Origin of the sequence: Streptococcus oralis ATCC 35037, from assembly GCF_900637025.1 — a bacterium.
Taxonomy (GTDB): Bacteria; Bacillota; Bacilli; order Lactobacillales; family Streptococcaceae; genus Streptococcus; species Streptococcus oralis.
On sequence record NZ_LR134336.1, the window covers coordinates 1235758 to 1293428 of the forward strand.

At 40.5% G+C, this 57671-nt stretch carries 44 protein-coding genes (2 of these 44 only partly in view); 1 reads left to right on the forward strand and 43 read right to left on the reverse strand.

Features of this window, described 5'->3' with window-relative positions; all coding sequences use genetic code 11:
- From EL140_RS06265 to miaA, 37 genes are all read right to left on the reverse strand, one after another.
- Nucleotides 1-1955, reverse strand: the 5' portion of a protein-coding gene (locus EL140_RS06265) for a Cna B-type domain-containing protein (protein ID WP_000791203.1). It extends 1408 nt beyond the left edge of the window; 1955 of the gene's 3363 nt are visible here — the first part of the coding sequence; its start codon is at nt 1953-1955; its stop codon lies off the left edge, out of view.
- Between the two features lie 592 nt (nt 1956-2547).
- The gene (locus tag EL140_RS06270) at nt 2548-8025 is read right to left on the reverse strand and encodes a SpaA isopeptide-forming pilin-related protein (protein ID WP_126475667.1); all 5478 of its coding nucleotides are present in this window, start codon (nt 8023-8025) and stop codon (nt 2548-2550) included.
- Between the two features lie 506 nt (nt 8026-8531).
- On the reverse strand, nt 8532-9824 hold the full coding sequence (locus tag EL140_RS06280; RefSeq protein ID WP_000488183.1) for an ISLre2 family transposase: 1293 nt from the start codon (nt 9822-9824) through the stop codon (nt 8532-8534).
- A gap of 49 nt (nt 9825-9873) precedes the next feature.
- A complete protein-coding gene (locus EL140_RS06285; RefSeq protein WP_000260301.1) occupies nt 9874-11508 on the reverse strand; it encodes a relaxase/mobilization nuclease domain-containing protein in 1635 nt (544 codons plus the stop codon).
- Complete coding sequence (locus tag EL140_RS06290; RefSeq protein WP_001171918.1) at nt 11502-11894, reverse strand: plasmid mobilization protein; 393 nt, start codon at nt 11892-11894, stop codon at nt 11502-11504. Before EL140_RS06290 ends, EL140_RS06285 begins: the two co-directional genes overlap by 7 nt.
- A gap of 217 nt (nt 11895-12111) precedes the next feature.
- Nucleotides 12112-12528 carry a hypothetical protein gene (locus EL140_RS06295; protein ID WP_000180613.1) on the reverse strand — a complete coding sequence of 139 codons (417 nt, stop codon included), beginning with the start codon at nt 12526-12528 and terminating at the stop codon, nt 12112-12114.
- A 70-nt stretch (nt 12529-12598) separates the two neighbouring features.
- Nucleotides 12599-16936, reverse strand: a complete 4338-nt coding sequence (locus EL140_RS06300) for a PBECR4 domain-containing protein (RefSeq protein ID WP_000244580.1) — start codon at nt 16934-16936, stop codon at nt 12599-12601.
- Nucleotides 16927-17190 (reverse strand): hypothetical protein, encoded by a 264-nt coding sequence (locus EL140_RS06305; protein WP_000449752.1) that lies wholly within the window; start codon nt 17188-17190, stop codon nt 16927-16929. Before EL140_RS06305 ends, EL140_RS06300 begins: the two co-directional genes overlap by 10 nt.
- A 20-nt stretch (nt 17191-17210) precedes the next feature.
- Nucleotides 17211-19010, reverse strand: coding sequence for a VirD4-like conjugal transfer protein, CD1115 family (locus tag EL140_RS06310; protein WP_000619816.1), 1800 nt, complete (start codon nt 19008-19010; stop codon nt 17211-17213).
- Nucleotides 19007-19525, reverse strand: coding sequence for a DUF3801 domain-containing protein (locus EL140_RS06315; RefSeq protein ID WP_000371855.1), 519 nt, complete (start codon nt 19523-19525; stop codon nt 19007-19009). Before EL140_RS06315 ends, EL140_RS06310 begins: the two co-directional genes overlap by 4 nt.
- A 12-nt stretch (nt 19526-19537) precedes the next feature.
- Nucleotides 19538-20377, reverse strand: a complete 840-nt coding sequence (locus tag EL140_RS06320; RefSeq protein WP_002875616.1) for a hypothetical protein — start codon at nt 20375-20377, stop codon at nt 19538-19540.
- Nucleotides 20331-20603, reverse strand: coding sequence for a hypothetical protein (locus EL140_RS06325; protein WP_000163604.1), 273 nt, complete (start codon nt 20601-20603; stop codon nt 20331-20333). The genes EL140_RS06320 and EL140_RS06325 overlap by 47 nt, the downstream gene beginning before the upstream one ends.
- On the reverse strand, nt 20600-21244 hold the full coding sequence (locus EL140_RS06330) for a hypothetical protein (RefSeq protein ID WP_000781851.1): 645 nt from the start codon (nt 21242-21244) through the stop codon (nt 20600-20602). Before EL140_RS06330 ends, EL140_RS06325 begins: the two co-directional genes overlap by 4 nt.
- 19 nt (nt 21245-21263) lie before the next feature.
- Nucleotides 21264-23900, reverse strand: coding sequence for a phage tail tip lysozyme (locus EL140_RS06335; protein WP_000463019.1), 2637 nt, complete (start codon nt 23898-23900; stop codon nt 21264-21266).
- Between the two features lie 25 nt (nt 23901-23925).
- Entirely contained in the window at nt 23926-26280 is a 2355-nt protein-coding gene (locus EL140_RS06340) for a VirB4-like conjugal transfer ATPase, CD1110 family (protein WP_025169041.1), read from the reverse strand.
- Nucleotides 26240-26587, reverse strand: a complete 348-nt coding sequence (locus tag EL140_RS06345) for a PrgI family protein (RefSeq protein WP_000197458.1) — start codon at nt 26585-26587, stop codon at nt 26240-26242. The genes EL140_RS06340 and EL140_RS06345 overlap by 41 nt, the downstream gene beginning before the upstream one ends.
- The gene (locus EL140_RS06350) at nt 26584-26805 is read right to left on the reverse strand and encodes a hypothetical protein (protein WP_001047223.1); all 222 of its coding nucleotides are present in this window, start codon (nt 26803-26805) and stop codon (nt 26584-26586) included. The genes EL140_RS06345 and EL140_RS06350 overlap by 4 nt, the downstream gene beginning before the upstream one ends.
- 61 nt (nt 26806-26866) lie before the next feature.
- The gene (locus EL140_RS06355; RefSeq protein WP_000301175.1) at nt 26867-27979 is read right to left on the reverse strand and encodes a hypothetical protein; all 1113 of its coding nucleotides are present in this window, start codon (nt 27977-27979) and stop codon (nt 26867-26869) included.
- 41 nt (nt 27980-28020) lie between these two features.
- Nucleotides 28021-28767, reverse strand: coding sequence for a hypothetical protein (locus EL140_RS06360; RefSeq protein ID WP_000372832.1), 747 nt, complete (start codon nt 28765-28767; stop codon nt 28021-28023).
- Nucleotides 28768-28794: 27 nt separating this feature from the next.
- Nucleotides 28795-29019: a hypothetical protein gene (locus EL140_RS06365; protein WP_000340303.1), complete on the reverse strand. Its 225-nt coding sequence runs from the start codon at nt 29017-29019 to the stop codon at nt 28795-28797.
- Between the two features lie 72 nt (nt 29020-29091).
- Nucleotides 29092-29595: a hypothetical protein gene (locus EL140_RS06370; RefSeq protein ID WP_001224298.1), complete on the reverse strand. Its 504-nt coding sequence runs from the start codon at nt 29593-29595 to the stop codon at nt 29092-29094.
- A 63-nt stretch (nt 29596-29658) separates the two neighbouring features.
- Nucleotides 29659-33357, reverse strand: coding sequence for an SspB-related isopeptide-forming adhesin (locus EL140_RS06375; protein ID WP_000137042.1), 3699 nt, complete (start codon nt 33355-33357; stop codon nt 29659-29661).
- 19 nt (nt 33358-33376) lie between these two features.
- On the reverse strand, nt 33377-34240 hold the full coding sequence (locus tag EL140_RS06380; protein ID WP_001035397.1) for an LPXTG cell wall anchor domain-containing protein: 864 nt from the start codon (nt 34238-34240) through the stop codon (nt 33377-33379).
- Nucleotides 34241-34258: 18 nt separating this feature from the next.
- Nucleotides 34259-34561, reverse strand: coding sequence for a hypothetical protein (locus tag EL140_RS06385; protein ID WP_000128979.1), 303 nt, complete (start codon nt 34559-34561; stop codon nt 34259-34261).
- Between the two features lie 291 nt (nt 34562-34852).
- On the reverse strand, nt 34853-35068 hold the full coding sequence (locus tag EL140_RS06390) for a helix-turn-helix transcriptional regulator (protein WP_001231372.1): 216 nt from the start codon (nt 35066-35068) through the stop codon (nt 34853-34855).
- Between the two features lie 2 nt (nt 35069-35070).
- The gene (locus EL140_RS09775; RefSeq protein ID WP_000475614.1) at nt 35071-35205 is read right to left on the reverse strand and encodes a hypothetical protein; all 135 of its coding nucleotides are present in this window, start codon (nt 35203-35205) and stop codon (nt 35071-35073) included.
- A gap of 22 nt (nt 35206-35227) precedes the next feature.
- Nucleotides 35228-35494, reverse strand: coding sequence for a hypothetical protein (locus EL140_RS06395; RefSeq protein WP_000522440.1), 267 nt, complete (start codon nt 35492-35494; stop codon nt 35228-35230).
- A gap of 4 nt (nt 35495-35498) precedes the next feature.
- On the reverse strand, nt 35499-35666 hold the full coding sequence (locus EL140_RS09630; RefSeq protein WP_000910109.1) for a hypothetical protein: 168 nt from the start codon (nt 35664-35666) through the stop codon (nt 35499-35501).
- Complete coding sequence (locus EL140_RS06400; protein ID WP_000822472.1) at nt 35660-36691, reverse strand: replication initiator protein A; 1032 nt, start codon at nt 36689-36691, stop codon at nt 35660-35662. The genes EL140_RS09630 and EL140_RS06400 overlap by 7 nt, the downstream gene beginning before the upstream one ends.
- Before the next feature lies 1 nt (nt 36692).
- The gene (locus EL140_RS09635) at nt 36693-36857 is read right to left on the reverse strand and encodes a hypothetical protein (RefSeq protein ID WP_000198082.1); all 165 of its coding nucleotides are present in this window, start codon (nt 36855-36857) and stop codon (nt 36693-36695) included.
- 117 nt (nt 36858-36974) lie between these two features.
- Nucleotides 36975-37343 (reverse strand): hypothetical protein, encoded by a 369-nt coding sequence (locus EL140_RS06405; RefSeq protein ID WP_001282477.1) that lies wholly within the window; start codon nt 37341-37343, stop codon nt 36975-36977.
- Nucleotides 37344-37757: 414 nt separating this feature from the next.
- Nucleotides 37758-44996 (reverse strand): LPXTG-anchored adhesin/beta-galactosidase BgaA, encoded by a 7239-nt coding sequence (gene bgaA / locus EL140_RS06410; RefSeq protein WP_000410709.1) that lies wholly within the window; start codon nt 44994-44996, stop codon nt 37758-37760.
- Between the two features lie 250 nt (nt 44997-45246).
- The gene (locus EL140_RS06415; protein WP_001259178.1) at nt 45247-46002 is read right to left on the reverse strand and encodes an SDR family NAD(P)-dependent oxidoreductase; all 756 of its coding nucleotides are present in this window, start codon (nt 46000-46002) and stop codon (nt 45247-45249) included.
- Nucleotides 46003-46022: 20 nt separating this feature from the next.
- Nucleotides 46023-46952 (reverse strand): ribonuclease Z, encoded by a 930-nt coding sequence (gene rnz / locus EL140_RS06420; RefSeq protein WP_000354348.1) that lies wholly within the window; start codon nt 46950-46952, stop codon nt 46023-46025.
- A gap of 14 nt (nt 46953-46966) precedes the next feature.
- Nucleotides 46967-47590 (reverse strand): hypothetical protein, encoded by a 624-nt coding sequence (locus EL140_RS06425; protein WP_000129723.1) that lies wholly within the window; start codon nt 47588-47590, stop codon nt 46967-46969.
- On the reverse strand, nt 47583-48821 hold the full coding sequence (gene hflX / locus EL140_RS06430) for a GTPase HflX (protein ID WP_000573183.1): 1239 nt from the start codon (nt 48819-48821) through the stop codon (nt 47583-47585). The genes EL140_RS06425 and hflX overlap by 8 nt, the downstream gene beginning before the upstream one ends.
- On the reverse strand, nt 48814-49698 hold the full coding sequence (gene miaA / locus EL140_RS06435) for a tRNA (adenosine(37)-N6)-dimethylallyltransferase MiaA (protein ID WP_000850213.1): 885 nt from the start codon (nt 49696-49698) through the stop codon (nt 48814-48816). The genes hflX and miaA overlap by 8 nt, the downstream gene beginning before the upstream one ends.
- A gap of 120 nt (nt 49699-49818) precedes the next feature.
- Between miaA and EL140_RS06440 the strand changes: the two genes are divergently transcribed.
- On the forward strand, nt 49819-49989 hold the full coding sequence (locus EL140_RS06440) for a DUF3042 family protein (RefSeq protein ID WP_001051782.1): 171 nt from the start codon (nt 49819-49821) through the stop codon (nt 49987-49989).
- Nucleotides 49990-50187: 198 nt separating this feature from the next.
- Here the strand turns inward: EL140_RS06440 and EL140_RS06450 are convergent, their stop codons facing one another.
- The 6 genes from EL140_RS06450 to EL140_RS06475 form a co-directional block, all read right to left on the reverse strand.
- On the reverse strand, nt 50188-51027 hold the full coding sequence (locus EL140_RS06450; protein WP_000158625.1) for a thymidylate synthase: 840 nt from the start codon (nt 51025-51027) through the stop codon (nt 50188-50190).
- 98 nt (nt 51028-51125) lie between these two features.
- Complete coding sequence (locus EL140_RS06455) at nt 51126-52085, reverse strand: ROK family glucokinase (protein WP_000078551.1); 960 nt, start codon at nt 52083-52085, stop codon at nt 51126-51128.
- 125 nt (nt 52086-52210) lie between these two features.
- Nucleotides 52211-54625: an Ltp family lipoprotein gene (locus EL140_RS06460; protein WP_078232918.1), complete on the reverse strand. Its 2415-nt coding sequence runs from the start codon at nt 54623-54625 to the stop codon at nt 52211-52213.
- Between the two features lie 118 nt (nt 54626-54743).
- Complete coding sequence (pabB, locus tag EL140_RS06465) at nt 54744-56459, reverse strand: aminodeoxychorismate synthase component I (protein WP_002874747.1); 1716 nt, start codon at nt 56457-56459, stop codon at nt 54744-54746.
- Between the two features lie 262 nt (nt 56460-56721).
- A complete protein-coding gene (locus tag EL140_RS06470; RefSeq protein WP_000659499.1) occupies nt 56722-57285 on the reverse strand; it encodes a TIGR01440 family protein in 564 nt (187 codons plus the stop codon).
- 109 nt (nt 57286-57394) lie between these two features.
- On the reverse strand, nt 57395-57671 hold the 3' portion of the coding sequence (locus EL140_RS06475) for a cache domain-containing sensor histidine kinase (RefSeq protein ID WP_000831085.1). The gene runs 1415 nt beyond the window's last position; 277 of the gene's 1692 nt are visible here — the last part of the coding sequence; its start codon lies beyond the right edge, outside the window — the gene reads right to left on this strand; it ends in the stop codon at nt 57395-57397.

Here is a 57671-nt window from a genome sequence, read left to right on the forward strand (position 1 = left end):
GGTGTTCCGCCTTTATCAGCATCAAGGTCTTTGAAGCTTCCAGCCCAACCATTTGCTTCAGTCAATTCAAGTGTTTTACCAGTATCTTGACCATCTGCAAGCAATTTAACCGTGACAGAAGATGGGCGTTTACCATCTTGGTTGTTCTCGTCCTTCCATACTTTCTTAACAGAAACTTCCGTTTTTGCTGGAGTGTAAGTATTCTCGAAAGCTTTTTCATCATCGTAAGAAACAGTTGCTTCAAGTGCACCTTTACCCTTGTCCACTACAGTAACTTTAGCTGTGACAGTTTTAGTGTCGTACTTGATGCTTGTATCGCTGCCAGCTTTTTCAGCAATTTTAAAGGTATAAGTTCCTGCTTTGTCGAATTCCAATTCTGAGAAAGCAATGTTTCCGTCTTTGTCATTCTTCACAGTTTCTTTCACCTTACCATCTTGGTCTGTTAAAGTGAATTCAAACTCTTCAGCCTTCAACTCACGTCCTGTAAGTTTTTTATTAGCCTTAATCTTAACTTTAGCTTTGCTACGTTTATTTGTAACTGTTTTGATAGCTCCATCTTGTCCAACAGTCATCTCAAATGGAGTAGGATTCAACTCATATCCCTCAGGAGCCTCAATCTCGGTTACCGTAAAGTTCCCTTTCTTGATATCACTCTCTGAGTAAATAGATGATTCAGCAATTCCGTCATCATTTGTCGTTACAATTTCCTCTTTAGCCGTAGCTCCTGCCGGAGGAGTAATCTTGAATTTTGCTCCTTTTAGACGGTCATGAGTCAGCTCGTCGACCTTGTAAAGAATGATACGGTAACCAGTTTCTAACTGAATTGTACCGCCTGAAGCAACTACTGAGTTTCCGATTTGCTTAACGACTGTCTTATTACTATAGTCGTCATATGTAAGAATCTGGTCATCACCCTTCATTTCAGCATTGTTTTGGACTTGCGTACCATCCGCTGGAGCACTTGTTTTGTAATTAATTCGAAATGCTGCAGGTTTCCCGTTCTTAGCAACAATTGAAGAAGCATTGTTAATTGTTAAAGTAAAATCGGTATATGACTCATTCCAACTAACTTGGTAATCCTTACCAGCTTCTAAAACCACTTCATCTTTAAAGTAATAAGATTTATCGTACCAACCTGCCGTAACTTTAAATGTTTCAGGAATCATCTGCATCGGTGAGGCATTTGGGTCAACCCAGTCATGAATTTCAATTTTGTTATAGGCAGCTTGTTTAGGATTAGCTCGAACATACCAACTGTGTAAATATTGTCCACTCTTATTTAGAGCACTAGATGTCCAATCCTCTTTGTAAATCAGACCATGATACTTACTGAAATTAGCACGTCCAATACCTTCAGAATAATCAGATGCTTCACCTCTTTTTACCTTAATTTGGTGTGTAATTTCATTTATGGTTTCCGTTTTATCAAAACGGAGCGTTTCATTGCTTAATTCATTTTTAGAACTAAAACCAACAAAGAAATTTCCTTTAACGTTTTGGACTTGATAGCCACCTTTTTTCTCAAGATAGGTTTTCAGATTTTTTAATGTAATAGTTGCCTTACCACCATTATTATCCCCGTTTGATACAATTTGAGTTTCTCCGATAACGAGATCTGTTTCCTTATCTTTTAAATCAAAAGTTTCATTTCTAACAGTTAAAGGGCTCGGAACAGTAAAGGTAAAGGTATCACCGTCCTCTAATTTACCATCATAGGCGCTCAAATCGTAATCAACAGTGAATTTATAATTTGAGTAGTTATGATGTTCAGGTGAAAGTGTATAAACACCATTCGCATCCGGTTTTATAAACTTACCATTATCAACCTCCCAAATTCCAATATTACTGATAACGTTCTTCAGTTCCTTTGCTTGAACTGAATTTGGAGCAAAGATTATCCCTAGCAAACAGGCCAGAGAAGTTAGGATGGGCAACCAAAATTTCTTGTTCTTCATAATCTTCCTTTCTAAATTACCGAAAACATTAAAACGACAAACTATGATTATAAAACCTCAACACTCATCTCCTTTCGAATTCGTTGAAATCCATGAGGGTTATTGAATAAGTTACATCATATTAACATGTTTCATAACTATATGTGAGTGCAATATTTATCATATTTGTTCTATTTTTAATATAGAAACCTCCTTTAGTTTCATTATAAAACAAAATTAACTTTTTTTGTAATATTATGAGGTTATTGCCTTTTGAAAATATTGACACAGTGTAAAATTACTGCCATAAAAACTAATTCTTTCATCACACTATAGTTTCTTTAAGTATAGTGTACACATACGAACAACTTCTCTTTTAAACAAACAGAAAGAAACATTGCACAAAACATTCCATTTATTTATAAGTTTGATACACCTTAATAATTATCCAAACTATTTTATATAAGTAAAACTCAGAAGAAATCTAGTAATAGTCATATCCCATCCTGATAAATAGTTTAATTTAGCATATTTCATTATTCTGAACCATAAAAAAAGACCAGGGGGTTATCCCTGATCTTTCTTTACTGTACTTATTGGCTACTAAATGAGATTAGTCTTCTTTTCTTCGTTTAGTTGCTACAAGACCTGCACCTAAAGCTAGAAGAGCTAAACCTGCTGCTAATGCAGCTTGTCCAGATTCACTTCCAGTGTTTGGTAGGTTAGGATTTTCTGGTTCAGTTTGGTCCGTTACTACTAACTTACCATCCTTGAACTCAACCTGATTTCCACTAGCATTTACCACTGTTACAGTTCCGTCGTAGTTAACTTGGAATGTAATATCTGTTACTGCTAAGTATCCAGTTGGAGCGGCTTCTTCATGGAAAGTATATACTCCCGGAGTCAAATCAAGTACATGTGATTGATTGGCTTTTGAAGTCCATTCAGCCACAGGATTACCTGCAACTTTTTCTCCTCGGAAAATTTGGATTTTTGCACCCGCGATTTCTTCACCCGCTAGATTTACCTTGCTAAAGGTAATCTTACGTGGAAGGTCATCGTCTTTATCCGTTACTGTTACAGTTGAGCCGTTGGTTACGACCTTGTTTTCTTCACCTTTAGAGTCCTTTTCACCAACATTTGTCACTTCCACTGTGCCGTCATGTTTGACTTGGAAAGTGATGTCCGTTACTTTGAGGTAGCCTGTTGGAGCTGCTTCCTCATGGAAGGTGTAAGTGCCAGGTGCCAAGTTCAAGTCTTTAGACTTACCAGCTTCTGAAGTCCAGCTTTCTACAGCTGTACCTTCTGCCTTGTCGCCCTTGTAGATCTTGATTTGTGCACCAGCGATTTCTGTTCCACCAAGGCTAACCTTGCTGAAGGTAATCTTACGTGGAAGGTCATCGTCTTTATCGGTTACAGTTACTGTTGAGCCGTTGGTTACGACTTTGTTCTCTTCACCTTTAGAGTCTTTTTCACCAACATTTGTCACTTCCACTGTGCCGTCATGTTTGACTTGGAAAGTGATATCGGTTACTTTGAGGTAGCCTGTTGGAGCTGCTTCCTCATGGAAGGTGTAAGTACCTGGGGCCAAGTTGAGATCTTTAGACTTACCAGCTTCTGAAGTCCAGCTTTCTACGGCTGTGCCTTCTGCCTTATCGCCTTTGTAGATCTTAATCTCTGCACCAGCGATTTCTGTTCCACCAAGGCTAACCTTGCTGAAGGTAATCTTACGTGGAAGGTCATCGTCTTTGTCGGTTACAGTTACTGTTGAACCGTTGGTTACAACCTTGTTTTCTTCACCCTTAGAGTCTTTTTCTCCAACGTTGGTCACTTCCACTGTGCCGTCATGTTTGACTTGGAAAGTGATATCCGTTACTTTGAGGTAGCCTGTTGGGGCTGCTTCCTCATGGAAGGTGTAAGTGCCTGGAGCCAAATTCAAGTCTTTAGACTTACCAGCTTCTGAAGTCCAGCTTTCTACGGCTGTGCCTTCTGCCTTATCGCCCTTGTAGATCTTGATTTGAGCGCCTGCGATTTCTGTTCCACCAAGGCTAACCTTGCTGAAGGTAATCTTACGTGGAAGGTCATCGTCTTTGTCGGTTACAGTTACTGTTGAACCGTTGGTTACAACTTTGTTTTCTTCACCCTTAGAGTCTTTTTCTCCAACGTTGGTCACTTCCACTGTGCCGTCATGTTTGACTTGGAAAGTGATGTCCGTTACTTTGAGGTAGCCTGTTGGGGCTGCTTCCTCATGGAAGGTGTAAGTGCCTGGAGCCAAGTTGAGATCTTTAGACTTACCAGCTTCTGAAGTCCAGCTTTCTACGGCTGTGCCTTCTGCCTTGTTGCCCTTGTAGATCTTGATTTGAGCGCCTGCGATTTCTGTTCCACCAAGGCTAACCTTGCTGAAGGTAATCTTACGTGGAAGGTCATCGTCTTTGTCGGTTACAGTTACTGTTGAACCGTTGGTTACAACCTTGTTTTCTTCACCCTTAGAGTCTTTTTCTCCAACGTTGGTCACTTCCACTGTGCCGTCATGTTTGACTTGGAAAGTGATGTCGGTTACTTTGAGGTAGCCTGTTGGAGCTGCTTCCTCATGGAAGGTGTAAGTGCCAGGTGCCAAGTTCAAGTCTTTAGACTTACCAGCTTCTGAAGTCCAGCTTTCTACGGCTGTGCCTTCTGCTTTATCGCCCTTGTAGATCTTGATTTGAGCTCCTGCGATTTCTGTTCCACCAAGGCTAACCTTACTGAAGGTAATCTTACGTGGAAGGTCATCGTCTTTGTCGGTTACAGTTACTGTTGAACCGTTGGTTACGACTTTGTTTTCTTCACCCTTAGAGTCTTTCTCACCAACGTTTGTCACTTCCACTGTGCCATCATGTTTGACTTGGAAAGTGATATCCGTTACTTTGAGGTAACCGGTTGGAGCGGCTTCCTCATGGAAGGTGTAAGTACCTGGGGACAAGTTCAAGTCTTTAGACTTACCAGCTTCTGAAGTCCAGCTTTCTACGGCTGTGCCTTCTGCCTTATCGCCCTTGTAGATCTTGATTTGAGCGCCTGCGATTTCTGTTCCACCAAGGCTAACCTTGCTGAAGGTAATCTTACGTGGTAAGTCATCGTCTTTGTCGGTTACAGTTACTGTTGAGCCATTTGTAACGACTTTGTTTTCTTCACCTTTAGAGTCTTTCTCACCAACATTTGTCACTTCCACTGTGCCATCATGTTTGACTTGGAAAGTGATGTCCGTTACTTTGAGGTAACCAGTTGGAGCGGCTTCCTCATGGAAGGTGTAAGTACCTGGGGCCAAGCTCAATTCTTTAGACTTACCAGCTTCAGATGTCCAGCTTTCTACGGCTGTGCCTTCTGCCTTATCGCCTTTGTAGATCTTAATCTCTGCACCAGCGATTTCTGTTCCACCAAGGCTAACCTTGCTGAAGGTAATCTTACGTGGAAGGTCATCGTCTTTATCCGTTACTGTAACAGTTGAGCCGTTTGTGGCAACTTTGTTTTCTTCACCCTTAGAGTCTTTTTCACCAACGTTGGTCACTTCCACTGTGCCGTCATGTTTGACTTGGAAAGTGATGTCCGTTACTTTGAGGTAACCAGTTGGAGCGGCTTCCTCATGGAAGGTGTAAGTACCTGGGGCCAAGTTGAGATCTTTAGACTTACCAGCTTCAGATGTCCAGCTTTCTACGGCTGTGCCTTCTGCCTTATCGCCCTTGTAGATCTTGATTTGTGCTCCTGCAATTTCTGTACCACCAAGGTTAACCTTACTAAAGGTAATCTTACGTGGACTATCGTCATCTTTATCAGTGACTTTGATTGTTGAACCATCGGTTACGACTGTATTGTCCTCGCCTTTAGCATCCTTAGTACCAACATTCGTCACTTTAACTGTGCCATCATAGTTAACTTTAAAAGTGATATCCGTTACTTTGAGGTATCCAGTTGGGGCTGCTTCCTCATGGAAGGTGTAAGTACCTGGGGCCAAGCTCAATTCTTTAGACTTACCAGCTTCTGAAGTCCAGCTTTCTACAGCTGTGCCTTCTGCCTTATCGCCTTTGAAGATCTTGATTTGTGCTCCTGCGATTTCAACTCCACCAAGACTAATTTTACTGAACGTGATTTTACGAGCTACATCGTCATCTTTATCAGTAACTGTCAGAGTTGAATTTTGGGCTACAACACGATTGTCTTCACCTTTAGAATCTTTTTCACCTACTTTTGTCACTTCAACAGTACCGTTAGGTTTAACTTGGAAAGTGATATCCGTTACTTTGAGGTAACCAGTTGGGGCTGCTTCCTCATGGAAAGTGTAGATGCCTGGTTCAAGATTCAGTTGCTTAGGTTGGTCAGTTGAAGTCCAGCTTTCTACAGCTGTACCTTCAGCTTTTTCGCCCTTGTAGATCTTAATCTGTGCACCAGCGATTTCATTTCCTCCAAGGTTTACCTTACTGAAGGTAATTGGTTTTGGACTAGTATCCTCTTTATCGGTAATAGTCAGAACTGGACCAGCTGCAAGAACAGTGTCATCAGCTCCCTTATTCTTAATAGTGATAGAACCGTCAGCATTAACAGTAAAAGTAATATCTCCTACAATTTGATATCCCTCTGGAGCATCGAACTCTCTTAGAGTGTAGGTCCCTGGTGCCAGCTTAATCACTTTAGAAGTGTCAGCTACAGTAGTCCAGTCTGCAACAGGTGCCTCTTCAAGATTGACTGTATCTCCACTATAGATTTTCAGTTCGGCACCTGGGATTTCTTTCCCATTTGGATCCACCTTTTTGAAAGTAATCTCTTTCTCAGTTGGTGTCTTTGGAGGTGTCTTCTTATTTTCAATTCGACGTTCTACAGATTTATCTGAGCCAAACTCATCTGGAGAAATTTTAATATCTTCAGTTAGTTTGTCATAGCCAAAAGGAGCCGTTACTTCACGAATTGTATAGTTGTCTCGCAACAATTTACCTACACTAGCGTTACCATCAGGACCTGTTGTCAATCGTCCAACAACAGCTTGGTTACGATCACGAATCACTTCAAAAACTGCACCTTGCAAAGGTTGGCCTGCTTCGTTTACCTTATGAATTTTAATGGTGAAAACATATCCTTCCGCAACACCACCTGCAATCTGGTAGGTACGTGTGCTGGTTGATTGTTCATTCTCACTTCCATTGTAGCTCATGTTGGCTACGTTCGTGATTTCCTCACCATCGACTAGATCATAATTCGCTTTAGCTCGATACTCGATCATATAACCAAAACCATTAGTATCTCCTAAAGGAAGGGTGAAACCATCACCATTCGCATTTACCACTAGTTGGTTTTTAAAGGTTTCAGTCATATCCTGAGCATCGGACCATTTCCAGTCTCCGTTATTCCAGCTCCAGTTTACTTTATAAATACGAAAAGTATCTGGTAGGAATGTCATATTTGGAGAAGAGAAAGCATCTTTGATAGTGACATCACTGTAGTTCGCCATATTGCGGTTTACAGTAATGTTATAACGGATTACATTTTTCTCGTCGTCCTTGTATTGGAAGGAACTCTTTTCAATTTTAGAGTCGTATTTCCCTGGAGGGCCGTTATAACGGATTTTCCCTGCAGATAGAACTCTATGTCCTACAGTAATATTGACATCAATGTCTTTTTCTTCTGAAACAACATCATGGTCAACTCGAACATAGACAAAGAATTTCCCCCTAACGCCAGAATTATTCTCAACAAACTTTGTGTAAGTTAGAGTAATCGTTTTGCTAGTGGCATCTAGATGTCCAGTAGCTACAAGATTGTTAGAAGCATCTCGTAATTCAATGTCTGAAGAGTTTGAAAATGCAATCTCTGATGGCAATTGAAGTGTTGTTGTATCACCTTCATGCACCGTATTATCTGGCAACACGAAATCAGCCGTAAGACGGAATTCTTGCCAAATATCCAATCCTTGCGTTAATGCTTCACCAGATTTGTTCTCAACACCAACACTAGTGATCACATCATTATACTCTGTCGCATGTACTTGCGTCAGAGGGGCAAATGATTGGAGAATAACTCCCAAACAAAGAATAAGGATCTGAATCCAAGATCTTATTTTCTTGTTCATTTAATCTTCCTTTCTTATAATATTCAGTTGTAAATGTACAATGTAATAGTAAACTAAATGATTGTCCCCAACTAATCACCATTCTCCTTTTTCAAGCGAAAATTATTAGCCACATTACATCCACATTTTATCATACTATGAAGAAAAAGGCTAGAACTATCAAGCAAATGTTTGTGTCTAAATTTTTGGGAATAATCAAATATCCTTATAACTCAATAAGAAAGTGAGATTTTTCAGACAAAAAAACTGGAAAAAGTTCCTCACTTTACCCCAGCCCTTGACTATATTGCACTATTTATGCTACAATATTGTTCGACTGATTAAGCAAAGTGTGTGTTTGTCTTAATCGGTGGTGTAGAAGCAGCAACTTCTACACCTTTTTCTTTTTTATATTTACTCTGTTATTGTAACACACATTAGGCAAAAAAGCAACTGTTTTGTATAAAAACATGATAAAAAGACCTCTAAAAATTCTTTTTTTAGAGGCTTTTATCTGCCCTCCAATTCTATTTATGTCCTCTTTTTCTGATGACCGCACCGTGTGGCTTATGGTTAATACGAAACCCTGCGCCTAGTCCCGTTACCCTAAATTCCTCATACTCTTGTCTCCAGGATCCAAAAAACAGCTCGTGTAGCTGATCAATTCGCTCAACAAGAATCATCCTGGCCATGGTACAAGCCCCTTCGATAGACCAATACATCCCTCGATGTTTCATGCGGTAAGTGACCTTTCGGTGCTGACTCTCCATTACCCCGATACCCCGTGAGGACAATCCTCTAAGTTTAGGTGGCCTAGTATCACAGAAATTTCTTAATAATTTCTTACGAAAATTGTAAAAATTATCAAGAGCTTCCTGGCTTTCTATGAGAGATTCAACTGTATCTAGTACGGTCTGAAGCAGGCCCTTCTGATGATTTTTGATGGCCTTAAAAGCAAGATCAAGTAGTGTAGACGGGTACGGCTTCAGAAATCTTTTAAGTTCTTCATTAACATGATAGGCATCCCAGAAATGCTCATGACGTTTAATCCGTAGGACCTTCTTAATTTCTTGAAATATTCTGCGAGAATATCCTTTACCATTGTCCGAGTTAGTGATAAGAAGAGTTCGATCAGTGATTTCAAAATGATTGCAGAGATAGTCTATCAATTCTTCCTTTGCTTGTTCATGGCTTGTATGGATAATCTCATGCTTATTCTCTAGTACATACCGATTATTACCAACCTTCTTCACTCCAGTATGAATCAGGAAATGGGCTAAGTCTGTATTGTGTCGTTCATCATTGCTTGATGTTGTCTTGACGAGCACACCATCTCCCTCCAGGTAGATTTTATCTGCCTGGATTTTTTTCGGTTGCTCATCACCTCTAAAAAGCCGATAGCGTTCCCTCTCTGAAAAGAGTCTGCCTGCCATTTTTACAGACTTCAAAACAGCGTCCTTTGTTATCTCCAGGCGATAAGCCATCTTAACTGTTCGACAAACTTCACGGTAGGATAAAACAGAAGCGTGTTTTGCCATGTGAAAAATCAACTCAGGAGAATAACGCATATACTTTTCTAGACCTAGCCACTCATCTACAGGATAACAACTTTTCTTTCCCTTTCGCCAGCGATTCCTAGAGAAAGTCACCTCTCCAAATGTAAAAACAACTGTCCTCTCTGTACTATCTATCCGCTTATATCCCCTCAGTCTCATGGAGGGAGCAATCTGCTCGTCATAATCTCTTACTCGCTTCAGGAATTGCTGCTCACGTTTGCGATCTAGTTCTGCGACAAATTCTTTTTCATCAAATCTAAACATACTCTCTATTGTACTGAAATCATGACTAGATTGAAAATATCAGAAACTTTTACAAGGTTTTTTCATCTTCAAAACGTCGGTCAACTTTCTCTTCACGACTACGCACGTGCTCCTTAACATCTCTATAATCTGTGTAATGTTTTAATGTATCATCAAAGAACTCTTGTAAGGCTCCTTTTTCAATTTGGAATTGTTTGATCAGTTGACTGACATCTTCCAGTCCCATATCTTTTGGAACTCCTAAATCATCCAATAGTTGTACCGCCGCAAGACTATTTTCTGGAGATTTCTGGATGGCTAAAAGTGCTCCTTCAATTTTGTGATAACGTCCAAGTCGCTCATCTAGTTGTCTTAATTCCTCCAGGGTAATCTCAATCTTTTCATTAAAACGATCTTCCAAATGTTGAAATTGTGCTCCATCTGTCACGCCGTGCTCGACTAAGAAATTATATTCCTTAATCAGCTCACGTATAGAGGAAATTTGAGCATTTTTAGTTACGACTGTCTCACCATTTTGTTTGGCCAATTGTCTTGCGACAGTCAAACCCATCATGTACCGATTTTTTTGTGATTGATCAGGATTGAGAAAATAAAAATAGTCTTTCTCTTTGATATAGATGGTATAATTTCCATCCTCATTTTTATCAACTTTATGAGAAGGTATTAAAATGGTACCACTATTTAAAGCTCCCATATCCATCTGCACGTAAATGCCTTGCTTGCTTTCTTGCTCGACCTGCCAGGATTCCACTTCCAATTTCAATTCAAAATCATTTGCCGTTTTTTCTTTTGATTCTTGGTATTGTTCTTTCAATTCCTCCACATCAAAAACTAACTGATTCTTAGAAATTCTCTCTTTTATTTTTTCAAGAGAATAGAGTCCTTTCTTCGATAATGTATCATCTCGGACATTTCTTTGTTGGGGCTGATCGAGCAATTTATACTTCACAAATTTTCCAGAGAAATCAATCTGAAGGTCAAGCGCAACTGCTTTTTGTTTAAAGTCTTCCAACGACAGCGAGTGCTTCAGAAGAAAATCTAGACGATCCTTAATTTCAAAGCGATAATTATTTTGTCTTCTCCAAGCAGAATACTTTGTGTAAGAATTTTTCATAGTAGGCTCAATAATTTTGGCGCCATAACGTGCCGCATGTTTGTCCGATATCGCCCTCAAATTTTTAAGGGTTTTCTTTTCCCAACGAAATTTTTTAAGCGTTGAGGTATTGGTTGTATTGAGTATGATATGATTATGAAGATGATCTTTATCCGTGTGTGTCGCAATCACAAACTCATAATTTCCACCTGTCAATTCTAACATCGTTTGACGGCCAATTTCATGAACCTGCTCAGGAGTCAAGTTATCATCTGGAGAAAAAGACTGGATAATGTGATGGGCCAATACTTGTTTTCCTGAAGATAATTCTTTCAAGTCATCATCTCCTTTTTTAAAGGCTGCAGCCAATTTTGTCATAACCATTTCCTCATCTGCTACGCTAAAATCAGAGATCCCATTGCCAGATACTAGCTTCATTTGAAGTTCACCATTATGATAGACAAGAGGAAAATCAAGATCACTTTCTGCGGTTTCTGATACAAGAGTTTTCGCTTCATTCAGAATATAGCGTACAGCTATTTTTAAATTGGAAGGAGTTTTAATTTGTTTGGGTGTTTTGATTACTACCATTCGTCATACGTCCTTATAGTTTTTACTTTTCGCTCCTGTAAACTTTTCTTCTCTGCGCTAGAAAGTTTGGCAGCTACCATCTCTTTCAACTCAGATAGATAGTCAATAACTTGTGCTACTTCCTCTGTCGTAACCCCTTGATTTTCGTTAGCATGCTTGGCAATTTGGTTGATGTTCGTGCCCACTCGATTGATAGCAACTCGAAGGTCTTTCAATTCAGAAAAATCAATTTGAACCACCTTCCCTTGTACCAGTTGATTCTTCGCATAGTATTGAAAAGATGGAACTCCCATTTGGGCCATCACCGTTTTAATTTGACGATCTTCCTCTGGTGTTAGTCGTATCAATTTTTGTATATAGCGTTTTCTATTTTCTCGTTTCTGCATTATTTTTTTATCCTCTTTCTCTCAAAGTCTCTGGCATTTTCTGACCAGGCATCAGCCCCTGACTTCCTTGTGGCAAGCGTAGCAAATGGATATCCATTTGCGAAATTTAAAAAAATCAGAGAAGGAGAACCCTACAGTTTTCCTTCTTGATTTTCTCAGTTTTGGGGAAATCCCCAAGCCCCTTTCTTATATCTTTTGGAGTACAACTTCTAACAATTTATCGTAACCAACTGAAGATGTTTTTGAAAATAGATGATTGCTTATCACTATTTTCTACACTTTTTTCTTTCTGACCTTGCAACTTTTCAGCTAGGACAGAAAGTTGTTGAGTAGTTAGAGGCTGGAAAATAGACTGCCCAATTTGTATTTCTGTCAGTAAGATTTTTTCAGTGAGTACAGCTTGAAATTCTTCATCTGTAATCATCTTGAGTAGCTCAATATTTTCTTCTTCCCACTCCAAAAGAGCTGGATCTCCTTCAGGTAGTTGAGACTGTTCTTCCTCTAGTTGCTCCAGAACTTTTTGGCGAGTCAAGTCTTTAGCGTTTGGCGATACTCCTTGAACTCTGTCTCCATCCATGATTGGAATAAAGTCTGAGAGGATGATGATAAGTTGTTCTTCTTGTTCATTGGTCATGAGTGTTGTCCTCCTTGATGATGGTTTGTTTTTAATTTGACCTTGGGTTTATTTGGGGTGTCCCGTTCGGTCATTTCGAGAAACCCTTCTCTTTTTTTGATTGTGCATCTGCTTTCAACTCCTGCTTGTGATCTTCGACAGCCTGCTTGCTCTGATCTTGAAACTTCTCTAGTTTTTGTTCAAAACTACGCTTCGTTTGTTTCTCCTGACTCAATCTTAATTGTTCCAATGCTTGATCCATCCGAACCATTAAACTTTTAGCTTCTTGTTGGACAATATCCAACTGTGCTTCTAAATCAGCAAGTGTCTCCTTATCTGCAGACCATCCAGATAGATAGTTAAAGGAATACTCTGACGTATCAATACCATAGTATGAAGAAACGACATAAGCGACACTTTCAGCCTGGAGTTCAGCGGTGCTTCTAGTTAGATTTTCCTTTTGAGGATTATCTGCATGATGCAACTCTGCATGAGCCATTTCATGTAAGAAAGTTTTAATAATTTGAGCCTTGTTCATCTCATTACTACGTAAAACAATTTGATTTTCTGGGACAGAATAATATCCATGTTTATTATTTTCCATCTCTTCAAATCGAACCGATACATCATTTTCTTTTGCAATAGCCATTAGGGCACGGTAAAGATTTGCATAGTCCAAATCAGTCAGCTGTTCTTTCACTTCTGCAGCTTTTGGCATCTCCTTTCCTTCTGTCTGACTAACATCAAAAACTGGTACCAAACCAAAGAATGTAACTGTTTCTGGTTTCCCATTTTTATCCAATATTGGTTGGTTATTCTCATCCTTTTTGATCTTCGTCATAGGTTTAAAAATACGTAAAGCCTTCTCACCTTTTTTCACATAGCGACCAAAGTTTTCTTTCCACTGCTTGAAAGAAGCTACTTGCCTTGCTTCAGGATTTTGTGCAAGAATTAAGCGTAAGTTGCGATTAGAATAATTATTTAGTTGGCTCATTTTCGTTAGATAGTCTTTGTACTTATCTGAATCCAGAAACTCCTTAATCCCTTCTTTAAAATGACGACTTAATCCTGCCATATCTTTATTTTGAATAAAATCTACGACTGCAAGACTGCCAGCTACTAACACAACTTCGTCCGCTTGTAGACTCTCCTCGCCCTCTGGTTTAGAACCTGGTTTCGATCTAAAATCATACGGATTCGTTCCCTGAAGCAACTCCTCCTCATCAGAAACACCATCAGCATCCGCATCATGTTCCAACTCCTGCTTGTTGTAGCCTTGTTCTTCTAGTTTGATTTCTTCCTCTTGTGATTTCTCAAATTCTTCTCGGACTGTGGAGATCGTTTGTTCAACTTTTTCTGATAAACCTTTGATTTCTTTTTGCCATTTTTCAATAAGGGCCAATTGTTCCATAGGTGAGTCTTTGACTCCCAACTTCTCAAACCAAGCAGATAGATTTTCGACCTCAACACTATCCATTCCATCAAAAGAGATAAATCCAAGGCGACCATCATGACTACTATCTGTAAATCCAATTGGACTATTTTCCAAATCTCCAAATGGGAGTTGGGATAAAAGTTGATCTGCGTAAAGAGTATCTTCTAAAGCGTAACTGAACTGAGAAATATCTAACTCACTCGCCAATCTCTCCAGATGATACGGAGTGAATATGGCCCCATCTATCTTCATCAATTCTGGGTACTCTCTCATTTCTCGTGTTCCAAGTCTTTCTTTGTGAGCGATTGGGTTAATCTCATTCCCAATATCGTAACGGATGCCATCCTGGATCAGTTCACCATCGGGAGCGTAGATACTAAACTGGATCTTAGTTGGAGAGATGTAACCTTCTGGGCGACCATCAGTCACTTGTTTTAGTCCTTCCTGATGTAACGGATAGAAGCTCTGATTGGCCTTGTAAAGCTCTCTAGCAAAATCTTGATAAGATATCAGATCTGTTTCTTTAAAGGGCAATTTAGGCCCATCTGGGCGCTCCTCAGCCCATTGAAGGCGTACATGGTAGTTTTCTTTATAGATATCATCTTGTTTCCATTCTTTATAAAAATCTGAATTTGTGTCTAGAAGATGATCTTCTCCAGCTGCAGCAACAATCTGGTCAAATTTATCATTGTACCGTTTCGCATAGTCAAGATACTGATTCCAGGCTTGATGAAATTCTTCTGGAGTTTTTGAGATGTCACCTGGCACACCTAAATTATAGACAGTATCTAAGACTTGAGTAAACATAGCCGAATCAAGTAGTGGGCTATTCAGTGTGTTCTCAGGAGTTATTTGTTCAATTCCCTTAGTTGTATCAGGCTTGATTTCTTCAAACAAGCCATCTTTCAAAATGGTTTGCAACTCATTTCCTCTATCCTTGACATAATCCTCATTGATAGACAACTGTTCAATATTACCATCACGTTCACGAAAGACAGCAAGTATAACTTTTTCCTTAGTTTTCTCTACATCAACTTTTAGATCTCTCTTGATTTTCATGAGAGATGCAGGGACATGTTCTTCTCCTATATCTTTGAAAAGAAGCAAGAAATCCTCGTCTTTACTCTTGATAGCTTCTGAAAAGTTAAGTCGTTGCGCAATTCTCACTTCGTCTAAGTTATCCAAAACAAACGATTTAGGATCAAGAATATCCTCTAACATAGGAATAACTTGTAATTTTTCTTTTAGACTATTACTAACCAGTATTTGATTATAGTCTCCCCTTCCCTCAGCAAAATCGACTACAAAATCTCCAGCATTCCTACCTGGAACAACTGGCCTGATTCCTGTTAAGTGTAAAAAGTTTTCTCGTTTAAAATTAACATCTAGCAAACTCACCTCTCCATTATTGGAATAGAAATAATAGATTTTACTATTCGCTAATTCCTCTAAATACCATTGAGATGATTTCTGAATAGAACCAGCGTACTGATTCATTCTTTTCAAATCATCAGATGTAATTGGATGGTATTTCGATTGTCTTCGTTGCACTTCCTCAAAAGTTGTGCTAAAATGTAAGTAACGATAGGGTGATGTCGGGTGACTGGCAACAGTTTGCTCAAAGGTTGCTGATAATTCAGCTTCAGGTTCGGCACTGCCTACAGCATCATGCTGTGAATAGCCCTCTCCACCACTGGCCCTATCATTCATTTGCTCCTGAGAGTTCTCAGGAGCTTTTTCTGTGCTCTGAATTTGTTTTTTAGGCTCCCTACCATCTCCAAGAGGATTGGAAGGTTTTTCATAGGTCACTGTTTTGTCCGAATCAATAACCATTTGTTTTCTAGACTCTACTGAAAACCCTATATTATTCCAGTTTTCCTTCAACCACGTTGCATCTTCAGGAGAAAGGTGGCTGGTATCAGGAAAGTGACTTGATGATTGAATTTCCTCAGCCTTTTCCAGTTGCTTGGTCTGCTTCAGAATCTCATTCCAGTCTGTCTTCTCCTGGCCTTCACGTTTTGGTGGTCTTGCATCTATAACTGGAATTTTCTTCTCACGTAGTTTGGTGATAAAATCTGTACCTGCTTTATCACGATCAACTGCCAGCGTGATGAGAGCATCGTATTTGTTATCTTGGAAAAGTGTAGAGGTTTCTGCTGCAACAGATAGGAATCTCGAGGTACGTGTTAGTTCGCTAGACTTGGTATAATCCCTTTCATCCATCGCAATCTCCCCTCGATCCTGTAAAATTTCAAGAACATAGTGGGATAATACTCCCTCTTTCAATCCTTCCATCGCAACTAGTCGAACATCGTTTAATTCGCCCTTATGAAGCTCATAATAGCTCATAAGGTCAATTGGTGCCTCTGTCACAATTAAACGCTCAGGAGAGCCTATAGAAACGTTTAAGCCACTTATAGCCTCTGATTGATACATGATTTGTTTCAAGTAGCCCTTACCTGGATGACGTTCCTGATCAGGAACAAGTCCCTGAAGGCTCGCACCTACCAGTTGCTGATTTCTATCCAAGTATTTAAAAACTAATACATCTTCTATAACGCCCTCTTTGTCCTTACGTTTAGCTTGGGCTAATACTCCCTTCTCAAGGAAGAAGTCGATTGTATCATCAGAGAGACCTCTAATCTCCTTGAGATAGGTTCTCGCCTCCACAAATGGTTGTTCGTAAGGTGCTAGTGTATAGTTGAAAGGTTTACGTTCTTCCTCTACTGGTTTTGCTTCAGGAAAGGAACCTGTCTCTAAGAATACCATGGCTTCCTTATAGCTGACATTTTGCATTTGTTGCACGAGATTGATAGTATCACCAAAGAGGTTTTGAGAATACCAATGCCAGGTATTTTTCACAGTATCAATCTTAAACGAGTCATGCTCGGCCCAGTAATACTCTCGGTGTGACTTTCTCTTCATTTCCATTCCGAGACTACGAGCTACTTCTAAAATATCCAGCGATTTTGCCTGTGCTTTTGTTAAAACCATCCTGTTTCCTCCTCGACCAATTCCTTGAATAAAAGATAACCCTCAGGAGTTGCATCTAGTTCACTAACAACTATTGGATCTTCCTGATTCGTTGTCACAAAAAGATGAGGAGCTAATTGATAAAAACTCTCCTCATCTGCCTGTTTGAATAGCTGCCAAATAGCATATCGTTCTATGGCTAAATTCTCTAGCTTTAATGCTAGAACCTGCGAGATACTCTCCAGGTATCCTAATTGTGTTTTAGGTGTTTCCATCCTACTGTCCTTTCTGTATGTTAGGCCACGAATAATTCTTTTAGCTGCGGTGTCAAATCGTTGGCATATAAAAGCAAGCCATCGATGTCTGTTCCTTTTCGAGTGTATTCGTACCAGTTTTCTTTGTCTTCAGGAGAACTTGCAATCTCAGCCTTTCTAGGATGATCATAGACACTTGCTTTTTTATCTCTGAAGACATTCTGTTTAGAAATAAAGACCAATCCTTCTTCTACCCCAATTCTTGCGACTTCATCTGGAGTTAGAAGGGGACGGCCTTGAATTTGTTTATTTTCACTTGAGGATCCGTTCCGATAACTATGCGATTTTGAAGTGGAGCGAGTGCGTATAGTCTGCTTACCTGACCTTGTAGAATAGTATTCCATTGTATCCTTGTCATTTGTCCCTAAAAATAGGTGAGTAGCACAGTTATTAAAGATGGTCTTCCAATCGCTTTTATATAGTGATTCTAGCTGATTGACAGCTTGAATGATAATCTTAATAGACATCTCACGGCTACGAATAGAAGATAGAACCTGGGCGAAGTTTGGTATACGGCCAATTTGCGCAAACTCGTCGAAGATAAACTGAATGTGGCGAAGATTTTTTCTACTGTAGCCAGGTACTTTACCTTGCAGGATATCATCAGCCTTATGTGTAAGAACCTCAAATCCAATCGCAAACAAGATTGAGGAAAGAAAATTAAAGGCGTTATTGGTTTCAGGAATAGCAATAAAAACGGCTGTCTTTTTCGTATTCCAGGTATCCATTTCCATGGTATCCTCACTGATCAAGTTTCGTACATCTTCATGGTCAAAGATAGAATAGCGAGAAGACAAAATCGCTACCACACTGTTTCTTGTCTCACCTCTGAAGTTTTGGAATAATTTCCACTGTTTATAAGCATAGTTGTTAGGTTGATGTTCGTTCAGTTCTTCAAACATCTGCTCGACAGGGCTTGGTACATCTGGATCCTCTCGATACATATTTCTTAATAGATCCGCAACGTGACCCAGGTTTGGCATATATAACTGGGCTCCTGTTTCAGGATCCTTAGAGTCAAAATAAAGATAACCAATCAATGCACGTTGCAGCATCAACTCTGCTTGAACCCAGAAGTCTTCTCCAGTATGCTCACTCTTCTTTGTTCCCTCAGTAATTGCTTCAGAGATACGATCAATATCTAGCTCAGACTTCATGTAATGAAAAGGATTAAACCGATCTGAATTCTTGAGCCGAATCAAATCAAAGATTTTAACGGCATAGCCAGTTTTCTCAAGCATCTTCCCAACTTCGTGTACCAGGTTTCCTTTAGGATCCGTCACCACAAAGTTTGAGTTCATCTGCATTAAATTTGGCAATACAAAAGTAAAGGTTTTACCATCTCCTGGAAGACCAATGACAATCACATTTTTATTGAGCTGAACATTGTAGGCTAAGCGAAAGTTAAATAGGCCCATTTTGACCTGTTTTGAAAAAATCATATTCTTCTCAAAATCAACGTCTTCAAACCGTCTCATTTCCTTCAAAGTCGCAAAACGAGCACTACCTTGCTCTTCTCCCTGACGATATAAATTCTTATCCATAGAAGCATAGACAAGCATTGGGAGGCCGAATCCGATCAACCCTGCATATAAGGCTCCTGAATCAAAGAAAACACCGAAAGAGAAGCGTTCCCAGTGTTCTAGCAACCAACGAAGCCGCAACATTCCCATGAAAGGTACTGCTGCAGTCGAAAGTTGGTAGTAATGGTAAAAGGACTGGAAAATAACAAATGAAAATAGCCCCACCACCAGGTAGGGCCATATAGGTTTTCTAATCATCGTGCTTTCTCCTTACCAATATCCTTCGTAACTACTGGCATCATTCCCTTATAGACCTTATTTGTTTTATAGTAGTTGATTTTCTCTTCAGGAGTCATTTCATGTGGCTTCTTCAGAACCTTTTTCGCAAACTCTTCCAATTTTTCTGGGCTTTTCGTGATGTCTGCCAACATATCTTTGAGAGCCTTTTCTACCAGGGGACGATTTTTTGTTTCAAAGAAGAGATAGGTTGTACCATCTTTTTGATGATAAGTAAAACCTATCTTATACTCCTCCAGGTAATGCTTCAACTTGGCCAAGTGAACTTCACTATTTAACAACTTCTCGACATCTTTTTTTGATTTGGTGGCCATAAAATCATTAAAACGTGTCTCCCCTTCAAAAGTTCGATTTGCCGCCTTATGTTGTTTCTTGTCATAATGGGCTTTTGCGAGGGCATACAGAGCTTGTATCGTCATCTCCAGAGTAACTTTTCCTTTTAAAGCCAGAGAATGACTGACTTTTTCTTGATCCATGTAATACCTCCTTTATTTTGGATAATTGGATAGTTCTGGCTTAGCAATAACCTGGAATCCGTAAGGCGCTGAAGGTTCTTCCTTCACAGTAACTACCAAGCGTTTCTGACTTCTGTTCTCACCGTCTTTCACGGCCACTACATAGGTTAGCTGATAAGTTGTTTCATCAACAATCAAGCTAGATTCCAAAATCACAGACTGCAGTTGACCTGCTTGTCTATCTATCGTTAATTGAGGAGCTACGAAATCAGTCATTTTCCCTTTATCAGAGTAAAGGGCTGGCAAAAAGTAACGTGAAAAGGCATCTAGTTCTCCTGTTTTTGACTGAATAGTTTTTAGATTTGAAAGTTCCTTGGACAAGGCCGAGAGTTGCTTTTCTTGATAGTAAACTAGCGTAAGGGATAAGCCAGCAAGTGTCAGACTTCCTACTAGACCAAACAACACCAGAACTCTTCCTAAATACACCCAAAAAGAGCGTTTAGAAGAGGTTCGAGGTTTGGGAGTTTCATGTTTCAAGGAAGTGGCTTTAGCTTTCTCTTCAGGAGTCTTCTCTACATGTTTTGTTTCAGGCTGGCGCTTAAAGAAAGAGTTTTTTGCTTCTTTTGCTGGGGCCTCCTGGTGATTCAACGTACCAGGCTTCAGGAAGAGGCTATCCACAATTCCCTCAAACGGCAAATAGACATCTTCTTGGTAGATCACTACATTCTTTTTATCCAGTTCCTCTACCAATAAAACGGCCTCTGCCCCCTCATGCTTAACCTTGGCATTTTCTCGCTCCAGGGCTTGATACACAAGGTCTCGATTCTTATACGTTGTGGTCGTGTTTTGTGTCAGATTGGTTAAACGGTACATGTTTTTCAGATCCTTTCAATTTTCCTTCAGCAAGAGCTGTTTCAATATCAGCCCAGGTTAAATTATGTTCGGCCAAGTAGTTTGACCGTTCCTCATGTTTGGCCAGAATGATTTGAGTTTCTAGCTGCTGCAGCTTCTCTTCTTCCTTCTTGGCCTTGGTCATATAGTCAGCTAAGCGGTCTTCCGCTTTCTGTTTTTGTTTTTCCAAAGTTTCTAATTTTGTCATTGTTCCTTTTTCCCTTCTGTACTTTGTGTTTGGTTAGTGATTGGTTTGTTTAACGATGGAATACTCGCCTTTTCGCTGGCGTTCAAGCTGTCCACAATCAAAATGGGGTCAATATGATTTACCAGGTATTTCCCATCTTGCTTGCTGAAGCGAATCCGTATGGTTCTTGAAGATCCTACGTTTGTTTGGGCGTTAGTATAATCATACTTCTTCTGTAACTGTGTCTGAGTGTATCTCACTTGAGCTAAGGCAACATTATTTTCTTGATCGATGTAGACGATAGCAGACTTCATCTGTGTATCCACTACATAGCCCTTATAGGTTTGTACCGTTGGTTCTTCTTCAGAGTTCACTTCCTGATTGTAAGCAGCTTCTGTCATATAGGGCAAATAGCGATTTCTATTTTCTCCAAGATCTTGCTTATTGAAGTAAGCTGTCAAAAATTCCTTCACATATTCTTGCGTTAGTTCGCTTCCCTCTGCTTTGGTTTCTTGTTGCGTGGTTGCAGCTTCCTGCTTAGCTTTATTTTGCGCTGAAGTTGCTGCACCAATCCAGAATACGAATCCTAGAACTAGCACAACTCCTATAAGGATTCCACCTATTTTAAGGAGTTTCAATTTCTCCATATCTATCATTTTCATGATTTACCTTCTTTCTTTTTTAATTCGGTGTTGCAAACGAATAGTAGTAAGCTGGATATAGGACAGAAAAATGTACCTTATCCTGTACTCCTTGGATATTACATTCTGAAACGAGGAATGAACCGTCTGGATTCACAGCTTCCACAATCGCAACATGGCCGTATACATCTGGTGTCCCACCAAATCCACCTACTACTGATACAACAGCTCCTTTTGTTGGAGTTGTACTATACCGCCATCCTTTTGCAACTAGGCTTGCCACCCAATCCTGACCATTACCAAGGTAACCATAAGCTCCTGATAAGTCTGTAATCGTTCCTAGTTCAACTAAACGATTATAGGCATACCAAGTACATTGTCCCACTTCATAACCGCTTCCTTGTTGTGTAGTCATAGAAGCTTGTGTAGGAGGGTGCTCCACTTTTGACTGATACTCGGCAGGGAAATTCCAGGAAGATGCTAACGCTCCACCTCCTCGAACTTGTTGTGTGAGAAAGGCATGGATCTGTTTAGCATTATTCTGGCGCTCTAAGACCTTATCTCCAGAGTTCCCTTCCCAGTTAACCAGGAAACGCTCTGTAAGTGTCTCTACGTTTTCTCTGCTGGTTAGAATCGATGTCAGTTCAGTGATGTAGTAAGGAGTATCTCCCTCTAACATAAAGTCTAACTGCAGTTCTAAATCGTACCACTTTTTATTTTTTGATTTTGCATAATTCAATAATAGAGTGTGCCTAGTGGAACCATCCGCTGTATCTGTCCACTGACCTAGCCCTAAACCTCGATGGAGAATATTTGGGTATCTTCCGTTATAAATAGCGGGTCCAGAAATAGCTAACCAGGACTCATCATCCCAGGAAGAAGAGTCAGCCCCTACTGGTGGGCTAAGATAATCTCCTTCAGCACGTTTGGGATTGATATTACTTTCTGTTGCAAAATTTCCAAGCATGGCTGCCAAACCATTATCTGTCAGCCCTGGTACCTTTTGCTTCAAGTAGTCTTTTATCGCTCGTGATTTTTGTCCTAAATCACCAGCAAGTGTAGTAATGACTGAGGTTGTCTGATTGTACGTGACAGATTGAAAGTAAAAGCCTGGATTGACTGATGTCCACTTTTCTTTCTTATCCTTTGTCTCTTTTTCCTCCAGTTTTTGATACTGAATGACCTGGTAACCATTTGCCGTTACCTTCCCAACCTCGTCTCCAGCTTTGACCTGATCACCGTCAGAAACACGGATATTTCCTACCTCTTCATAAGTAAAGATGGCTTTATCTGTTTTGATGGATACAGTAGTATCATCTGTCACACTGACTTGACCGTCAATAGGAGCTCTTAGAGCTTGTCCTGTTGAAGCTTTTAGTTGTGTTTTCTCATAGATTTCACTCTTAGAGGTATAACCAAACCGCTTCAGGATAACTAAAGGGGCTTGATAAGAAGGATCGTCCTCCTGGTAAAAAGGGTTAGCTAGTTCTTGATAAGAGGGGTATCGACCAACCTCTTTAGTCAACTCCTCTAGCTCTTTATACTCTTCCAGCTCGCTATCACTCAACTTAGCCCACTTTAGTTCTGATGAGGGGCCATATAAGTCAACCATCTTTTTCAAGTTGTGAGGGTCATCATTCAAATGATTCCAAAGATCATTCAAGGCATCAGAATAGTGATTAAAACCTAACGCCCCAGCCCATTCACCACCAGTCCCCTCATTCCAGTTACTTTCTGGTTTCCAATCGCTACCGTAGCGAAAGTTCATGAAAAAGATCATGTCATCGATGTTTGTCCAATAGTCTACCTTATCATTGGACTTCTCTCGATCTCGTTTACTGATTTGAAGCCAGGATTTGTTCAAGTCAAATTCATTTTGTTGGACTGGACCACTTCCTCCAAAAACAGACATAAATATCCCAAATACTGCAAAGATGAGAAACATTAAGAAATAGGACTTGACAGCTAAAGGATTTGTTAAAATCGAACGTAGTATTTTTGACGAAAACTTTAAGACTTTTCCTGTACGTTTTGATGCCTTCCCAAACTTTGAACGTCCCAGTCGCTTTTTGGCATGTTTCATTTTTTTGCTGAGTTTTCCTTCCCAGGAGAACTCTTTTGGTGTTCGAGTATACCCTCGCCCTCTGATGAAATTATAGCTTCTATTGAGCTGGCCATAGCTATGATTGATTGAATACTTGGATAATTTTCCTACAGCATTTAACGCTCTTTTAGAGGCGTTTACCTGGTACTTAAATTGACGAATATTTTGCCTCGCCTGAACCCAGTCTCCAAGAATCTCATTATCTCTGACCGTTTTCTCAACGTCGTGTCTCACTTTCATTCGGGCGCTTTGTTTTGCACGTTTCTTCAGTCGGTTAGGGATATAACTGTCATCAGCCTTTTTAGCTCGTTTATAGAGCGTTGTGGCAATTTGTTTTTCCAACTTTGCTCGATCACGTTGTTGCTTAAAGAAAAGACCTCTAGCTGTTGCTTGAGGTCCTTTATGTAGTTTATAATTTTTGTTCGCTAAGCGATAATTCTTCTTAGCTTCTTTAAATGCAACTTTTGAGTCTAAACGTGCTTCTTTAGGATTTTTTTCTGCATTCTGGGAGGATCCTTCTTTGATTCTCCGCTTACGCTCCTGTTTTAATTGATTGGGATCACTTTCAAACAAAAGAAATCACCTCTCTTTCTAATTTTTAACTATCCGTCGCAACCAATTGATACAGTTTGGTATCTTTAGGGATAGGATTTTCAAATGGAACAATCGTATCTCCAGCCACAATCAAACCTGTACCTTTTGCTTTTGGTCGCAAAACAAATCGCTCCAGTGAAGGTGTAAGAGGAATTACCTGCTCCAGGGCTTCTAGGTCTGTCCTCTTCAGCTTCAGGAGGGCTAAAAACTCACAGTTTGCGACTAGCTTTCTACCTTCCTCTGTAGATAAAACAGTCTCTGGGTTTTGTGTAATCCCTGTTGGAATAGCCCCGTACTTACGAATACGTGAGTATAGTTCTGTAAAGAAGGTTGCTTGCAGCTTATTTTTAAAGTATAGCTGCAACTCATCAAAGTACAGCCATGTAATAGCTTTCCCTTGATTATTGACTACCTGGTTCCAGATAAAGTCCTGAATCACCAGGAGGGCGAATGGCTTCAATTTCCCACTCAACTGCTTGAGATTGAAGATAATAAAGCGACTATTCATATTGACATTTGTAGGGTGAGCAAAGATATCGTTTGAGCCGACAGTATAAGGTTCTGCCTTCAGCGCCAGCTCCTTGGCTACATCTTCAGGTTGACGTTCTAAAACAGCTTGCCAATTCTTAAATGTTGGTTTTTCAAATTCCTCATAAGTCTTTCTCGTTACACGGTCAATCATCGCAAATTCATCGTCTGATACTTCAGAGAATATATTCTCAAACAAGGTTGATAAGAGGTTTGATTTTTGGCCAATCGGGTCACTATCTTCTGCCTGCAGTTTATCCTTATCAGGGAGATCCAATAAGTTAAAGTGATGTTGCGATCCAGGAGCGATTGTGATAATTTCTGCACCCAATTCTCGGCCAATACCAGTGTACTCATCTTCAGGATCGACAATAATAATATTATCTTCAGGGTAACGTAGAGTCGTAGGAATAATCTCTCCTCCTTTAGCAAGAACTGACTTTCCTGATCCTGAATTCCCAAAAATACAACCTGAACCTGTATTCAAGTCTTTCTTACGATCAACTGTGATTGCGTTCTTAGATAGCTGATTCTGGCCATAATAAATTGCACGTGGACTGCTAGATCGAAGATCTACGTTGGTAAATGGGACTTGTGTGGCCAAGTTACTGGTAGTCATATCTCTCATAAAACGGCGTTTTACGTTGATAAATGGAATCCCAATCGGTAGAATCGTATTCAAGGATTCTTCCTGGTACAAGTAACACTTATCCAGTTCTACCGTATTCTTACGGACAGATCGTTGAACCTGCTCAGTGTAGATATTCAACTCTTCCAGAGTGTCAGCCATGAAGAAAACTGTCATCACACCTGAAAACATTTTTTGGTCATTGTCCTGGAGTTCTTCAGTCCATTTCTCTGTTTCACGAGATGTCTCCACAGCCTTCCCACCAACAGCCAGGTCACTTCCATAGCCTTCTTTTGCGGCAGCCTTCTGACTTTTGATCATTTCCCTACGTACACTTGACTTAACTGTCTTGATTTTCTTCAGGGCATCTGCAGTATCATAGGGCTTCGCATGCAGACTGATAGCCAGTTCAATTCCTGTATCCAGGATATTCTTAATCAGTTTGTCATTCAAGAAGGTAGGATATTGTCTAACATACATCACCCTTGCGAAACAATCATCAATTTTCATATGATCTTTTTCAAACTTCAGATAGTTTGGAGCTACAAAGTCCCTGGTAGATAATCCAGAAATAGCGATGTCTTCATAGTTAAAATCAATAAAACCTTCTCGCCTCAAGAGTTTTCGGAAGATAAGAAGACGATCTAATCCCTCTAACTCCTTAAAGGAGATTCCTAAGCCACTGTATTGACTTTCAATAACGCTGGCTGTATCATCAAGAATTCTTCTAGCTTGATGATCCTGGTCTGTTTGGGTAGTAATCGTCAGATATTTTTCTACCTTGAAGGTATTTTGTTCCTGAGAAAAACGATCATTGATCATCGCATTGTATTCTTTACGATAATCGTCATATCCATCTCCAACTAAATCATAGCGGATAGAAGATAAGCTATTGCTTTCTACTCGACGATTCAGGATCAATAGCTGCATATCATTGTCAATATCCAGCGAATTAAAAATATCAGCGTTTGTTTCAATGATATCAATTCGCTCATCATCTGTTGCAGTAATATAGCTTGTATCACCTAGGCGATAGGTCTTTGAAAATTGATCATTTGTAATTTTCATGAGGCCATCAGGCATCAACCATTGATAATTAAGACTATTCTGTGTAGATGCCGTCATGGTACGTCTTAGACGTTTGGCCCGTTCCCGTTCCTCCTTAGAGAGTTTCGAGGTTTTCTTTCGGCCGAATAAATTCATTTCTTGTGTATTCCTTTCTGTCATAATCTGTCTGATAAGAGCGTTCCTGCTTGGTTAACATGAAACGAATATTATCTTTAATTTTTTCATCAAAATAACACCCGAAAATAACAAAAGGCGCTAATAACAAAATATCAACGCCATAAAGAATAGTATCAGGTGCCTTCAGCCAATAGAGGATGGTTGTGACAACTACTGTCAATGCGATACCAAATAGTAGCACTAACTGTCTCAGTGTCATATACCCTAAAACTGGCCTTTCGTAGCTATCTAAAGCCTTTAAAAATTCACTGCCTAAACGTGTCATTCTGTTCCTTTCTTTCCATTATCTGGGCCGTAAAAGGTATCTACAATTCCTGCAGAGCGTAAAGCAGATTCCAATGCCGATCTCGCTAGCTCAGAAGCTGCAATACCTCTTACCTTCAATTCCCATAACTCTTCCTCTTTTTCCTTAATTAAATTATCCATCCAAGCATTGTCTTGCACAAGCTCATCTCGCCGTTGCTTGAGTTCTTCTAAATTCATACTTTATCCTTTCCATCAAAAAAACAGCTCTTCTTTAGAACTGTTTCATTACCTACTATTTTTATTTATTGAGAAGTCTTTGCCAGAACGATCGTTTTTGTAAATACTCTATCTTCTCTTCTGCTACATTTTTCAGTCTACGTAAACGTTGTGATTCATTGGTTAGACGTTGATTTTTAGAGATAATTTCTCCTTTTTCCTGCTTCAATCTTTGTTTATCTGATTCTAGTTTTTGATTATCCTTTTCTAACTTCTTGTAATACTCCTCCTCTTCGTGATAGTTTCTCAAGATTGTTTCGGCTTGCTTAATTTCTTTTCTCAGCTGGTTGACTTTCTCAGTTTTTTGATTGAAGTTCTCTTCCAACTTCTCAATTTTTGCCTGCAATTCCTGACACTGTTCCTCATAAGTTTTCAAAGTTTGGTACTTCCTTTCATTATCATCTAAAAAGACAAATGCTTCTATGTGGTATTTATCAAAATTCCCATACAGTTTATAGTTTGTTTCCTGATAAACTTTCCTCACTCTATCAGCAACACTTTTAACCTGTTCTGGTGAAGTAAATTCTTCAGGTACATAAATCTTAGTAGACTTAGGGAAATGAGCCTTGGCTTCAAACAAGGGAATGCCTTCTTTAGCTAATTTTATCCGTTTAACAGGTTCTGGTCTACTCGTTTTATAAAATTCAATACCCAGTTGACCATTTAAACGGTAGTATTCAGAATAAGGATAGGTCTCATCAATATCAATCAAGAGCTTTAGAATAACAAAGTCTTCATCTTCAAATACTATCCGTTGCATCGGAGAAATAGCTTTAGGAAAAATATAAGCCGTATGATTGTCATATTCAATCTGAAATTTCTCAATAGTCTTGAAAGCCTCGATAAAAGCATTCAGCTCAGAGGAATACTCAAAGCTACTTTGTAATCCCTTTAATGGGCTCTCTTCACCTGGATAGTAACTAAAATATGGTTGACCTACATAGCGACCATCTTTTTTCTGGCTACTTCTTGGATTAACCTTGAGATCCGTTTCCAAATCAAAAAGAGTCGCCTGTTCTTTTGGCGTCGTAATAATTTGTGCTCGCCCCTTTAGAGCGAGTGCTTGAAAAGCATTCACAATCTCTTCTTCTCCGGATTCTTTCCGCCATACTGCATAAAACTTCGAAACAGCCATACCATCTCTCCTTCAGCATTCTCTCTTCATTATACCATAATCTAGTTCACCTGCATGATATTTTTGGCCATTCGTTGGCTACCAAATATCATGACAATGTAAATAATTCCTTTTGCGATTGCTACGAGTGCAGTTATAAAAGCTCCAGTATTGCTAAGTGTCAATAAATCATTCGTGACAATGGCTGGGTAAAGCATGATTACAACCACTAGAATCAATCCCTGAAGGACAGCAGCAGCATAGAGCTTAAAGAAACCAAGGCAGATCGGGCGTAAGCTATCCACCATGTAACAAGCGACAATAATTTTAGCGATTCCCTTATACGTGTAAAGCGTAAAGGAGCGTAACAAGATCAACAACTTAGTCGATATCTGACCGACAAAATCAACAACCGCATAAACAATTTTAAAGAATGATTTCTCAATCATACCCAAACCTTTAAAATCTGGTGGCTCAGAACTGAAAGGATCTGTAGCATTCTTGGCTACTAACTTAATGATAACATTGAACAACCATGACAAGGCATCAAAAATCGCATCCACATAGAGGATAAAAAAGAGCGCAATAGCATATTTGAGGATTTCTTCAATCCAAAGCTGAAAAGACAGCTCCCCACCATTGCTTTTAAGTTGTTGGTGCCAATTCATGAGGTTGATCCCCATAAAAAGGAGAAGAAGCAAAATTGCTACCTTCTCCATCGACCCCGAAATAGTTTCCATCAATTCATAGGCTGTCGCATTATAGTCTTTCAGACTCATGGTTAGTTGATCAAGTGTGGATTGGTCCATAAAACCACCTCCTCTTTCTTCTTCATCCTAACCAAGAGATTGAAGACCTGTTGCTAAAGCTGTAAAGAGGGCTTTTAGAACGGCACCTAAAAGTGCACCTAGTATCAAACTTTGGATTCCTTTATCCTTCTTATCATCCAATTCACGTTTGATTCCTACTGCTAAGTCCCAGGCACCCCAAGCGGCCCAACCAATACCGATAATCCCACCGATATTCCCAATTTTGTTAATAAAATCTACAACTGCATCCATTATTTTTTCTCGCTTTCTTTTATAAAAAAGGTACTAAGAAAATTCCTTAGCACCTACATTGTTTATTCAATACTATGTTTCATCCGTTGGACGAAAGGTTAGAGAGAGGGCTGTAATCACAGCTAAGACAACGATAATAGTTGTTTCCCACCAATAGTAGATGGGGACCTTTTGAGGAAAGAAAAAGTTAGTCATAAGCCAATCTAACTGCTTCTCTACATCTGCAGAGGGACCTGATTTTGTTATCCAAAAATATATTTCCCAAAAAGCAGCATAGCCTAGGACAACTACAATCTTAAATACTACCCATCCAATTGCTGTCGCAATCAAGCTTTTAATCAGATTGAAGATAAAGAGGAGAAACATGAGTGGAGTCGCAACCATCAAAACGGCAGCTCTCGCAATTACACTCGGTAGGTTCTTTATTCCTAACCAGGTGGCTTTCCCTAGCCAACGTAGACCTTTTTTCCACTTCTTCTCTTCAGGTTTGGTGACTTCTGATTTTGTTTTAGTCGGGGTATAGTATCTATATCCACTTCTAGTCACATGTGCATCCATTTTTGTGTCCTTTCTCATCTCTCTTCCCCCTCTTTTTTATGGGTTCATTATACCATAGACGAGGGGGAATTTCTAGATGTTCTATTTTTTATACTTACGAAGCCCTGCTCCTGCAAGACTCAACAATCCCATAATCATTCCTACAACTGGAAGCATACTGCTTGCTGTTCCTGTATTTGGCAGTGATTGTTTTGGTTTTCCTGGTTCTTCAGGTTTAGGCTGCTCAGGAGTATGAGTTACAACTTTAGCTTCCATTTCTTGACCATTAACAATATTTACAAATGTATTTTCAACATCACCACTTGCAATACGTTCGACTTCGATATAAAAATCAACGTCAAACGTACCTTTAACTCCTAGAGAGTTCAAAAACTCTTTGTCAATAGTGTAAGCCCACTTACCGTCTTTTTCGTTCCATGTGACTTTAACGATTTTCTTAATAAAGTCAGAGTTTGTACTCTCATTAAACTCAAATTGGAACGCATAAGTAGAACCTTTAGCAATCTTGTCTCCTGCCTTAACCACTTTACCGTCAGACAAGACTACATCATAAGGAAGAACCAGGTCTTTTTGAGCAAGGTATTCTGTCCCTCGAATAATACCAGACCAATTACCCGTATATCGATCATGCTTCAAGTCAAGCATATCAATACCATCATATTGGAAGAGGCTATCGTGTTTACTAGGGACGGTTACGCCATCGAGTAGATAGCGGATGTATTGGCCAATCTGTACTTCTTGGCCATCCAAGACTTTTTTATTATCCTTTTGATCCAGGGCATGTTTCTCTGGATTCACATCAGGAACCGAGACAGTGACAAGTTTTGATTGATAGCCATTGCCAAAGTCGATTTGCTTAAAGCTATTCTCAACTTTCTCCCCTGCTTTAACCAGGAGCTTAGCTGGAAGATCAATCGTCACGTTTTTATTTTGCTTCACGTAATTGTTGTAGAAGCTCGCAGAGTCTTTCGGTGTCCAAAGGTAGAACTCACCTTTAGGGTTCAAGTTCAATTCCTTCAGGATTTTATTGATTGCATCTGTACGACCTGCATCTGAGAGCACATGGTACATAGTAAAGAGCGCTTTAACGTCTTTACCTGCAGCAGTCATCTTGATCTTGCTGTGGTCAACTGTGAAGGCATTGTCTTGAACGTCATCCAGGATAGCAAACTTCTTACCAAGTACCTGCGCTGAAGCAAGAGTTTTGGTGTATGGACTGTAATCTGTTGTCAAACGGAAGGTCACGTTGCGATCAAACGTTGTCGCACCGTTTATATTCTTACCAGAACGATCCAGAACAGCTTTGACTGGTTTTGGTGGTCTCGGTGTGTAGTTGGTAACAGTATTTGAGTACACCTCGTAGTTATTCACTAACACTTTATAAGTGTTGTCATAGAATCCTTTATCATAGATTGGCTTCCAAGTAATCACAGGAGCTTCTAAGCGTTTCCCTTCGTAGGTTGCAGTAAAGGTATAAGTGTTCTTTCCTGCATCATAGGCAACGCCCCAACCCGCTTTCTCTGTAGCTGCCTTTGTGACAGCTACATCAGGAACAGCACCAGCTTCGAGTGGGTCAATGATGGTAATCTTGTCACCTTTTTTCAGGTTCGCATAGACATTATCATGGGTCAATGTATAGGTCTGAGTAGAGTTTTTAGCAACTGTTTGGCCATCTGTGTTGGTCTTATCTGTATCTGCTACAGATTTGCTGACAACTGGCTTATACTGTAACTTATAACCGTGATAGCTTGCGGATAACTTATGATTTTTAGTTTCAGATAGAGTTTTAAGAGCCAAGGTTGGCTTAACCGGATTTTTCGCTTTAACCAATTCAGCTGATACAGGTTCAGTCTTAACTGGCTTCACGGTTGTTTTTGTGATAGTTGCCGTAGCTGGAACTTCAACAACTGGCGTTACAAACTTCGTATTCAAAGCGAACCAATAGGTTTGGCCACTTGGACTATCTGGTCCATCCCATTGGATAAATTCGGTTGTGAAGGCTGTTCCTTCCTTGAAAACACCAAGTGCAGCGCCCTTGTATTGGTAAGGTGAGTCAGATGTATCCCAAAGATGCCCTACATCTTCTTGGCGGTTGTAGTCTTCCGCATAGACATAGCCATAATCTTTGTTTTCTGTAACAGTGGAGCCGTTAATTTCAACGTGAGTTCCGTTGATTGCTTTCGCACCTTCCCAACCAATACGATTGTGATTGAGTGAAGAATAGGTCAGGGTTGCAGGAGTCTTTTCACTTGCTTGGAAGGTTACTTCTTTCCCATCCACATTGTAGTAGTAGGTATCCGTAACCAAGAAATTCATGTAGTCCGCAGCTCCACCTGTTCCATCGTTACGAGCTACTACGAATCCTTCTGTTGGATCATTCAAGACATAGACATCATTCAATCCTGTCTTCCCTTGATTAAGAATCTCGAATTTTCGATGGATACGAGAAATATCATGCTTTTTACCATCTGCAGTTGAAACAGTCAAACCTTTCAGATTAGTGTAGTCAATTTCTGTTTTCCATCCAGTGCCAACATCCTTATATTTCAAGACCTTAGTCGAGTCAAGAATACGACCATATCCTGAAGAACCACTTGAGGAAGCAATATAACCTGTCGTTACTACTGTTGAACCTGAAGCAGATGACTTCACTGTTGCTTCAGGATTAGCTGATGCAAGACTGAGAGCCTGTAAGACAACCTCTTTTGTGTACCCTTCCGTACTTGTTTTAGCTTGAAGTTCATTGTATTTCTTCTGCCAGTCTGCTTGTGCTTTCTTAGCTTTGTCATAAGCTGCTTGGTTTTGTTTCCCAATTCGCTTCGCTTCATCAGCTGAAGAAACTTCCTGTGTTTTAGAAGTTAGAAGCACTCCAGTATTTTTCAGTTCGGTTGATTTGCGATCAGCATCTTGATTGACTTGATCACTAGCATTCTTCTTCTCTGTGTAGGCAGCCATAATCGCTTTGTTAAGCTCAACTTTGCCTTTTGCAGCTGCAATAGCCTGTTCGTTTTTCTTTTGTAGCGCCTCTACTTCTTTGACTGAAGAGACCGTACGTGTAACGGTTGCTTTAACGTCAACCTTTTCTTTCTTCAGCTGTTCAGATGCGCTTTCTACCGCTTTGTTTAAAGTAGTAGCTTGTTTAACAGTAGTATCATACTTAGATTTTTCACCCAGGTATTTTGTTACTGCTTGTTGGTTATCTGACAAGACCTGTTTAGCTGTTTGAGTAGCTTTCTTGTTTTGGTCTGCTGAACCATCTGTGGCAGTCGAACCGTTATTCGTTACAGTGACAGTTGTTTCCCCTTCATGTTTGGCTTTTTCTTCTGAAACAAATTTATTGTTAGCGTGAATAGCTTCCTGCGCTTCCTTGAAGGCTTCATTGTTTTGAACTTGTTTTGCAGTTGTAGCTTCAAGCCCCTTGACCTGCTTGTCCTGATCTTGCTTAATCTCAGACTTAGATTGTTCAAGACTAGATGAATTAGTGTCTGTACCTTTGTCAACACTTGGTGTTTCAGATACAACTACTCCAGCTTTTTTAGCCTTGTCAGCAGCCTTTGTGACTTCTGTATTATCAATTGCTACAGGCTGGATTCCTGTTGCTTTACCAGCTTGTGTAGCATACATGTTATTGTCATTCTTGCTTTCAGGTTGGACTGCTTCATCCGCAAATGCTGAACCTGCAGAGAAGGCTACAAAACCTGCAATTGCAATACCTGATGCTAAACCTTTAGCCCATTTTTTCTTACGGAAATATCCGTGTCCTTTTGTTTTTTCTGTCATATATGTCTCCTTTTCTTAATTAAAATAGTTTTTTCTTGTAAAAGTAACCCACTGCTGTCAACAACATGCCACCAATAGTACCTAGAATACTTTCTGCGGTTCCAGTGTTTGGAAGTGTTTTAAGTTTGCCTTCTTTATCAGTAACAGAGATAGTCTTATCTTCGTTGACAGTACCACCGACCTCTTCAGGAGCAACTACTGAACCATCTGAAAGAACTACGTTTCCGCCTTGGGTGCTAACGATAGATGCACCTGTATTTGTTTCAACGGGTTCTTTGGTTACATCATGGACAACTTGTCCGGTTGCGGATGAAGTAGTCCCGATTTGTGATTTTCCTTGCTCATTGGCTTCATCTGTTGTTTTTGGCTTTTCAACTGGGACTCCATCAAGGCTACCTGCATTATCCTTGTCCTGTGGCTTGTCTGAAGGTGCTGGTTTATCAGTTGCCACTCCGTCAAGACTTCCTGCGTTGTCTTTGTCTTGTGGTTTATCTGATGGTGTTGGTACACCATCGAGGCTACCTGCATTATCCTTATCCTGTGGCTTATCAGAAGATGCTGGTTTATCAGTTGTCACTCCGTCAAGACTTCCTGCATTGTCTTTGTCTTGTACACTTGGCGATGTTGGGTCAACTGGAGTAACTGAAGGCTCTGTTGGCTGAGTTGTTGGAGCCTCTGTTTCTGTTGAAGCGCTAGGTGCTGTTGGCTGAACTGCTGGAGCCTCTGTTTCTGTTGAAGTGCTAGGTGCTGTTGGCGTAACTACTTCTGTTGTTGGAGCTGAAGAGTCAATTGGTGCCAGATCGTCTGCTGATACATAACCAGCTTGTGCAAGTGCAATTGTTGATAGTGCGAGTGCTGCTAATACTTGTTTTTTCTTGTTCATTTTGATTTTTCCTTTTCTTTATTTATTTTTCGGGTTATAACCTTTTCCAGTTAAACGAAGTTCCATTCCTGATGGTGTCTTAACTTTTCGAGCTATAACTTGAGCATCTCTCTTGATAGTGCGAATTTGATCATAAACCTTTTTATAAGGCAAATGAAATTCAACATCCCTTAAAAGTCCGTCTACGTATCCTCTAGCCTGTTTGACTGCATAGTCTGGCTCCAGGATAAGGTCTGTGCCGTCCTCTAAGCGAGCTGTCGCACCTCCTTGTTTTCCTAAAACTTTTAAGTCCTTTAGGCGGACGGTTATTTCATCTGTCATAGATTTCTCCTTGAAGTTGAAAGGCGAAAATTACGCCGTGCTGTGTAAAAACGTATTTTTACATCGGTATTTTATACGCTGGGTTTATAGTCTAGGAACCCTTACTCCTTCAGCTTATGACCTTTGTCATGCTTTTTCGTTCAGTGGCTGGACTAGATATCCTTTTCTAGTTTGCTACTCGCCCCCGTTTCTTTTTTATCCATAGCCACGCTGTATCAGGGCAAGCCTTGTATTTAGTTTTCAATGTTCTAATAGTTTAGTGACTTCTCGGTCAATATAGATTTAACTGGACTACGTTTGGTCCGATTCTGACCCTAACAGGTAGTCAATGGTTACCCCGAAATATTCTGCCACATTTTTGGCATTCTCCAGACTTATCTGACTATACCCTGTTTCCCAGTTAGATATGGTGTTGCGAAACACCCCTATCTGATCAGCCAAGGCTTGTTGTGATAATCTGGCTTTTTTTCGTAATTCTCTGATACGATTTTGTGTTTGTTTCCTCACATCTACTTGTCTCCTTCATTATTTAGACTTGATAATATTTCATCATCCATCAGAGGAGCTTTCTTCAGTTCCAGCATGACAAGCCCTATTCCATACGCTAAGACCAATAATAAAGCTATTGTAACTAGTTTAAACATTACTATCCTCCTGATATCTTCCTTATTTTGTCCGATAAGTTATCTTCCTCACCCATCTAGGATTGATGGAAAATGGCGGAGTCGCTGATGTAAAATTCATACTCGCTCCTGTTCCAAATGAACTTGATACCAATTTTTCTAGTTCCTCTAAGTTGGAAGTGACAGAAATACTGTCTACCGTTTTATCAAAATACTCTACAATCATTTCGATTTCTTGAACTGATTGGGAAGATCTAGCTTTCATAGCTTGCCCTCCGTTAATTCTCTCTTGGTTATTAAACAATCCCATAAAATCAATCCTCTTTCTGTTGCCATAATGAGAAAATTTGGTTGAGTTTCTCAGCTCTTTCTTTTTTCGGTAAATCAAAAACAGCTTTAGGAACCATGTAGATTTTCTCCTTCGGGCTACGACCTATCGTTAGCACTTTACCATCAATTGGTCTAAATTCATCTTTTAACATGTTTCAACTCCCTTAGACAATTCTGATAAATAGCTATTGAGTTTCATCTCCGACAGTTTATCTGGATAATAGTATGCAATAAGACTAGGACACTCAGCAGGGGATTTTCTAGCATATTCACTTTGTCCTGATACCTCCATAAAGCCCTGTTCTTTTTCAATGAGTAAAGCCATCTTCCAAAAACGAATCATCATTTTGTAGAAATAGGCTGGGATATTCTGGATTGGTTTTCCTTCAGCCTCTCCTGTTTTAATTTTGAAAATCAATTTATCAAGCTCACGTTCAAGATCCTGTAACCAAACCTCTCCATAAATTTCCTGATTAGCTAAGAGGTTGTTGTAATTCTTCTCAACTTGACGTTTCGATTGATAGATTTTATTTTCAAGAATTTTTGCATCTTTTCCAAACAAACTGAGTTTCTGAACTAGTTGAGGGGAAAGAAAACCATGTTGCCCCATTTTAAATGCTTCAGAGATTGATAAATCAGAAAGAGATGATTCGCTCTTGTATCGATTAGTATCATTAGATAATTCAGTCTCGTTATTCTCAGTATCATTAGCGTGTCGTTTCGACATTTTTTGAGATGTTATTTTGACATTTCCTTGATTTTTTTGGAAGTGTCGTTTTGACATTTCCGCTGTTGCCGATGGGTTGGAGTGAGTTTCTTCAGTAGGAAGAGCTTGATAGTCAATATTGCCTAAGTACAGTAGGTTAGGCTTATTCAAACCTTGTCGAACTTCTTCTAAGAGGCCATATTCCTGAAGCTCTTTTTTTAGTTTAATAACTTTTTTATTTCCATAGCCTAAAATTTCTTGGAGTTCAGTAATTGTATAAATCAGATAGACATCTCCATTTTTATCAATCCAGTTATTTCTAAGAGATAGTTCAAAACGGTCTTTCAAGATAGCGTAAGTGAATTTAGCATCTGTACTCATCGGTTTATAAAGTGGTGATTCAACAAATATTTTTGGTATTCTATAAAATCTTTCACTTGATTGAACTTGTCTTGCAGAAATTCGCTTCATACTAAACACCTACTTTCAACAAAAACTGACCAGTGTCAGAAAACTGAAACAAACCAAGTTCCTCTAGCTCTTTCAAAATTAAACGAGCTCTCGTTCTTGTCATATTTTGTGACTGCATAATTTCTTTCAATACTAGATCACGTGATTGTTGCGCTTGTCTTGTCATTTAGTTTATCCTTTCTTATCACCAGCTGATGGTGATTTATTCACAGCTATATCATAATGGATAATGAGAAATTCTATTTTAAAGGGACAATCAATAAATTATCGAACTATTTCCTTCCTACACATATCCCATCAATTCTGGATTAAACTCTAGAGTCAACCACAAGGCTTGATCCTGAGTCAATTGACTAGTTTGTCCCCAAGTTCCATCTCTTGCTCTTCTGGAGTAAGGATAACTGCCATGTTTATTTCTAGGCTTTAATTCATGAATAACATCGTCTTTAATAACTTCCCAAAGTAGACTAGAGGGCTTATAATAATAACCGTTTCCAAGCCAAACTCTATCGAGGTCATCGTATGGAGATACCTTTTCTTCAGAATTTCCTTCAGGGATACAATCAACCATATTTTCATTCTTATCAAGATCTATTACATCGAAAATTTCTAAGGAATCAATATCCATAACAATTTCAATATTATCTGACATTTTTTCTCCTTTCCTTAATTTTTGGCAACGAAAAAAGAGAGCGATTTTCTCACTCTCTCAAGTTATATAATATTTAATTTTTCACTTTCCCAAAACTCTAGACACTTAGCAAGCAAATTTTTATAAAAAAAATCCAATTTTTTCTTATCGTTTGAAATCGACTTTTTCACATCCGTATATTAACCACTTTATGCCTTTTTCTTCTCCTATCATCGAAACAGAAACTGGTATATTTTACCGCTATTTTTTAAAAAATAAGTTCATCTCGTTTTCGATACCAGATAGCGTTTTTATCATTTTGGTTATCTAATTTCATAAACGTTAATTTGCTCTAAAGAGAATGCTTCTGCCTATTAAAAAGACCAGGTTTCCCTGGTCTTTCTGAGATACATTTAGAAGAAAAACTGATTCATTCTAGTCCTCTTTTTTACCTTTAGTGGCCACTAAACCTGCACTCAAACCAAGAAGAGCTAAACCTGCTACTAGAGCTGCTTGACTTTCTGCACTTCCTGTATTTGGTAACTGCTCTGCTTGAGCTTGACTAGCTTCACTTGAGGAGATTTCTTTTGCATCTGCTTTTTCTGATACTTGTGGTTTTGTAGATTCTTGAGGTACTGGTTTAGTTGTTTCACTAGCCGTACCAACTTCTACAATGCGATCTTGAGCCATGACTTTATCATAGCTTTCTTTTTCAGTTCGCTTGCCATTTTCAACTTCGATCAAGTGAACACGGATACCTTTTTGACCTTCTTGGAGAACACGAGTTTGACCTACTGGAAGCTGATCATTCTTTTGTTCCTGAACCTTGAAATCAATTGTTTCTTCTTCGATTACAAGTTCTGGTCTGTTAAGGACTAGGTTCTTCACTTCATCTTCTGGAAGAGAAGTTCCTGGTTTAGTGCCAACTTCTACTATACGATCTTGAGCAGCGACTTTATCGTAAGTTTCTTTAAGCTGACGTTTTCCATTTTCCACTTCAATCAAGTGAAGACGAATACCTTTTTGACCTTCTTGTAGGACACGAGTTTCTCCTAGGTACAACTTATCAGACTTACGCTCCTGAACCTTGAAGTCAATGATTTCTTCTTCGACTATAAGTTCGGGTCTGTCGAGGACAAGGTTCTTCACTTCGTCTTCTGGAAGAGAGGTTCCTGGTTTTGTTCCGACCAAGACGATGCGGTCTGTCGGAGCCTCTACCACTTCGCGAAGTTTTTCTTCCTTACTTCCATCAGGATTAATCGCTGTAAAGATCCGTTCTTTACCAACTTTTCCTTCTTGTTCTACACGAGTTTCTCCTAGATACAGCATTGAATCCTTTTTCTCAACTGTCTTGTAGGCCAAATCGTTTTCAACAAATTCGAGTTTTGGAAGATCTTCTTGTACAGCAGCAACAGTCTTCTCAGAAACTGGTTTTTCCTTAGTCAAGTGGATGCGGTATTCCTTGACTTGTTTTCCACTTTCTGAAACAAGGCGAACAAGTACTGGAAGGCTATCGTCTCCGCTATCTACAACTGTTGAAGCTACTTGATTACTTTCTTCGACTGAGACTTTTGGACGTTGACCTTTATAGGTGATTTGGTAGTCTTGACGATCTTCAGCGAAGTCAGGAAGTTCTTTTCCATCTACAAGAATTTTTGATTGGGTACTTTCTTGAGGCAATTCACTCGGAGCAAGGAAGGTCATCTCAATTATCGCAACACCCTTCTTATCCGCTTTGCGTTCCATACGCCATCTCATGGCTTTGGCTTTGACAGCTTTAAAGGTAACGTTAATTTCATCACCGGCTTCAATGTCTTTATCCGCACGATAAGGAACAGCTTCCCAATTTTCTGGATTGTTGAATGGATGGTCTGTGTCGTAGGCTTGGTAGTTTGAATAGTAGGTTGGCACTTCAAACTCTGGACCGACATAGCGTTCTAAAACGAGTTTAGATGGTGCATCCGTACCACTATCTGCAAAGAAATGAAGTTTGGCTTGCGCTACAGTCCGTTCTACAATCTTACCATTTTCACGGAAGATCACACCTGCTGATACTTCTGGATTAGAAGATGGTGTTGGAGACCAGTTTGTCCAACGACGATTTTCTGAATGATTTCCGTCATTGAGATAGTCCACACGGTCATGGGAGTTTCTATCAATGTCGTTAGTGGCTGAAGCAAAGGCGCGGTTACTATTTTCATCATACTCTGGGTTATTTGAAAGAGCTTCGCCAAGTTTGTCTGTCACTCGTACAGTGAACTCAGCAACAAGATCACTACCAAGGACACGACCTCGAACGGTAAATTGACCTGCTTTTGTCAGCTTTTCTGCTGGAACTTCTTCCCATTCTACTGCCAAGTCTTTTGTTTCGTAATCGTCTTTACCTGTGAAATAAACAGGAACCTTAGTTGGCAATTCAAGCGGTTGCCCTACTTGTAGCAAGCGAGCTTGTTTGACCGCGGCAACTGGTTTACGAGAGAGCAAGTCTTTATTGCTTGTAAAGTGTAGACGGTATTCTCCTAGGATATCACCATTTTCAGCCTTCGCGATAACACGAACTGGCTCACCTTCACGAACACTTGGAACGACGGTGGCGAGACCATTGTTGCTAACACTTGCTGTTACTGCAGGAACTTTTCCATCTACAGACTCAAGGTAGTAGTCTGTCAAATCTGGGTTAAAGTTTGCTAAGTCTTTACCGTCAACTTGGATTCTTGTTTGTCCTTGTTTAGCTGCCGCAACTTGTTTCGCAAAAATTTGTACTTCTGTGATAGACGTTCCTTTCTTGCTATCAAGTCGAACCATACGAATGCGAACCGCATAGGTCTCAACTTTATCAAAGCTGAAATGATTCATTTCTCCAGCTTTTAATTGAGCTGGTGCTTTGAGATTGCTTACCTCTTTCCAGTTTGCAGGATCATTAAAGGCATGGTTTTCCTCACCTACAAAGCTAGGGTTTTTAGGGGCTGTTGGAACGGTCTTCCCGACATAATATTCAATCACATAAGACTTCGGTACGCCAACTCCGTGGTCTTCGTGGAATCCGACACTTAGATTATCAACTGAACGTTTGCTCAAAATACCTGAATCTCCGAATAGGACACCAACTGAAGCTTCTGGATTACTACGGTTCCAGTTTGTCCAACGGTTAGCTGGGCGGTCATTAAAGGAAATCAATTTATCGTTGACGTTTGAAACAGGATCAGTTGGATTTGAGTCTGAAGCAAAGGCAAGTGGCAATTCTGATCCGGTCCATTGGTCAGAAATGTTTGCACCTTTCTCAGTTTGAGCAGATACGCGAACATGAAGTTTAGTTGTTAATTGCGTACCTTCTAGGCGACCATTAACTGTAAAGACACCTTCCTTGGCGTATTGCTCTGTACGAATCGCATCCCAAGTAACCTTAGCTGATGAAACGTGGCCATTTGAATCGTAGGTACGAACGCTTTCTGGTAATTGTGGTGCTTCTGCGATTGGAGTTGTCACACTGACTTCTTCAACTGAAACGATGCCTTCTACAGATACTTTAGCACGCGCTTCAAGGTCAATTCCTTCAACTTTACCTAGTACTTCAAATGTTTGATAGGAGTCAAGTTTTTCTTTCGGAATAGATTGCCAAGTGACTTTATGAGTTTTAGGGAAACCTTTGTCATACTCAACCGTTACTGTTGTTGGAAGAGTAGGTTCTTGATGCAAGTCTGTCACTACATTTACTGGACGGATAGATTGCGCAACCTTCGTCTCAGTATTGGCTTGGATAGTGAGTTCAACTTGGCCTTTAGCTCCCTCATATTCCGCTTTCAGAGTGACTGTTCCTGGCTTATGCAGCTCAAGCATTCCTTTACGAACTGCGACTTCCCCTTCACCACTTGTAGAGAAGGTCACCTTATCTGCTGGTAGAACTGCTTGTGTTCCGTCTTGATAGTGAGCGAGTACAGACAATTTGACTGTTTGGTCTTCTTTGAGAGCATCAGCTTTCTCCACTTGTAAGCTCAAGTGGTCAATTTTCGGTGCTTCTTCAAGGAATTGAATTGCATAGGTTTGAAGAGGTCCACCATCTTTTGGTTGAACATAGATGCTTGCACGCATGCCGTTTGCTGCACTTGCTTGGACTACAGTAACATCCGCATTTTCAGCACTTGCTACAACTTCTGGCAAGGATGCACCGTAAGCAAGAGTTCGATATTGCATTGGATTTTGAGTAGTAAGACCAGTGACAGATTCGCCACCAACAGTTACATTTGGTACTGCAGGAGCCGCAGGATTACCTTCTTCTACCACAAGGGTAGCGTGAATAGTCTCACCACCCAGTTGACCAGTCATTTGAATACGTGATCCTGCAACTGACAGTTTAGCTTTATCTGCTTCCGAAATCTCCCACTTATCAACTTCGTATTCTTGTACGCTTCCATCCGTAACAGCAATAGAAACGTATTTGTCAACAGCGCTCAAGTCTGTTCCTGGAGCAACACGCTTAACAGTTGGAAGCTCATTTGCGATTGCTAGAATTTCGACACGGGCCTCAACTTCGCGTCCGTCTGCCATACCTTTAACAGTCACAACTCCTGCTTGGCTCACATCAACTGAAGACCAAGTTACTGGACGTTTTTCACGACTGCCATCACTGTAGATAAAACCGACTGTCTTCGGCATTTTTGGCTCTTTCTCAATAACAGTACGTACTTTTGGTACTTCGGTTCCGAGAACGGTCTTTTCTTGGTCTTCTTTTTTACCAGTAAAGACCGTTACTTGACCAGATTTCAAGAGATCTGAATGGGCTGTTAGCGTGAATTTACCTGCTTGCTCAGTTGATTTAACAATGGCAACCCCTTTACCGTTAAAGGCTCTGCGGATCCAAGAACCATCAGGTTGTGCCTTGTAGCGTTCACGGCTGGCTTGTTCCCCATTATCAACACCAACCAGTTGACCTTGTCCATGCAATTGGAAACGAACCAAATTATTGGCAGTTGGTACCACATTTCCTTCACTATCTACGATTTCGTAGTAGATGTAGGTCAAGTCTTTTCCATCTGCTGCGATTGCGTGTTCTTCCTTGACGAGGCGAACACCTGCTGGTTGGCCTGCAGTCGTGATCTTATCACGTGCAATTTCTTTTCCAGCTTCATCGCGAGCTACAGCTTCTAAAGTACCTGGTTGGTACGCAACCTTCCATTCAAGATAGAGTTCCTTAGCATTGGCACCTTCTTGGTAAGTGCGGCCATCACTGGTTTGTTTCTTGTTGAACTTCTTAACTCCAAGAGATTGACCATTTAAGAACAATTCTACGCTTGCAGCGTTTGAGTAGGCACGAACTGGAATTTTTCCGTCTGAATCTTCAACTTTCGATGCCAATTCTCTATTTTCCCAGTTCCAGTGAGGAAGAAGGTGCACCATCGGTTTCTTCTTGGCAGAAACCCATTGGCTTTGGTAGAGATAAAAGTCATGTTTTGGAATACCGGCTGTATCTACGATACCAAAGTAAGAGCTCTTAACGGGAGTTTGGTTTTGGTTGTGCCATGGTGTAGGTTCACCGATATAGTCCGTACCTGTCCAGATAAACTGTCCAGCATAGCCAGCGTTGTCACGGTCAAATGTCCATGAATCTGTTGCCGTTTTACCCCAGCCAACTCGGTCATTACCATAGTCAGACTGTTCGTAATGGCGCTCAGGTCCGTTACTATGTTTCAATTCCTGTTCAGGGCGATAGTAACTTCCACGTGTACGGGTAGCTGAAGATGTTTCCGAACCGTAAATCAACCAGTTTGGATGTTTCGCACGAAGTTTCTTGTAGTTGTCTTCTGAATAGTTGAAACCAACTGCATCCAGTTCATTAGCAATTTTCTCATGATCACCGCTACCATCACCAAAGCGGAACTTATCTGCTCCCATGGTAACATAACGTGTAGTATCAACATCTTTAATCACTTTTACTAAGCGTTTAACCGTTGCAAGAGAGTGAGCATTACCATTGGCTTCACCGATTTCGTTTCCGATAGACCACATGAAGACAGCTGGGTTGTTTTTATCTCTTTCGACCATGGTACGAAGATCATAGTCAGACCATTTTTCACCTTTTCTAGCTTCTGGGTGAGTAGCGTCTTTTTCAAAGAAACGTCCGTAGTCATAAGGTTTCTTACCACCATACCAAGTATCAAAGGCCTCTTCCTGAACGAGCAAACCAAGTTCTGCTGCGATTTGCAAGGTCTGTGGACTTGCAGGGTTATGAGTTGTACGGATGGCGTTAACGCCCATCTCCTTCATTTGTTTGAGACGACGGTATTCTGCCTTATAGTTTTCTTCTGCTCCAAGCGCTCCGTGGTCATGGTGTAAGGAAACACCATGGAATTTAATGCGTTCACCATTCAAAGAGAATCCTTCATTTGGAGTCCAATGATAGTAACGGTAACCAAACAGATCCTTCTTAGCATCCACCAATTGACCATCACGGTAAACACGCGTAATCAATTCGTACAAGGCAGGTTTGTCATTTAAAACGGTCCAGAGTTTTGGTTGTTCAACTTCTAAAATAGCATCAAGACTTGTTGACTCATGTGCTTTCAAGGTACGACTCGCTGTACGAACCAAGCCTGTTACAGCCTGACCACCACGTTCAACGATTTGATACTCTGCCACCAGTTCATGGTCTTTATCGTCTGTATTGACGATTTTGCTGGCCACATGCGTTTCAACCTTGCCATGTTGCTGTTGTTCTAGCTTTGGTGTTAAGATGGTTGTCCCATTCTTCTCAACATGAACTTTATCTGTCATTTGCAAGGTCACATCACGGTAGATACCGCTACCAGAGTACCAGCGGCTACTTGGTTGTTTGTTAACCGCATGGACAGCAATCACATTCTCACGACCATCTTTGTGGAGGTATTTAGTAATATCGTAAGAGAACTGGTTATAACCATTTGGATAATGTCCCACTAACTGGCCATTGACATAGACTTGAGAATCCATGTAGACCCCATCAAAGGTCAAACGAACATTCTTCTTGAGATCTTTTTCATCAAGTTTAAAGGTCTTACGATACCAAGCTTCACCACCATTGAGCTGTCCACCTTCGTTTTGGGCAGGTGATTGATGGTCAAAATCGTTAAAGATACTCCAGTCGTGTGGGAGATCCAATTTTTGCCATGACGAAACATCTGCATCTGGTTTCACAGCTTCTTTGGAGTTTGCATTGAGTTTAAAGTGCCAATTTTGATTAAAATTCACTTTTCTGTCTTCAATCATTTGATTTACTTCTTCATTTGTCGCAGCCTTCAAATCTTCCTTAACAGGTTTTTCTTGACTTGAAGCTTGAGATTCTACCTTTGGTGCTGTTTCTTCAGGTTTTAGAGATGCTTTCTCCTCTTTTGGAACTACAGGTTCCTCTTCTTTCACCTCTGGTTTGCTTGCTTCAATGGGAGCAGCTTGACTTTGGTCGACACTTGCAGCATCCTTGTGCTCTGCTACAGTTTGATCTCCTTTTTCCTCCACTGCCGGACTTTCCTCTTTTGCTTGTTCCACAGTGTGGGCGATAGAAGTTTCATCCGCGAAAACTGGTGATTCTCCAATGACACTTCCTCCAAATAGAACCGCACAGGTTCCAATCATGACAGAGCAAGCGCCTACGGCAAACTTACGAATGCTGTAGACTCTTTTACGATTCCAATGGCCTTTTTCCATAAAATCCTCCTTTAGTAACCGCTTCCATTTCATTGTAAGCGTATTACTTTTCCATAGTCTTTTACCCTTATTTTATAAAATAATATAGGAAATTTCAATACCCTAAACACAAAAAATCATATTTTTGATTGTTTTTTCTAAAATTTGTAGAAAATTCATTAAATGTGAATATAGATTTAGAACAAAAAACAAACATTTCTTGTCATGCAGTAGAATATTATAAAAAAGTTCCTCTTGTAAGGAACTTTTTTTACTTATAATTAAAAGTCTCACCTGCCAACTTATCTGCTAGCTTAGGGAAAAGAGTATAAAATTTATGGGCTAAATGGAGCAAGATTGGAAGATTTAGTTCCCGTTTGTTTTTTCCTATGGTTTTGACAATCTTTCTAGCTACTGCATCTGGCTCGAGAAGGAAGCGGTCAACTGATTTTAGATAACTGCCGTCTGGGTCAGCCTGGTCGAAAAACCCTGTACGGATAGGACCGGGATTAACCGTCGTCACATAGACACCATAAGGCATGAGTTCGAGCCGTAAAGCATTTGAAAAACCGATGGCCGCAAACTTGGTCGCTGAATAGAGACTAGACTTGCCAGTCGCTATCAACCCTGCCATGCTGACGATATTGATGATATGTCCTTTTCCCCTCTCCTTCATGAAAGCTCCAAGACGACGAGACAGATTCATCAAAGCAAAGGTGTTAACCTCAAACATCTGATGAATATCTTGATCTGAAATCTTGTCAAAATCCTCAAAAATCCCGTAACCAGCGTTATTAATCAAAACATCAATCTTACCATAACGCTGATAGAGTTCAGCCACTAGTTCTTCTAAGGCTTGAGCATCGGTAATATCAATCTCAATCAATTCTGCCTGAGGATGATTTCCGTATAGCTGAACTAGTTTTTCCTTATTTCTACCTAGCAAAATGAGTTGATCTTGAGGCAAGAGTTTGATCATTTCTTGGGCTAGACCTCCGCTAGCTCCTGTTATAAGAATCGTACGCATCCTTATCCTTTCTCAATCTTCTAGATTTCCACTTCTTCCAAGTCTTTGACCACATGGACGTTTTCAAAAATCGTTGCAGCATCTTTCTTAAGCTGGCTGATATCTTTTGAGAGGAAACGAGCACTGATATGGTTGAGCAAGAGTCGTTTGGCTCCCGCTTCTGTTGCAACCTGCGCAGCCTGCATGTTGGTGGAATGACCGTGATTGCGGGCAATCTTTTCGTCTCCCTTGCCATAAGTGGACTCATGGACAAGAACATCCGCATTGACTCCAAGACGCACACTAGCATCTGTTTTTCGAGTATCCCCTAAAATGGTAATAATCTTACCAGGGCGTGGGGCTGAGATATAGTCTGCTGCCTTGATCTCGGTGCCGTCTTCTAGGACAACATCCTGACCGTTTTTGATTTTTCCAAAGAGTGGTCCAAATGGCACACCAGCAGCCTTGAGCTTTTCAGCATCCAGAGTGCCTTCTAGGTCTTTTTGCATGACACGGTAGCCCACACAGAAAATAGTGTGATCCAATTCTTCTGCATAAACGGTAAACTTTTCTGTTTCAAGGATTTTCCCGAGAGAATTATGGTCAAACTCATGGAAATAAATTCGGTAAGGCAGACGAGAACCGGACACACGAAGGCTGGTTAAGACAAAGGACTTGATCCCTTGGGGACCATAAATTTCCAAATCTGTTTGCTCTTCATTAGCCTGAAAAGCACGGCTAGAGAGAAATCCTGGCAATCCAAAGATATGGTCTCCATGCAAGTGAGTGATAAAGATTTTGCTGACCTTACGTGGTCGAATCGTGGTTTCCAGAATGCGATTTTGCGTTCCTTCGCCACAGTCAAAGAGCCAAACTTCGTTAATCTCGTCCAAGAGTTTCAGGGCGAGACTTGAAACGTTGCGGGCTTTGGAGGGCTGACCAGCCCCCGTTCCTAAAAATTGAATATCCATTCGATACTTTCTAATTAATCAATATATAACATAGCAGTGCGGTTTTCTAAGCGATAATAAAGCTTACCAGTATAGGCTTTAGCTTCTTGTAATAAATCTTCTTGACTATAACCTTTGAGACGCTTGCGACCATCTGCCAAACTTTCCAAATCTGTCAAGGCTGTGAGATTTTCCACGCTAACAACTTCCTCGTCCCCAACAGGCTTCAAGTAAATCTTACCAGACTCCTTAAAGACCAGTTGATGAGGGAAGATTTGCGCAATCTCAAAGAGTAATTCATCTGTAATTAGCTCCTCAGCTTCTGAGAAAATACGTCCAAGTCCTTCTCTCTCATAGCAGAAACCAAAAGATTTGCCTGATAGATTAAGGCGAATAAAGGGCTTGGTTTCTAGAGTGAAACTTGGCTCAGCATTGTAGAGGCTCAGTTCCTGACTGACTTCTGAAAAATAATCAGTCGCAGCCTGAGGACTCTTTTTCTGGTAGAGTTCAGCAAAGTAGGCATTCACTACACTGGGGGGAGGCGTAATTAGGGCTAACTGCTCCTCTTCAGACCTACCATCTAAAAGCTGGTCCAGATATACCTTGTCTAGACTCGTATAACCACCATACTTGAGTGCTAAAGTTTTGATATCAGTCATAAAATTCTTCTAATCTCCATTTGTTTTTCTCAGCAATATAGCCTGTGATGACCTCGCAATCATCTTGGTAATCACGCTCTTCTAGGATAGCGACACTTTCTAAATCATGAATCTTGTAAGACTTAGAAAAAGGTACACGCAAAGTAAATGCTTCAAAAATATCCTTGATCTTCTCCAAAAACAATGCTTGCAACTGCTCACGACTATCCTCAGACTTGGCAGAAATGAGGGCATAAGGCGTTTGAGTAGGCGTGAAATCCTCCACCAAATCCGCTTTATTATAAAGGGTCAGGCGGGGAATATCCTCCATATCCAAGTCTTTCATAATGGACAGGACTGTTTTTTCATGCTCCTCGTGATAAGGATTGCTGGCATCGATGACATGAACTAGAAGGTCTACATGCTTGCTTTCTTCCAAGGTTGATTTGAAACTGGACACCAATTCAGTCGGCAAATCTTGGATAAATCCAACCGTATCAGTCAAGGTAACCTGAAGATTACCTCCCAAATGGATACTCTTTGTCGTCGCATCCAGAGTCGCAAACAGCTCGTCTGCTTCATACTGGGTCTTAGTGGTCAAGGTGTTCATGATGGTTGATTTCCCAGCATTGGTGTAACCAATCAAACCAATCTTAAAGGTACTTGACTCCAAGCGTTTTTCTCTGACTGTGGCCCGATTTTTCTCAACCACCTTGAGCTGACGCTCGATATCTGTGATTTGATTGCGAACACTACGTCGGTTCAGTTCCAACTGACTCTCACCTGGACCACGGGAACCAATTCCCCCTGCCTGACGGCTGAGCATAATTCCCTGACCAACCAAGCGAGGTAAGAGGTACTTAAGCTGGGCCAAATGCACTTGAAGTTTCCCTTCATGGCTTCGAGCCCGCATGGCAAAGATATCCAGAATCAACTGCATACGGTCAATGACCTTGACACCTAGAACTTCTTCTAGATTGACATTTTGCCGTGGAGTCAAGCGATTATTGACGATGACAGTAGTAATTTCTTCTGCATCCACCATTTGAGCTATTTCTTCCAACTTACCAGAACCCACAAAGGTCTTGGAGTCATACTTTTCCCGTTTTTGCCTGTAGCTATCCACAACGACGGCCCCAGCTGTCTTGGCTAGACTGGACAATTCTTCCATAGAGAGGTCAAAATTGTCCATGCCCTGCAATTCCACACCGATGAGCAGGACTCGTTCCTCTTTTTTCTCCGTTTCAATCATCTAAAAACTCCTCAATCTGGCTTAAAATACGGTTTTGAACTCCAGGCTCTCCTATCTGATAAAAGGTCACCTGCATACGATTACGGAACCAGGTCAGCTGACGCTTGGCAAAACGGCGGGTCGCCTGCTTGAGACTCTCGCTCGCTTCCTCAAGAGTTTGCTCCCCACGGAAATAAGGAAAGAGTTCCTTGTAGCCAATGCCTTTGGCAGCCTGCGCATCTGGATAATGGTCAAAGAGCCACTTGGCCTCATCCAAAAGACCAGCCTCAAACATCAGATCTACTCGGCGATTGATACGCTCATAAAGCTGACTGCGTTCATCATTCAAGCAGATAATCAAAGGTTCATAAGGACTTTCCTGATTTTCCAAATCCTGACCAAAATGGGCAATTTCCAAGGTGCGCATGGCACGACGACGATTAAACTGAGGAATATCAAGACCTGCTTGCTCCACCAAATGGGCTAATTCCTCATCTGAATAAGGCTCCAAACTAGCCCGATAAGCTACAATCTCCTCATGAGGTGTTTCCCCACCTAGATGATAGCCTTCCAGCAAGCTCTGGATATAAAGTCCAGTTCCACCAGCGATAATGGCTAGCTTGCCACGGCTTTGAATATCCTCAATAGCCTTCTTAGCTTCTGAAACAAAATCAAAAGCCGAGTAAGACTCGGTCACCTCTCTGACATCAATCAAATGATGAGGAACAGCTACTTGCTCCTCTGGGCTAGCCTTGGCCGTCCCAATATCCAATCCTCTGTATACTTGCTGACTGTCACCACTGACCACCTCTCCACCAAAGCGCTTGGCCACTTCAATAGCAAGAGCTGTCTTCCCAACAGCGGTCGGTCCAACAACCACAATTATTTTTGTTTTCATCTTTTTTCCTTGAAAAATTTCCATTTTTTCGTTACTATTATTATATCACAAAAAGGTCAGTCAGAAAAATGCTACCACTTGAGGAGCCTGGCTGATCGGGAAGATAAAGGAGGAAGACTCATGGCTAAAGGATTCGCTAAAGGTCTTGTAACAGGTGTCGCAGGAACTGTCGCTGCCGTTGCAGGTGCAGTATACGCAATTAAAAAGAAAGTGATTGAGCCAGAAGAGCAAAAAGCAGCTTTCATCGAAGAAAATCGTAAAAAAGCGGCTCGCCGTCGCGTATCACATTAAGCAACAAAAGAAGTTGAGAAATCTCAACTTCTTTTTATTTTCTTTTATACTCAATGAACATCAAAGAGCGCAAACTAGGAAGCTAGCCTCAGGTTGCTTAAAGCACTGCTTTGAGGTTGTAGATAGAACTGACGAAGTCAGTGACCATATCTACGGTAAGGCGACGCTGACGTGGTTTGAAGAGATTTTCGAAGAGTATTAAATAGCTAGGTCAAACTTCAGCTGTGGCTTAACCGGATCATAGTCGACCAACTCAAAGTCTTCCGCTTTGATATCAAAGAAATTAGTCCCATCTGGAACATTTAAAACCAAGCGAGGTTGGCAGTTTGACGGCTCACGACGGAGCAATTCCTGAGCTTGTTCAAATTGATTATCGTAGATATGAAGGTTGTTGATAAAATAGAAAAACTTCCCAACCTTCCAGCCAAAGTGTTTAGCAATCATCATTTGAAGAGCCACATACTGCATGGCGTTAATGTGGTGAGCCACCAACATATCGTTAGAACGCTGGGTCAAGGTCGCATCCAGATAGATGTCCCCATCAACGCGACGGACATCAAACATGGTCTGAAAGGCGCATGGAAGAAGACCATCTGTCTCCTCAAAAGCTTGGTAATCCCAGAGCGAGATGATATTGCGACGGTTCCAAGGGTTGGCTTCCAACTGTTTGAGAATCTTATTGATGATGTCGTGTTTCTTAACGACCGCCCCATAGCGTTCACCGATGGTTCCCGTATCTCCCACTTCCCAGTCATTCCAGTAGTGAACATTGTACTTGTCATTGAGAACATCTAAGCTATTAGACTGATCTTGGTAGATCCAGAGTACTTCCTTGATGGCGGATTTGATTGCAATGGGACGCAAGGTTGTGATGGGAAATTCCCCCTTAGACAAATCATACTCGGCAAAGGCACCCGTTACGTACTTGGAATTGGCAACTGTCCCATCCTTGTACTTGGGACGAGCCTGCTCAGAAAAGACACCGTCTTTGAGGATTCGTTCAATATTCTCTTTAAAAATCGTATCTGCTTTTGTCATTTACTCTCACCTCATTTATTGTCCTAACTAGTATAGCATAAAAAAAGAAAGGAGGAAAATCACTGGCTTTAAAGTAGTGTTTTTCTCCTTTTATGATCTTATTGCAATACAAGTGATGCTGCTCCGATAACTCCAGCGTCATTTCCTAGAGTTGCGAGAGCTAATTTAGTTGATGTGCGTACTTGTGGGAAGGTATTTTCATCATAAACCTTTTGCACGCCTTGGAGAAGGAATTCTCCCGCAGCTGATACCCCACCACCGATAACGATTGTTGATGGGTTGAGGATTGATCCTATGTTAGCACACGCGATACCCAAGTAACGTGAGAAGTTACGGTAAACGATCAAGGCAAGGTCATCCCCTTCTTTTGCAAGGTCAAAGACAGTTTTAGCAGTTACTTCTTCACCGTCATCAATCAAGCGTTTCAAGGCTGCATCGCCTTCGTATTCATCTGCATAACGACGAGTCAAGTTGACAATCCCTGTTGCAGAAGCAACTGTCTCAAGACAGCCTTTCTTACCACAAGTACAAGCGATTGGTTGGTCAAAGTCAACAGTGATATGACCAAGTTCTCCTGCTGCACCAGCAACACCGTGAAGCAATTTGCCTTCTGCCACGATACCGCCACCAACACCTGTACCAAGTGTCATAAAGACAACGTCTGGTTGGTTTTCACCAGCCCCCATCCAGCGCTCACCAAGAGCAGCTACGTTGGCATCATTATCAATGAAGAATGGAATCCCCAAGGCTTTTTCAATCTTTTCTTTAATTGGTTGAAGGGTTTTCCAGTTGAGGTTGTAGGCACCGATAACAGTCCCTTTTTCACGGTCAACCACACCAGGTGATCCCATCCCAATCCCTCGGAAGTCTGTGGCTGACAATCCAAGCAAGTCCAAACGATGCTGAATAGACTCAATCATATCATCTACAATATGGCTTCCTTCATCCAAAATGTTGGTCTTAATAGACCATTTTTCTTGGATTTCTCCCTCTTGAGTTAAAATTGCAAACTTGATAGATGTTCCACCAAGGTCAATCCCAATAATCTTTTGACTCATCGTCTTCTCCTTTTTAATTGAAAATGCTTACAGATATAGTATAACAAAATCGTCCGTTTTGTGCAAAGGTTTGCAGGCTACAAGCCAAAATTAAAACATCTCATTTACTTCACTATTTGTAAAAATTAGTCACCCAAATGTTGAATGGCATAGTTGGCTTCTTCTTTGGTAAATTTTCTAAAATAAGGAGAAGTTAGCCTCTCATAAATTTCTGTCTTTGATAAATGGGCATTCTTTCGGTATTCTCTTGCTTGAGCTAAGGCATTCGCCTTATAGTCTGCTTGCAAATGATTGATAGCATATTGTGCAGTGTCACTATTAAAACCTTCATAAATTAACATCTCATAAATTCTCTTTTTTGACAAATGAATCCTATTATAATCTTGTGCTGTCTTTAAAGCTGCTGAGTATGGATTCCCGGCTGCTGGTTTTGGTTGCCACACACCATCGTTTCCTACATAGTAACGACCACCATCTACCCATTTACCCCTTACCATTTTGCCTTCAGAATTAACATAGTAACGGCCACCATCTACCCATTCATTCTTGGCCACCTTTCCATCTGATTTATAATAATAGTCTCCTACCCATTTATTGCGGGCAATGCTTCCTTCTGGTGTTAAATCTAGTTTTTGAATGGCATAGTCTGCTTCTTCTTTTGTAAATTTTCTAAAATAAGGAGAAGTTAGCCTCTCATAAATTTCTGTCTTTGATAAATTGGCATTCTTTCGGTATTCTCTTGCTTGAGCTAAGGCATTTGCCTTATAGTCTGCTTGCAAATGATTGATAGCATATTGTGCAGTGTCACTATTAAAACCTTCATAAATTAACATCTCATAAATTCTTTTTTTTGACAAATGAATCCTATTATAATCTTGTGCTGTCTTTAAAGCTGCTGAGTATGGATTCCCGGCTGCTGGTTTTGGTTGTCGCACACCATCGTTTCCTACATAGTAACGACCACCATCTACCCATTTACCCCTTACCATTTTGCCTTCAGAATTAACATAGTAACGGCCACCATCTACCCATTCATTCTTGGCCATCTTACCATCTGATTTGAGATAATAATTTCCTACCCATTTGTTGCGAGCGTAGCTGCCTTCTGCTGTTAGATAATAATATGAACCATAGTTTTTATCATAAATCCAGTCACTTTTAACCTTTTTTCCATCAGAATCAACATAATAACGACCACCATCTACCCATTCATTTTTAGCTCTCTTTCCATCTGATTTGAGGTAGTAATTTCCTACCCAGCCAGACTGAACTTTAGATTGTGATTTATCCTGTTTAGGAGTTGTTTCTTTAGTTTTTTCAGCCGGTTTTGGTGCTGGTGTTTTTGGTTTATCAGCAGGTTTTTGTGCTGGTGTTTTTGGTTTCTCAGCTGGTTTTGATGCTGGTGTTTTCGGTTTCTCAGCAGGTTTTTGTGCTGGCGTTTTCGGTTTCTCAGCTGGTTTTGGTGCTGGTGTTTTCGGTTTCTCAGCAGGTTTTTGTGCTGGCGTTTTCGGTTTCTCAGCTGGTTTTGGTGCTGGCATTTTCGGTTTCTCAGCTGGTTTTGGTGCTGGCTTTGGCGCTGGTTTTGGTTGCCACACACCATCGTCTCCTACATAATAACGACCACCATCTACCCATTCATTTTTGGCCATCTTACCATCTGATTTTAGATAATAATTGCCTACCCATTTGTTGCGAGCGTAGCTGCCTTCTGCTGTTAGATAATAATAGGATCCATAGTTTTTGTCATAAATCCACTCAGCTTTAGCCATCTTACCATCTGATTTAAGATAGTAATTGCCTACCCATGTGTTGCGAGCGTAGCTACCTTCTCCTGTTAAATAATAGTATGACCCATAGTTATTGTCATAAATCCATTCATTTTTAGCTCTCTTCCCATTTGATTTGAGATAGTAATTACCTACCCATGCGTTTCGAGCGTAGCTACCTTCTGCGGTTAGATAATAATAGGATCCATAGTTTTTATCATAAATCCATTCACTCTTAGCCATTTTACCATCTGATTTAAGATAGTAATTGCCTACCCAAGCATTTTGGACATAGTTTCCCGAAGCATTTAGATAGAAATAAGAATTAGCTTTTTTATCAAAAATCCACTTATTAGTAACTTTAGTACCATTTTCATAGTACGATGAGCCTACCCAACCAGACTGAGCTGTAGATTTGGACTTATCCTCTTTAGGACTTGTATTTTTAGGTTTCTCAGCAGGTTTTTGAGCTGGTGTTTTCGGTTTCTCAGCTGGTTTCGGCGCTGGCTTTGGCGCTGGTTTTGGTTCTGGTTTCGGTGCTGGTGTTTTTGGTTTCTCAGCAGGATTTTGCGCTGGTGTTTTTGATTTTTCAGCTTGATTTGACGCCGAAGTTGTATTCTCTTTTACAACCTTACCATTTTTAGATGCATCCTTTTCTTGAGCAGAAACATGCTGAGCCGAAAAAGGAAAGTCTCCAGTTGTATCTGTAAGTGAAATGAGTCCCAGTGTTGCAGTTGCTAAGCTGGTTACTAAAATTTTTTTTGATTTTTTCATAAAAATCTCCGTTGTTTTTAATGATTTATACCTATAGTATACCATATATTTAATTTTGCTTTCAAATCAAATATTAAATATTAACAAATAAATCTAAAACTTAATTGAAAACCTATAGTTATATCACTTCCAACTCATACAAGCCTCTGACCGCGTTACAGCCATAGATAGTTTCCGCTTGGTCCAAGTCTGGCACAGTCAAGACTTTTTCCTCTACTTGTCCTGTTTCCAGCAAATGCTGACGGTAAATTCCTGGCAAAATTCCAAGTCTGATAGGCGGTGTGTAGAGTTTACCATTAATTTTTAAGACCAGATTTCCAATAGAGGTCTCAAGTAGTTCTCCTGACTTATTGTGGTAAATCTTCTCTTGCTCTCCTAGACTTAAATGTGGTCTATTAGTTGTTTTAAAGTAGGTAAAGGATTGATTCAAATCTGTTTCTTGCAGACAAAGCTTAGCTTTGCAGAAACTTGGACTGAGGGGTGCTAAGAGTTGGCGACTGAGTTCAATCTCTCCAGACTTGCTGAGGGTAATTCGCAAACGGTAGTCTTGATTAGCATCACAAACTTGGCACTCTTCCTCTATCCTTTGTCTCAGGTCTTCCGGATTAAAAGGATAGGCAAAATAACGACTCGCCTTTGTCAATCTTTCCAGATGTTGATCTTCAAACAACAAGTTTTTCTGGCTGATTTTCCCAGTCGTAATCAGTTGGAAACATGCTTGTTTACGATAGAGAACAGCCGCCTTTTGATGAACCTCTCGGTATTCAGATTCCCAAGTACTATCCCAAGTAATCCCTCCGCCAACCCCATAAATGGCTTGTCCCTTGTAGAGTTGAATGGTCCGAATGGCGACATTGAAAATCCGTCGTCCATTTGGAAGCAAGAGACCAATCGTTCCGCAGTAGACTCCACGCGGTTGAGGCTCCAAGTTCTTGATGATTTCCATGGTCGCAATTTTGGGAGCTCCCGTTATGGATCCACAAGGAAAGAGGGAGCGAAAAATGGCAACCAAGTCCACATCCGGTCGCAACTGACTCTTGATAGTTGAAGTCATCTGCCAAACTGTAGAATACTGCTCTACTTGGCATAAACGCTCCACATGCTCACTACCAACTTCAGAAATACGGTTCATGTCATTTCGCAAGAGATCCACAATCATCATATTTTCAGAGCGATTTTTAGGATCCTGTTCTAGCCAACTAGCTTGGGCAAGGTCTTCTTGGTCAGTCACTCCCCGCTGGGTTGTTCCCTTCATTGGACGAGTCGTTAATTCTCGGTCATTTTGCTCAAAAAAGAGTTCTGGACTCATGGAAATCACTGCCATCTCATCATGTTCAACATAGGCATTGTAACCCGCCTCCTGTTCTACCACCATGCGATTGTAGATGGCAAAAGGATTGGCACTTAGGTCTTGCTTGAGTTGGACAGTGTAATTTACCTGATAGGTGTCCCCCTGACGCAAATGATGGTGAATCTGGGAAATAGCTTTTTCATAGTCCTCTGCAGACGTCACTTCCTGCCAATTTGAAGGCAGATCTACTTCCTCATAAGTCAGAGGAATAGGGGATGTTTCCACCCTATCGTGAACGGTAAAATATAGCAGATACTCTGCCAGTAAAGGAGCCTTATGAACTGCTAATTTCTCCTCAAATGCAGGTGCAGCCTCGTAACTGACATAGCCCACCACATAATATCCTTGTTCTTGGTAGCTTTCCACCTGAGCCAGCAAGTCTGCCACTTCTGCTAAATCTCTCGTTTTTAACTCTTTAATCGGCTGGGTAAAGATGTATCTCATCCCCAAAGCCCTAAAATCAATCACTGTTTTTCTATGCATATCTTAAGTATAGCACAAAAAAGCCAACCTAGAACAGCTAAATCCAGCTTTGTTTACTGATTTCTATAACGAAAAAAATTCTCTACCTTACTTTTTCTACTTTTGGCAATTCTCCATCAGATAGCACCCCTTCTTCTTGTAAAAACTGGTCTTATTTGGAGCACTTTACACAAAAATACAACAAAAAAGAACAGAGGAAGTCATGGTATCTATACCATTTTTCCTCTGTCTTTTGCTTTTCTTCTGTTACTATAGAATGATTTTATGACTTTCTGATAGAGTCTTCTGGATACTGCGCACGCGCACCTCCGATTAGTTTGGGACGACTTGCAAGAGCCGTTACATGGGCATGCCCAATTTCTCTCAAAAGAGGGCGAATTGGAACCTGAACATGCTTGACATGCATGCCAATCGCAGTATCTCCGATATCCAATCCAGCATGGGCCTTGATAAATTCAACCTCAACTGGATCCCGCATAAACTTGAAGGCTGCCAACTGACCCGAACCTCCTGCATGAAGTGTAGGAAGGACACTGACGATTTCCAGACCAAACTGCTCTGCCACCTGACGTTCAACGACGAGGGCTCGATTGACATGTTCACAACCTTGAACAGCTAGATGAATTCCTTTTTTCTCTAGGATATCTAGAATGGTCTTCACAATGATTTCCCCAATTTCTTGACTGGATTCCTTGCCAATCTGACCACCTATCACTTCACTAGAAGAAAGGCCCAAAACAAAGATGGCTCCTTGCTTCAAATTAGCCTTGTCTATTACATCTTCTACAATCTGGCTTGTTGCTCTTTGAATGTCTTTTTCCTTCATACTTGATACCTCTTTTGTCACTATCTATCATATCTTTTTTTACTGATTTTATCAAGGCCAACTAATCATTCTGAATTTTAAAAGCAAAACTCCCAGAATTGACCGGGAGTTAGCTAGTTTCTATTCTATTTATGTATATTTCAACCGTCGTTCCTTTGTCAGGTGCAGAATTGATCTTCATCTGGTAATTGTCTCCAAAATGAAGTTTGAGTCGTTGGTCAACATTTTGTAGACCAACTCCCCCACGTTTGAGCTGACTTTGACTGCTATCGCTAGTAGCTTGGAAACCAACGCCATCATCCTCAATGCGGATGACAAGCCCTGTATCCTGTCTCTGAACAGAAACTTTAATATGGCCCTGACCTTCCTTCTCCTTAATACCATGG

Bases quoted from the DNA above. Each gene is read 5' to 3' on its own strand.
- EL140_RS06270 (WP_126475667.1), bottom strand. From the start codon at position 8,025: ATGAACAAGAAAATAAGATCTTGGATTCAGATCCTTATTCTTTGTTTG.
- EL140_RS06280 (WP_000488183.1), bottom strand. From the start codon at position 9,824: ATGTTTAGATTTGATGAAAAAGAATTTGTCGCAGAACTAGATCGCAAA.
- EL140_RS06285 (WP_000260301.1), bottom strand. From the start codon at position 11,508: ATGGTAGTAATCAAAACACCCAAACAAATTAAAACTCCTTCCAATTTA.
- EL140_RS06290 (WP_001171918.1), bottom strand. From the start codon at position 11,894: ATGCAGAAACGAGAAAATAGAAAACGCTATATACAAAAATTGATACGA.
- EL140_RS06295 (WP_000180613.1), bottom strand. From the start codon at position 12,528: ATGACCAATGAACAAGAAGAACAACTTATCATCATCCTCTCAGACTTT.
- EL140_RS06300 (WP_000244580.1), bottom strand. From the start codon at position 16,936: ATGGTTTTAACAAAAGCACAGGCAAAATCGCTGGATATTTTAGAAGTA.
- EL140_RS06305 (WP_000449752.1), bottom strand. From the start codon at position 17,190: ATGGAAACACCTAAAACACAATTAGGATACCTGGAGAGTATCTCGCAG.
- EL140_RS06310 (WP_000619816.1), bottom strand. From the start codon at position 19,010: ATGATTAGAAAACCTATATGGCCCTACCTGGTGGTGGGGCTATTTTCA.
- EL140_RS06315 (WP_000371855.1), bottom strand. From the start codon at position 19,525: ATGGATCAAGAAAAAGTCAGTCATTCTCTGGCTTTAAAAGGAAAAGTT.
- EL140_RS06320 (WP_002875616.1), bottom strand. From the start codon at position 20,377: ATGTACCGTTTAACCAATCTGACACAAAACACGACCACAACGTATAAG.
- EL140_RS06325 (WP_000163604.1), bottom strand. From the start codon at position 20,603: ATGACAAAATTAGAAACTTTGGAAAAACAAAAACAGAAAGCGGAAGAC.
- EL140_RS06330 (WP_000781851.1), bottom strand. From the start codon at position 21,244: ATGAAAATGATAGATATGGAGAAATTGAAACTCCTTAAAATAGGTGGA.
- EL140_RS06340 (WP_025169041.1), bottom strand. From the start codon at position 26,280: ATGAATTTATTCGGCCGAAAGAAAACCTCGAAACTCTCTAAGGAGGAA.
- EL140_RS06345 (WP_000197458.1), bottom strand. From the start codon at position 26,587: ATGACACGTTTAGGCAGTGAATTTTTAAAGGCTTTAGATAGCTACGAA.
- EL140_RS06350 (WP_001047223.1), bottom strand. From the start codon at position 26,805: ATGAATTTAGAAGAACTCAAGCAACGGCGAGATGAGCTTGTGCAAGAC.
- EL140_RS06355 (WP_000301175.1), bottom strand. From the start codon at position 27,979: ATGGCTGTTTCGAAGTTTTATGCAGTATGGCGGAAAGAATCCGGAGAA.
- EL140_RS06360 (WP_000372832.1), bottom strand. From the start codon at position 28,767: ATGGACCAATCCACACTTGATCAACTAACCATGAGTCTGAAAGACTAT.
- EL140_RS06365 (WP_000340303.1), bottom strand. From the start codon at position 29,019: ATGGATGCAGTTGTAGATTTTATTAACAAAATTGGGAATATCGGTGGG.
- EL140_RS06370 (WP_001224298.1), bottom strand. From the start codon at position 29,595: ATGAGAAAGGACACAAAAATGGATGCACATGTGACTAGAAGTGGATAT.
- EL140_RS06375 (WP_000137042.1), bottom strand. From the start codon at position 33,357: ATGACAGAAAAAACAAAAGGACACGGATATTTCCGTAAGAAAAAATGG.
- EL140_RS06380 (WP_001035397.1), bottom strand. From the start codon at position 34,240: ATGAACAAGAAAAAACAAGTATTAGCAGCACTCGCACTATCAACAATT.
- EL140_RS06385 (WP_000128979.1), bottom strand. From the start codon at position 34,561: ATGACAGATGAAATAACCGTCCGCCTAAAGGACTTAAAAGTTTTAGGA.
- EL140_RS09775 (WP_000475614.1), bottom strand. From the start codon at position 35,205: ATGTTTAAACTAGTTACAATAGCTTTATTATTGGTCTTAGCGTATGGA.
- EL140_RS06395 (WP_000522440.1), bottom strand. From the start codon at position 35,494: ATGGGATTGTTTAATAACCAAGAGAGAATTAACGGAGGGCAAGCTATG.
- EL140_RS09630 (WP_000910109.1), bottom strand. From the start codon at position 35,666: ATGTTAAAAGATGAATTTAGACCAATTGATGGTAAAGTGCTAACGATA.
- EL140_RS06400 (WP_000822472.1), bottom strand. From the start codon at position 36,691: ATGAAGCGAATTTCTGCAAGACAAGTTCAATCAAGTGAAAGATTTTAT.
- EL140_RS09635 (WP_000198082.1), bottom strand. From the start codon at position 36,857: ATGACAAGACAAGCGCAACAATCACGTGATCTAGTATTGAAAGAAATT.
- EL140_RS06405 (WP_001282477.1), bottom strand. From the start codon at position 37,343: ATGTCAGATAATATTGAAATTGTTATGGATATTGATTCCTTAGAAATT.
- bgaA (WP_000410709.1), bottom strand. From the start codon at position 44,996: ATGGAAAAAGGCCATTGGAATCGTAAAAGAGTCTACAGCATTCGTAAG.
- EL140_RS06415 (WP_001259178.1), bottom strand. From the start codon at position 46,002: ATGCGTACGATTCTTATAACAGGAGCTAGCGGAGGTCTAGCCCAAGAA.
- rnz (WP_000354348.1), bottom strand. From the start codon at position 46,952: ATGGATATTCAATTTTTAGGAACGGGGGCTGGTCAGCCCTCCAAAGCC.
- EL140_RS06425 (WP_000129723.1), bottom strand. From the start codon at position 47,590: ATGACTGATATCAAAACTTTAGCACTCAAGTATGGTGGTTATACGAGT.
- hflX (WP_000573183.1), bottom strand. From the start codon at position 48,821: ATGATTGAAACGGAGAAAAAAGAGGAACGAGTCCTGCTCATCGGTGTG.
- miaA (WP_000850213.1), bottom strand. From the start codon at position 49,698: ATGAAAACAAAAATAATTGTGGTTGTTGGACCGACCGCTGTTGGGAAG.
- EL140_RS06440 (WP_001051782.1), top strand. From the start codon at position 49,819: ATGGCTAAAGGATTCGCTAAAGGTCTTGTAACAGGTGTCGCAGGAACT.
- EL140_RS06450 (WP_000158625.1), bottom strand. From the start codon at position 51,027: ATGACAAAAGCAGATACGATTTTTAAAGAGAATATTGAACGAATCCTC.
- EL140_RS06455 (WP_000078551.1), bottom strand. From the start codon at position 52,085: ATGAGTCAAAAGATTATTGGGATTGACCTTGGTGGAACATCTATCAAG.
- EL140_RS06460 (WP_078232918.1), bottom strand. From the start codon at position 54,625: ATGAAAAAATCAAAAAAAATTTTAGTAACCAGCTTAGCAACTGCAACA.
- pabB (WP_002874747.1), bottom strand. From the start codon at position 56,459: ATGCATAGAAAAACAGTGATTGATTTTAGGGCTTTGGGGATGAGATAC.
- EL140_RS06470 (WP_000659499.1), bottom strand. From the start codon at position 57,285: ATGAAGGAAAAAGACATTCAAAGAGCAACAAGCCAGATTGTAGAAGAT.